Consider the following 46,881-nt stretch of genomic DNA (forward strand, 5'->3'; position numbering starts at 1 on the left):
CGTCAGGGTTTGCCGCCCGCAGTGTGTTAACCCGTTCGGCGATGGCGCGATCCTGCGCCGGATTACTGACCGCAAGGTTGCTGCCGCCGGACGCCATTGGATTATAGGGAGTGTCCGCCGTCGCCGACGGGCGACCATGAAAATAGTCTGGCCGGGTAAAATTCTGCCCGATCAGCGACGATCCGCGCAGGCCATTTTCGCTATGGATCAGCGAGCCGTTGGCGCGATCGTTAAACCACCATTGCCCGAGCGCAGTAGTCAGCAGCGGATACAGGCCGCCGGTCAGCACGCTCAGTAAAATAAGCAGAGAAAATGCAGGACGTAACAGAGACATAATCACCTCACGCCAGACCCAGCAGGGTCAGCAACAGATCGATAAGCTTAATGCCGATAAACGGCACAATCAGCCCGCCCAGGCCGTAAATCCATAAATTACGCCGTAGCATGGCAGACGCGGAAAGCGGCCTGTAGCTCACACCGCGCAGCGCCAGCGGGATCAGAAAAACAATGATTAGCGCGTTAAAAATCACCGCGCTGAGAATGGCGGAAGCAGGGGAGTGCAGATGCATAATATTCAGCGCATCAATCTGCGGCCAGGTGGCAACAAACGCTGCCGGAATAATGGCAAAATACTTCGCCACGTCGTTGGCCAGGCTGAAGGTCGTCAGCGAGCCTCGGGTCATCAACATCTGTTTCCCGATATGCACCACTTCAATCAGTTTGGTAGGGTTGGAGTCGAGATCCACCATATTTCCCGCCTCCTTCGCCGCCTGGGTGCCGGAGTTCATGGCGACGGCAACGTCGGCCTGCGCCAGCGCCGGGGCATCGTTAGTGCCGTCGCCGGTCATGGCCACCAGGCGTCCTTCTGCCTGATACTGACGGATTAGCGCCAGCTTCGCTTCCGGCGTAGCCTCAGCCAGAAAATCATCCACCCCGGCTTCAGCGGCAATGGCGGCGGCGGTCAGGCTATTATCGCCGGTGATCATTACCGTCTTAATGCCCATTTGACGCAGACGGGCGAAACGCTCTTTAATCCCGCCTTTGACGATATCTTTTAGCGCGATGACGCCCAGGACCTGTGCGCCTTCTGCAACCACCAGCGGTGTCGCTCCCTGACGAGCGATCTCTTCTACGTTATGATCGACATCGGCCGGGAAGTGGCCACCATTGCTTTCAACATGACGGCGGATGGCGTCCACAGAACCTTTGCGAATAGTCCGCTCATCAACATTTATGCCGCTCATACGTGTCTGGGCGGTAAACGGAATAAAAGTGGCATGTAAGGACTGAATATCCCGCTCGCGCAAATTGAAGCGCTGCTTTGCCAGCACCACGATGCTGCGGCCTTCCGGGGTTTCATCGGCCAGGGAGGCAAGCTGGGCCGCGTCGGCCCGCGTTTTTTCCTCCACGCCGTGCGCCGGAATAAACGCCGACGCCTGACGGTTGCCGAGAGTAATGGTGCCGGTTTTATCCAGCAGCAGAACGTCCACGTCACCCGCCGCTTCCACTGCGCGTCCGCTGGTGGCAATGACATTGGCACCCAGCATGCGGCTCATCCCGGCAATGCCGATTGCCGAAAGCAGGCCGCCGATGGTGGTCGGGATTAAACAGCCCAGCAGCGCCACCAGCGCGGTAACGCTTACCGGCTCGCCTGCCCACGCCGAGAAGGGCCATAGTGTGGCGGTTGCCAGCAGAAAGACGATGGTCAGGGCGATCAGCAAAATGGTCAGCGCAATCTCATTTGGTGTTTTACGCCGCTGCGCGTTCTCCACCATCGCGATCATCCGGTCGAGAAAGGTTTCACCCGGGTTGACGCTGCATTCGATCACCAGCCAGTCAGAAAGGATACGCGTTCCGCCGGTCACTGAGGCAAAATCACCACCCGACTCGCGGATCACTGGTGCAGATTCTCCGGTGATTGCGCTCTCATCCACCGACGCGCCGCCTTCAATGACTTCGCCATCGCAGGGGATAATGTCGCCAGCTTCCACCCGCACAATATCGCCTTTGCGCAAATCGGCAGCCAGAATACGTTCGCCTTGTGCGTCAGGTGACGGGCCGTGAAGTTTGCAGGCAAATGCCGTTTTCTGTACCCCTTTCAGACTACTGGCCTGAGCTTTACTGCGCCCCTCAGCCATCGCTTCGGCGAAATTAGCGAACAACACCGTAAACCATAGCCACAGGCTAACAGCGGCGGTAAAACGTCCGTCGCCCGCCAGCTGACCGGTAAACATGGCGATAGCCAGCCCGGCGGTCAGCACGCTACCTACCCAGACAATAAACATCACTGGGTTTCGAAGCTGGATCTGCGGGCTTAATTTTTTTAGCGACTCGACGGCCGCCTGCCGCATCAGGGCAGGTTCAAACAGCGCCTGTTTTTTGCGATTCATCATGTGTTCCACCGGCTTAACGTAGAGAAAGAAGTTCTGCTACCGGCCCTGAGACCAGCGCGGGAATAAAGGTCAGGGCACCGACCAACAGCACCGTGCCGGTTAGCAGGCCGACAAACAGCGGCCCGGTTGTCGTCAGGGTTCCCGCGCTGGCAGGCTGGATTTTTTTGGCAACCAATGAACCGGCAATGGCCATCACCGGAATAATGATCCCGAAGCGACCCACCAGCATGCAGAATGCCAGCAGACAGTTCCAGAAAGGCGTGTTGGCGCTCAAACCAGCAAAGGCGCTGCCGTTATTGTTGGCGGCTGACGAGACGGCATATAACACCTCGCTAAAGCCGTGTGCGCCCGGGTTCAACATTGCGCTACGTCCGGCGTCAGTCATCATTGCCAGCGCGGTGCCGCCCAGCACCAGCGCAGGCGTGACGAGGATCGCCAGCGCGGTCATTTTCATTTCGCGAACGTCGATCTTTTTACCCAGATACTCCGGCGTGCGCCCGGTCATCAGTCCGGCAATAAATACCGCCAGCAGTACGAACAGCAGCATGCCATAAAGCCCGGAACCGACGCCGCCAAACACCACTTCGCCAATCTGCATCAGCCACAGCGGGATCATGCCGCCGAGGGCGGTGAAGGAGTCGTGCATGGCATTGACCGCGCCGCACGAGGCCGCTGTGGTCACTGCTGCAAACAGGCTGCTGGGGAGAATACCAAAGCGGCTTTCCTTACCTTCCATATTCAGGCTGCTGTCGGCCCCCAGCGGGATCAAATGCGGATTACCCTGGGTTTCAGCCCCCATCACCACCGCCACGCTGACAATAAAAATCAGCGTCATTGCCAGGAGTAGGGTATGACCTTGTCGACAATCGCCCACCGTTTCCCCAAAGGCAAAACAGAGCGCGGCGGGAATGATAAAAATCGCCAGCATCTGCACGAAGTTGGTTAGCGCGGTCGGGTTTTCAAACGGGTGCGAAGAGTTGGCGTTAAAAAAACCGCCGCCGTTGGTACCGATCATTTTAATCGCTTCCTGCGAGGCAACCGGCCCCATCGGTAGCCACTGTTGCACGCCTTCGAGCGAGGTGAAAGGCTGATACGCCAACAGGTTCTGGATTGTGCCCTGATGAATAAAAAATAGTGCCAGCAGCAGCGACAGCGGCAGCAGTACCCACAGGGTGATACGGGTAAGATCGACCCACGCATTGCCCAGCGTATTCATACTCCGGCGGGCAAACGCGCGGGTCAGGGCAAAGATGACGGCAATGCCGCTGGCGGCAGAGAGGAAGTTTTGTACCGTCAGCCCGACCATCTGGCTGAAGTAGCTCATGGTGGTTTCGCCACTGTAAGATTGCCAGTTGGTATTGGTCACGAAACTCACCGCGGTGTTCAGCGCCAGATGCCAGGAGAGGCTGGGCTGATGCTGTGGATTCAGCGGCAGCGCATCCTGAAACAAAAGCATAAAAAACAGCGCCAGCAGACCGAGCAGGTTAAACAACAATATCGCCAGCAGGTAATGCCGCCAGTGCATCTCTCCGGCAGAAATACCCACTACTTTCCACAGCCCCTTCTCAATGCCTTCCACACCGGGAAGAGGAGTACCGACAATCATGCGCGCCAGTAAGACACCTAACGGCCGCGCCAGGATAAAAAGTACCGCCAGAAAGCTGGCGATCAGTAAAAATCCTTGGGTGACCATTAAAATGCCTCCGCATTAAGCAGGGCATATATCAGCCATACCAATAACAATATCACCAGCACTATGCCGGCTATTACGCCTGTACCCACCTTTCACCTCCACAACAATGAGTGATATGCGCTGAAGGTAGGCTTTTCGGTGCAAAGATTTTGCAAAAATCGCCATCACCGGCGTAAAAAAAGTATAAAAATGGCAATAGCCCTTATTTAACTAATGTTTAGTATTATTTTAACTTTTATGTAACTTAATTACGCCGTGAATGTAAATAAAGCTTAAATAGGCTAAAAAAAGTGGTCGGATGAGTAGTAAAATTACGCGCAAAGCGGTACTATTTTAATCAGAAAACGATTTCCGGTTAACGTTACCGGCCAACATAAGGGGGAGAACTCTATGAATATGTATAAAGATTACTCAGCGAGCACCGTGTTATTTCGTCGAATTTTCGCCCTGATGGCGGGGATCATCGCGTTACCGGTGATGCTGTTCTGGAAAGATCGTGCACGTTTTTACAGTTATCTGCATCGTATCTGGTCAAAAACCAGCGAGAAACCGGTATGGATGGATCAGGCTGAAAAAGCAGCCTGTGACTTTTACTAAGCAAGACTACACACAGCAAAAATAAAAATTTCCATCCTGTTATGGCCCGTCTTAACCAGACGGGCCATTTTTTTGCCTGATGCTGACTACACTTATTCCTGAGAGTAATCAGGAGCCGTTATGAGTGAAAAAATTCCTGTTGGCGTCAGCGCCTGCGTAGTAGGGGAACAGGTCCGTTTTGATGGCGGGCATAAACGGCTGACATTTGCCGTCGATGAACTGGCGTCATGGGTCCGTTTCGAGCCGGTTTGTCCGGAAATGGGGATTGGCCTGCCGGTGCCGCGTCCGGCGCTGCGGTTGGTTAAAAGTAGTGAAGGGGAGATTAGCCTGCGTTTTAGCGATAAACGTGAAGGTGACTTAACGGCGGATATGGAATCTTTTACCCGTCAGCGTATCCGTCACTTCGGACATTTATGCGGCTACATCGTCTGCGCGAAATCGCCCAGTTGCGGCATGGAGCGCGTGCGCGTTTATGATGCAGAGGGTAAAAATAATCGCAAAGCGGGACGCGGAATTTACACGCGCGTGTTGATGGAAACCTTTCCCTGGCTGCCGGTTGAAGAAGACGGGCGGCTGCATGACCCGCTGATCCGCGAAAACTTTGTCGAGCGAATTTACGCTTTGCATGAACTCAACTCCCTGCGTGAAGCTGGGCTAACGCGTGGTGAACTTATTGCGTATCACAGCCGCTACAAGCTTTTGCTGTTGGCCCATTCGCAGCCAAAATACCGCGAGTTGGGGCGCTTTGTTGCGGCAATCAACGAATGGGAATCACTTGAGGACTATTTTGTTGAGTATCGCCAGCGGCTGATGGATTTGATGTCACTGCCTACCTCGCGGCGCAATCATACTAATGTGCTGATGCACGTACAGGGTTATTTCCGCAAGCAGCTCAATTCTCGCCAGCGTCAGGAGCTGGCAGCGCTGATCGATCGCTATCGTCAGGGACTGCAACCGTTGCTGGCCCCGGTTACGCTTATCAAACATTACATGGCTGAATACCCAGATCCTTATCTGGCGGGACAACGCTATTTTGATCCCTGGCCCGAAGAATTACGCTTACGTTACGGACATTAATTTATGACCACCCATCTGGTCTGGTTTCGGGCCGACTTACGTCTTCATGACAATCTGGCGCTGGCGGCGGCGTGTCGGGATCGACACGCTAAGGTACTGGCGCTGTTTATTGCTACGCCTGAGCAGTGGAAAGCGCACCACATGTCGCCGCGTCAGGCGGCACTGCTGGTCTCACAACTTAATGCACTGCAACAGGCGCTGGCGCAAAAAGGTATTCCCTTCATCGTCAAAGAGGTAGCCGACTTCACCGCCAGTATTGACACCGTGAAACAGATATGCGACCAGGAACAGGTCAGCGATCTCTTTTATAACTATCAATATGAACTGAACGAACGGCAACGTGACGCCGCGCTGGAAAAAGCGCTGGATAAGGTAGTCTGCCAGGGATTTGACGATAGCGTGATCCTGGCACCGGGAAGCGTGATGACCGGCAATCATCAGATGTATAAAGTATTTACCCCCTTCAAAAATGCGTATCTGCGCCGCCTGCTGGACGGACTGCCGGACTGTGTCGCCGCGCCGTCGGTGCGGGACGGCGGCCCACTGAGCACATCGTTAAAAACCATCACCATTGATTATCCGCAGGAGCCGTTTGACGAAACGCTTTTTGCTCCGGATGAAGCGGCAGCTATTGCCCGACTGCGCGAGTTTTGTCGCAACGGGGCGGGGGAGTATGAGCAGCGGCGCGACTATCCGGCGATTGACGGTACCAGCCGCCTGTCGGCCTGCCTGACGCTTGGCGTACTTTCGCCGCGCCAGTGCCTGAATCGCCTGCTGACGGAGCAACCGGATGCGCTGTCCGGTGGGGCGGGCGCGGTCTGGCTTAATGAGTTGATCTGGCGGGAATTCTACCGCCATTTAATGACCTATAATCCGGCGTTGTGCCGCTATCAACCTTTTATTGGCTGGACGGAAAAGGTGCAGTGGCGACAGGATGATGATCAGTTTAAAGCGTGGCAGGAGGGGAAAACCGGGTATCCTATTGTTGATGCAGCGATGCGGCAAATGAACGCACTTGGCTGGATGCACAACCGGTTGCGGATGATTGCCGCCAGCTTCCTGGTCAAAGATTTGCTCATCGACTGGCGTGCTGGTGAGCGCTACTTTATGTCGCGGCTAATTGACGGCGATTTAGCCGCCAACAACGGCGGCTGGCAGTGGGCGGCGTCAACCGGCACCGATGCTGCACCCTATTTTCGTATCTTTAATCCGACCACTCAGGGTGAGAAATTCGACCGTGACGGCGAGTTTATCCGCGAATGGCTACCGGAGCTGAAAGACGTGCCGGGGAAGGCAATACATGCTCCTTGGGACTGGGCGGAGAAAAACAGCGTCACGCTCGATTATCCCCGCCCGGTAGTGGATCATAAGCAGGCGCGGAAAACGACGCTTGCCGCTTACGAGGCCGCGCGCAAGCAGGAATAACGATATTGTGCCCGGCAAAAAATTGCCGGGCACGGATCGATCAGAGTTCGGCGACCGCCATGCGATTTCTTACGCGTACCGCCTGATATAACCAGATTACCAGCACCACACCCACGCAGGCCAATGCTCCCCAGGTAATTTGACTAAACACATTGATATAGGCATCAATGGAATAGTTAATCGCCCCGGAGGCATCGAACGCGCCCTGTGACGTCTGGTCGGCGATGACGCCCGCCAGATAGTTGGCGATGGCACCGGAGAGCAGCATATAAATGCCGGTCAGCACGCCGGTGACGCCGGGGATTTCAATGCGGGTGATTTGTGACATGGCGACCGGATCAATAAACAACTCGGCGAAACCCATGACGGCCAGACCAGTGATCATTAACGGCATCGAAGAATGTCCATAAGTTGCTGACCAGCGGGCGCTGAGCGTCAAAATACAGAAACCAGCGCTCATCAGACCCAGACCCAGAGCAAATTTCCCCCAAATCCGCACCGTGCGATTACCGCCAATGCTCTCTTTTACCAGCCAGGCCAGCACCACGCCGCACAGCATAACGGCAAAAGCGTTCACCGACTGGAACATGGCGGTCGGAACGTCATAGCCCAGAATGCCGCGATCGACAAAACGGTCGATGTAAAGACTGATCGAGCTACCACCCTGTTGCGCGAAGGCCCAGAACAGCATGCTAAACAGGGTGAGGGTAACAATAAGCCCCAGTTCTTTACGCTGCTTTTGCGTTTGCGCCTGACGATAAATTTTCGTCAGCACCGCAAACCCTATCAGCGTCGCGGCAATTAACGCGTACACCGACCACTCTTTCCAGAACAGCACGGTGATCCCCAGCGGCGCGACCACCAGCAGTACCAGCAGCCAGCTCCAGTTCGGCAGAGCAAAGGTTCTGGCGCGCAGTGCCGAGTGATTCACGCCAGCGGTATGGGTGAAATGGCGATTGCCGCAGAGGAAAATGATCAGCCCGGCCAGCATGCCGATGGCCGCAAGCGCGAATCCCATCGCCCAGCTGTACTCTTCCTGCACGTAGCCACAGGCGATAGGGGCGACAATCGAACCCACATTGCCCGCCGCATAAAGCAGAGAAAAGCCGCCGTCGCGACGCGGGTCCTGCGGTTCGTACAGTTCGCCCAGCAGACAGCTGATATTCGACTTAAACAATCCGTAGCCGCAGACAATAATTGCCAGCGACAGGTACAGGAATGTCGGCGCAATTTCGCTGGCCCCGAGCACCAGATGTCCGATCGCCATTAAACACGCGCCTATCATCACCGCCATCCGGTTGCCCAGAAGTTTATCCGCCAGAAAGCCGCCGAGAATAGGCGTGACGTACACCAGAGAGCAATAAGCACTGAACAGTTCGTAAGCGTGATTGTCGTCGTACTTAAGCTGGTTGGTGAGATACAGGATCAGCAGCGCACGCATGCCATAAAAACTGAAGTATTCCCAAATTTGCAGTGCGACCACGTAGTAAATGGCACGCGGCTGTGAAGCTTTTTTATTCATGATATTCCCGGTCAAAATCTTACGCAGGACTGAAGTCGGGTGCGTAATGGCTAGCTTTGATGCAGATCTAATAATTTATGCAATATGCTGTTTGGTTGCATAAATATACATGAATTGGCCCCGGCAGTGCTAAGCAATTTGAGTCTTTATGCACGTCTGGCGGCAGATATCATCCAGAGTAATAATTGGCTGTCGACGAAGACGCGTGGGAACGCTATGTTAGTGCTGGCATCCGAATAAGAGGTAACATAAACAATGATGAAAAACACCGAACTAGAACAGTTGATCAATGAAAAACTGAACAGTATTACCTTTAGCGACTACGGTCCGAACGGCCTCCAGGTAGAAGGGAAGGCGGCGGTGCAGAAGATCGTCACCGGTGTCACTGCCAGTCAGGCGCTACTCGATGAAGCGGTGCGCCAGCAGGCTGATGCAGTGATTGTCCATCATGGTTATTTCTGGAAAAACGAAGCACCGATTATTCGTGGTATGAAACGCCAGCGCCTGAAAACTCTGCTCGAAAATGACATTAACCTTTATGGCTGGCATCTGCCGCTGGACGCACATCCGGAGCTGGGTAATAACGTACAGCTGGCGGCGCTATTGGGCATTACTGTAAAAGGTGAAATTGAACCGTTGCTGCCGTGGGGCGAACTGTCTATGCCGGTGCCCGGGCTGGAGCTGGCTTCCTGGATTGAAGCTCGTCTCGGGCGTAAACCGCTATGGTGCGGCGATACCGGGCCAGATGTGGTACAGCGCGTCGCCTGGTGTACCGGGGGCGGTCAGGGGTTTATTGATAACGCCGCGCGTTTTGGTGTCGATGCCTTTATTACAGGCGAGGTCTCTGAACAAACTATTCATTCTGCGCGTGAGCAGGGGCTGCATTTTTACGCGGCAGGGCATCACGCCACCGAACGTGGGGGCATTCGCGCTCTCAGCGAATGGTTGAGCGAGAATACCGACCTGGATGTCACCTTTGTGGACATTCCTAATCCGGCTTAATAAGAGGAAAGAAAGTGCAGCGAGCGCGTTGTTACCTGTCAGGAGAAACTGCCGTGGTACTGGAGCTGGAGCCTCCCGTCACCCTGGCCAGCCAGAAGCGGATTTGGCGTTTAACGCAGCGTGTTGCTGAAATGCCAAATGTGGTGGAAGCCATTCCGGGGATGAATAACATCACCGTCGTGCTGCGCGATCCGCAGTCGCTGGCGCTGGATGCGATTGAGCGACTCCAGCGCTGGTGGGAAGAGAGCGAGGCGCTGGAACCGGATTCCCGTGCCATTGAGATCCCGGTAATCTACGGCGGCGAACAAGGTCCGGATCTTGACGAAGTGGCCAGGCATAGTGGATTGACGCCACAGCAGGTTGTAGAGCTTCATGCTTCGGTGGATTACGTGGTCTGGTTTTTGGGTTTTCAGCCCGGTTTTCCCTACCTGGGCGGGCTGCCAGAGCCGCTGATCACACCGCGTCGCGCGGAGCCGCGCCTGCTGGTACCCGCCGGCTCCGTTGGCATTGGTGGTGCGCAAACCGGCATTTATCCGCTACCGACGCCGGGAGGCTGGCAGTTGATTGGTAAAACGTCTCTGGCGCTGTTCGATCCTGCCCGCAGTGAGCCGGTGCTCCTGCGGCCTGGTGATACTGTGCGCTTCATTCCGCAAACGGAGGGCGTATGTTAAACATTATTCGTGCTGGGATGATGACCACCGTGCAGGATGGCGGACGTATTGGCCAGCGTCAATCTGGCATCAGCCAGTGTGGCGCACTGGATTTGCCGGCATTTCGGATCGCCAATTTACTGGTTGGTAATGACATCAACGCGGCCGCGCTGGAAATTGTACTCGGGCAATTTTCCGTTGAATTTGAGCAGGATGTCTGGTTTGCCCTTACCGGGGCAGGCTGCGATGCGACACTGGATCAACGCCCGGTGTGGACTGGCTGGCGACAACAGGCAAGGGCAGGGCAGCGCCTGACGTTAAAGACCCCACGTCACGGCGTGCGTAGCTACCTCGCTGTTGCGGGTGGCATTGACGTGCCCCAGGTAATGGGGGCGTACAGCACGGATCTTAAACTGGGTATCGGCGGCCTTAACGGGCGGCTGCTGCAGGATGGTGACTGGCTTGCCACGCACCCACCGGTGCGTAATTTCAACGGGCCGCACGGTATTAAACAGCTTTTGTGGGGAAATCGTCTGCGGGCGCTACCGGGTCCTGAATATAATGAGTTCGATACTGCATCGCAGGAGGCGTTCTGGCGTTTGCCATGGCGTCTGAGCCCGCAAAGTAACCGTATGGGCTATCGGCTGCAGGGCCAGACTCTCAAACGCAACACCGATCGTGAATTGCTCTCCCATGGCCTGCTGCCGGGCGTCGTTCAGGTACCGCATAACGGGCAGCCTATCGTTTTAATGAATGACGCGCAGACCACCGGCGGCTATCCGCGCATTGCCAGCGTGATTGAAGCCGATATGTATCACCTGGCGCAAATCCCGCTCGGGCAGCCGATTCATTTTGTGCCCTGCACGCTGGAGGAGGCGCTGAAAGCACGTAGCGATCAGCATCGCTATATTGAACAACTGGCATGGCGGCTGAACGATGAGCAATAAAGTGCCTGAAACACCGACGTCTCCTAAAACGGTCGATTTGAATGCCGATGTCGGCGAAGGTTGCGCCAGTGATACCGCGCTTTTTACCCTGATCTCATCAGCAAATATCGCCTGCGGCTTTCATGCGGGTGATGCAGCAACTATGCGCTTTTGCGTGCGTGAAGCGCTGAAAAACGGCGTGGCGATTGGCGCGCATCCGGGGTTTGCCGATCGGCAATATTTCGGTCGCCGCGCGATGCAACTTCCTGCGCAAACCCTGTATGCCGAGACGCTTTATCAGATCGGCGCGCTGGCCGCTATTACGCGTGCTGAAGGCGGGGTGATGCGCCACGTTAAACCGCACGGCATGCTTTATAATCAGGCTGCACGTGACCCTCTGCTGGCAGAGGCGATTGCCCGCGCCGTCCGCGACTGCGATCCACAGTTAATTCTGCTCGGGCTGGCGGGAAGCGAGCTTATCCGCGCCGGACAGCGTTATGGGCTGACCACCCGGCAAGAAGTTTTTGCCGACCGGGGTTACCAGCGCGACGGCACGCTGGTTCCTCGTGAGCAGAAAGGCGCGCTGATTGACGATGAAGATCGGGCGCTGGCGCAGACGCTGGAGATGATCCAGCATGGTCGGGTGATGAGCGTGGACGGCGTGTGGGTGCCGGTGACGGCGCAAACGGTCTGTCTGCACGGCGACGGTGAACAGGCGCTGGCGTTTGCCCGCCGTTTGCGCACCGCGTATGCGCAACAGGGGATAAAGGTCTGCGCGGGATAAGGTTGCAGCGACACCATCGGGTTACGAACGTCAGCTCTGTGTGCAGCCTGCCGGATGGCGGCTTCGCCTTATCCGGCCTACAATCCAGGGTGTGAACTAACGTCATAACACCGCCTTCGGCCTACAATCCGGGGTGTAAACTAACGTCATAACACCGCCTTCGGCCTACAATCCGGGGTGTAAACTAACGTCACTAACACCGCCATTTGGCCTACAATCCGGGGTGTAAACTAATGTCATAACACCGCCATTCGTAGGCCCGGTAAGCGCAGCGCCACCGGGCACTTACCCCCCACTGCATGACTACACTCGCAGGAGAAACTATGCCAGAAGGACCGGAAATTCGCCGTGCCGCAGACAATCTTGAAAAGGCGATCAAAGGTAAACCCCTTACCGATGCGTGGTTTGCCTTTCCCCAACTACAGTCTTTTGCGCCTGACCTGATCGGGGAAACGGTGGATACCATCGAAACGCGGGGTAAAGCACTGCTTACCCACTTTTCTAACGGACTGACGCTTTACAGCCATAACCAACTCTACGGCATCTGGCGAGTCGTTAACGCGGCTGAAAATCCGCAGTCTACCCGTATACTCCGTGTCCGCCTGCAAACAGAAGATAAAGCCATTCTTCTTTACAGCGCGTCAGATATCGAAATGCTTACGGCAGACCAACTGGCGCAGCATCCTTTTTTATTGCGGGTTGGGCCAGACGTGCTGGACATGACGCTGACCGCAGAGGCGGTAAAAGAACGTCTGCTCTCGACACGCTTTCGTCGTCGTCAGTTTTCCGGGCTGCTGCTGGACCAGGCATTTCTGGCAGGATTGGGTAATTACCTGCGCGTGGAAATCCTCTGGCATAGCGCTCTGGCTCCGAATCATAAAGCAGCAGAACTGACGGACGAACAACTGAATACACTTGCTGGCGCATTATTGGTCATCCCCCGGCTTTCCTATACTACCCGTGGCAGGGTTAACGAAAAACGTCATCACGGCGCGTTATTCAGTTTTAAGGTCTTTCATCGGGCGGGGAAAAAGTGCGAACGCTGCGGGGGCGTTATTGAAAAAACGACGCTGTCATCGCGGCCATTTTACTGGTGTCCCGGCTGCCAGAAATAATGTGTCGGGACAAGGGGGAGGGGGAAAAAATTGCCCTCCGGAATCAGGCCAGAAGTCGATTTACACTATCCGATGTGAGCATGTCAGAGTGTTTAAGTGTCCCTCAACGGTAGTGAGGGACACTGCCTTAGTTATAGTTTATTTTGAACAACACAATGGTTTCGAATGGACCTGGTTCGACGGTGGCTCCGGCGACTTTCGATAACTCAGCCGTGTAGTTATTTTCATAGACCAGCATGTCGCTGGTAAAATCGGCATATTCAGCATATTTATTAAAGGTATATGCCTGGGCGTTAGGGTCCAGTATTCGCAACTGCAAACCATTGCCGATCAACAACGCCTTATCTTCATCAATCAGCGTTTCCTGGGTATAAAACGAGGACGTTACTTTAAAGCCATCGGTACATTCGCCATCCTGTGTTTTGGTCGTTTTTATGCCAAACTGGCGGGTCATATTGTGCCGGGAAATATCCAACACGTTGAACCTGCCAAAATCGATCACCTGATTTTCCGGAGTAATGGCGAAGTTAACGCTACAGTCCAGTACGCGAATATTTTGTAGGCCGTTAATATGATATTTCAGGTTTTTTGCCGTCGGGTCAACGTTGATCCCACCCTTACCATCAAATTGAACGATGACATAGTCGCTTAGAGGACTTTGATAATCATGAGGCGGCATTTCGCGGATTTTCACGTACAAACGCATTCGGGCAATAAACGTTCGATAAGTATGAATGTTATTAGGGTCTTTCGAACAAAGCTTATACTCCCAGCCCATTTGTGCAATTTGTTCTGGGGTGTAAATCTTTATTTTTTCGGCGTCAATACATTGTGTGGTATCAATACTGCTTTTGCCGAGGCTGGAGTCATAATCAATCCCGTTGTAGGTCACGCCAAGCTGATAATATCGATCCTGAATGCCAGGGTAGGGGTTTACCCAGGCATAAACATTTTCTGCCATAAATCCGCTATCGGTGTTGTTATCGCAATAAACCGGGATTTTGATGTCATCTGACTCCCAAATCTTATCGCCGGGTTTAGCGTTATTCGGTACCGCAAAAGGATTAACCGTTTCAAATTTTTCCGTTTCGCCACCAGCAGAGCCAAAATAGCAGTCCAGCGCCAGCGCTGATTTCAACGGTATGAAAGCGACCACTATCAACAATAAGATACGCGCCCAACACGTCATTTTGTCGCCTCCACGGGGGTAAGCGTACAATTTCCCTGGCATGAAAGAGTGGTCATTCTTAGCGCTCCGTAGTCATCCATATATCCCAGATAAAATGTGTTGCCTGAATAGCCGGAGGTATGGGTACTGGCGCGACTAAATGGCGCAATCATCGTGCTTTGAAAACCGGGTAGCACTCCTTTTTTATCTTTTCCCAGATAAGCAATTGTCAAATAATACGGCGTCGGGTTTTCGAGCAAAAGATCGCCTCCCTGCTGAGAGACCTTTAACTGTAATTCAACGCGCTCGCCGGTTTTCTTACGTAATGCTGCGGGTCGCCAGAACAGTTTAATGCGGCTTTGGACAGCAATCTGTAATATTGCGGCATCACTTTTTTTCTCGGGCGTTGGCGGAATTTCACGCAGGTTATAATAAAATAACGTTTCCCGATCGGTGGGGAGCTGAGCTACCGTATCCTGTTTAATAATCCTTACCTGCGTTGCCGCAGAAGGATTCACTCGCTGAATGGGCGGCAGGGCAGTCAGATACTCATCGGTCTTATTCCCTTTTTCATCCTCAATCCATGAATAGGCCAGATAGGGATCTTTCGGGCTTTGATTACTGATTTTAACGCTGGTCGCTTTATCTTTACTGTTGAAGATGACCCGGGTGCGATCGGGCACTAATGCTGCCTGGCTGCACAGACTAACTGCCAGTAAAAGCAGCGGAATTTTTCGATAAATTGTCATCTCTTTTCCTTAATTAATGACAGGGAAGTAACAGGCGTTGGGTCACTTTCTCCAGCGCTTCGGGAAGGGTGATCTGGCAGGTATGATCCTCCCAGCGCACGATAAATGTCTGACCGCTGTCAACACCACTAAGCCAGGCGTGACCCTCTTCACTGACCATGCCGACCTCGGTTTCACTTTCTTTATGCACGACCACTGCGCCAAGAGGCGGAACGTTACCCGCAGTATCGCGGATAAGCACATTCACATTTTTCCCTGCACGCGAGGCCAGCGCTTTATAGCCGATGGAACCTTCGATCCAGGTTTCACGGATAGTATTTTCACTTACGGTCACACCATCGGGCAGCTCGTCCATATTGACTTCGATCGTGGTGGGCTGATAACTGGAAATCATCGGCACCACGGCATACCCAAAGCGGTTGGTCAGGTCGCTGTCACCTGCGACGGGAATGTCAGCAATACCATCCGTGCTGACCATCAGGCGTGGCTCGTTGCCGGATGCCCGTCGGTGGAACGCGGCACCCTGTGGGGTTGCAGTAAATGAACCGCTCCAGCTGGTGCTCAACGAACTGTAATCATTGACGGCATAGTTGCCGGAAAGATCCCATTCACCGGCCGAAGCGATGTGGTCGTAGTTGGCACTAAACTGAGTGCCGTGGTCAGGACGACCGTTATCCATCCCGGCAGAGATACCCCAGGTATTATGTGGATCGGAAAAATCATTCCAGGAGAGACGGTGCGATGTACTACTGTTGTCCTGCATGTCGTAACCCAGGCGGTTATTATCGCCGATTGGCAGCGAGAGGGAGACATAAATCTGGTTGTCGTTATCGCTATCTTCGTAATGTGTAGTGCTGTAAGTGGTGGTAAGGGAAATGTTTTTCCATCTGCCAACGTCAAAGTTGAAACCGGCGCTGATATTTGCCGTGGTTGACGTATCTTCGTTCCACCAGCTCTGGCGTAAAATATTTACGCTCAGGTTCATATTGAGAGGGGATACCGGCTGGCTGGCTGTAAGGCTGATGGTCTGTTTTTCATCCTGAGTGTCATTATCGTTATACTGATGGTCAATGAAGTTGGCGTAACTATGAAAATGACGGTCTGAAAAGCGATAAGCCGCCAGCGATACCGTACTGTCGGTGGCATCGAAACGCTTACTGTAGTTGACGCGATAGCTAAAGCCCTTTTCCTCCTTGCCGTCATCAAACTGACTGCTGGCGCGAGTCACGTCAAACGAAATGGCACCCAGCCAGAGCATATTTTGTCCAATCCCCACCGCGCCGGAGCGGTAGTTATCGCCTGCGATTAATAACCCGCCATAAAGGGAGGTATTGGACAGCCAGCCCCAGGACACTTCATTGGTAATAAAAGTCTCATCAGCCGTATGGTGAGAGAGGGTAGGGCGAGCGCGTCCGGCGGCCGCTTTGTAACGGATTTGACCTTCACGCGTCAAAAACGGTGTCGAGGCCGCAGAAACCTGAAAGGTGTTTACCCGGCCATCTTCTTCCGTCACTTTCACATCCAGTGTCCCTTGTACTGACTGGTTTAAATCTTCAATCACAAACGGGCCGGGAGAGACTTTGGTCTGGTAAATTACGCGGCCAGAGTGGCTCACCGTCACGGTAGCATGGGTTTGTGCCACCCCGCTGATTTGCGGGGCATAACCGCGTAACTCCCAGGGCAGCATGCGATCGTCACTGGCCAGTGCAGCCCCGGTATACGAAAAGCCATCAAAAATATTCGAACTTAAATCGGTTTCGCCGAGCGTCATTCGGGCACCGATGGAGGGCAGAGGACGAAACAGATAAGTACGGGCGATCGAGCCATCACTGTCATTATGGCCATCGGTCTGCGTTTGACTATATTGATAGTCGCTGCGTAAGCGCCACGGCCCGGCATTAAGCCCTGCCGTACCGTAGGTATTTATATTCTGGCTACTGTCACCCTGGTCGGGACGATAAGTGCTGGCAAAGAGGTTATAATCGAGCAGGAAACCAGGTATGCCCTCGCTCCAGGTTGAAGGGGGTGTCCAGGTTGCCGATTGCCATGTGAGCCATGCCTGTGGCACAGAAATGGTGAGCTGTTGATTTGCCTGATCGAAGGTAAAGGTTATTTCCGGATGCAAAGAGAAGTCTACGCAGCCATCGGTTTCTTTTAGCGCCTGACGGACTTCATCTTTTAAATTAAATTTATCCACGACCTCTGTCGATATACAGGGCTGGGTGGTATCTCCCACTTTCCTCCAGCGAACTTTTTGCCCTGAACTGATCTTATTACTGTTTATCACCAGGGTAACAAAATAGTCCCCTGGAGCAACAGCAGCGGGATCTTTGAGCAGTGAAAGATCGACGCTATTACGCATGGATTTATCCAGCACGTTAAGATTAAATTCAGCGGCCATAGCGGGCGAGGCAAGAAGAATACCGATCAGGAGCGATAAACGATGAATTTTCACAGCATCCATACCTGAAATGTATTACAGGCGGCCGAACTGACCGCCTGAGTGGTTACGCCTTATTTATAATCCAGAACATAAGTCGCATTTGCGGTAACTGCACCTGGCGTGGCAGGGGTAGTACCGCTGGCATCAATCACTTGCATCCATGCAAAGAAATTCAGGGTTTGACTAGAAGATGCCTCCAGGAGATTGATATCACTGGTCGGCTGGCCTAATGTCACCGGGGTCTGATCTTTATTCAGGATCATGACGCCCACACCCGTTGCTTCGCCAGTACTGGTATTATCCAGCATGAGCGTGCCCTCGGTTGTTCTTGCATCACTATCAAAGGTGACGGCGACTTTGGAAATAGGGTCGCCTGAGCCATTATCTGAGTTAGCGAGATCGCAATTGATCAAGCGGATATTGACCGCTTTTGCGGTGGAATGCTTATCTGTATTAATGCGTTTGGTAGTAACCATACCTAAATCTATCGATTGATTGATATCATCAGGGTGGATTTCACAAGGTGCGTTGACAATTTCACCTTTAAAATGGAGTTCGCCAGAGCCTTGATCGTCTGCTGCATATGCTGAAGCAGAAAACAAAAGTGCAATGGAGATCCCTAACAAACTTTTTTGCATTGACATACCAAATTCCTTATCAGTTAAAACATACCTCGCCCTCATGATAGATTATAATGTTAATTACTGAATTTATTTATACTTAAATTAATTTTTAGCGTGAGTAATTATTAATAATTTCATTTTAATCAAGAGGTTACGATGGTGGAAAAAATTGTCATTCATATTTTAAATGATTTTAGATGAAGTATAATGACATTATACGTTCGAACACCCAATGAAGTAACATGCAAATTTAAGAATATATTTAGTAATGGAATGTGTTCACCGCGGATTTATCCGTTAATATATTTTTGGAAATTATCATTTGGATAAATAAATGTATACCTGCAATGCCAACCGGGTTATGGGCAAAAAAAAGAACCCGACAAGGGGTTCTTTTTCTGAAGAGGTGAATGAAAACGTAATTAACGTTTCTCAACCCCGGATTTGAAATCGCGCTGGTCATAGCCGGTATACAACTGGCGCGGACGGGCAATTTTAATGCCGTCGTCGTGCATCTCGTTCCAGTGGGCAATCCAGCCGACGGTACGCGCCATCGCAAAGATAACGGTAAACATCGACGACGGAATTCCCATCGCTTTAAGGATGATCCCGGAATAGAAATCCACGTTCGGATACAGTTTGCGTTCGATAAAGTACGGATCGTTAAGGGCGATATTTTCCAGCTCCATCGCCACTTCCAGTAGATCGTCTTTGGTACCCAGTTCTTTCAGCACTTCATGACAGGTTTCACGCATCACGGTGGCGCGCGGGTCGTAATTCTTATACACGCGGTGACCAAAGCCCATCAGACGGAACGAATCGTTCTTATCTTTGGCGCGACGCAGGAATTCCGGAATGTGTTTAACCGAACTGATTTCTTCCAGCATTTTCAGTGCCGCTTCGTTGGCACCGCCGTGCGCCGGTCCCCACAGCGAGGCAATACCCGCTGCGATACAGGCAAACGGATTCGCGCCGCTGGAACCTGCGGTACGGACCGTTGAGGTTGACGCGTTCTGCTCATGGTCAGCATGCAGGATCAGAATACGGTCCATTGCGCGCTCCAGCACCGGATTCACTTCATACGGCTCGCACGGCGTGGAGAACATCATATTCAGGAAGTTGCCGGCGTAGGACAGATCGTTGCGCGGATACACAAACGGCTGGCCGATAGAATATTTGTAACACATCGCGGCGACGGTCGGCATTTTGGACAGCAGACGGAACGCAGCGATTTCGCGATGGCGTGAATTGTTAACATCCAGTGAATCATGGTAGAACGCCGCCAGCGCGCCGGTCACGCCGCACAATACCGCCATGGGATGTGAATCACGACGGAAACCGTGGAACAGACGAGTGATCTGCTCGTGGATCATGGTATGGCGGGTGACGATAGTCTGGAATTCTTCATACTGTTCCTGCGTCGGTTTTTCACCGTACAGCAGGATATAGCAGACTTCCAGATAGTTAGACCCGGTGGCCAGCTGGTCGATCGGGAAACCGCGATGCAGAAGAATGCCTTCATCACCATCAATAAAGGTGATTTTAGATTCGCAGGATGCGGTGGAGGTAAAACCAGGATCGAAAGTGAATACGCCTTTTGATCCGAGACTACGGATATCGATTACATCCTGACCCAGGGTGCCTTTTAGCACGTCCAGTTCAACAGCAGCATCACCGTTTAGAGTGAGGTTTGCTTTCTTATCAGCCATTTACGGTCTCCTTAGCGCCTTATGCTTAAGACTGCCGCCAGCCGGATTTACCTTCAGCCTGAAGTTTAACGTGACCAGTTTGTTATGTGGCTTACGGCTCTGCGTATAGAGGAAAAACCAGGGTACAGAGCGATGGGCGCTGGCAGGTACGCGTTAAAACTACACTGAAACAACGGTAAATCAGGGTGTTGCAATCCGAATAATTCAAACCTGTATATCACTAATACCTGTACTGATTACTGCGGTCAATATCATCTCACTGTTACATAACTTATTCGCAGGTGAAAGAGTGACCCCATAACTTTTACGCATTATATGACTTTTCGGCTAACGTTTGTAACAATAATGTTTAATATTTGTCAAATCAGATGATTAAATTTTAAAATAATGTTGTTATCGTGACCCGGATCACTGTTCGGCATAAAACCCGACAAACTATATGTAGGTTAATTGTAATGATTTTGTGAACATCCTATACTGCCGCCAGGTCTCCGGATAATCCTGCACTCCCGAGCCACCCAGCGTAAGCCTGCGTCGTTTGAACTGGTCTCTACAGTTTTTTTCCATGACGTGAGGTTATAGAAAGGACGCTGTCTGACCCGCACGCAGACCGGAGGAAGGGAACAATAAGAACAGCATGTGGGCGTTATTCATGATAAAAAATGTCAAAAAACAAAGACCTGTCAACCTGGATCTCACCACGATCCGGTTTCCTGTAACGGCTATAGCGTCCATCCTCCACCGTGCTTCTGGCGTGATCACCTTCGTGGCGATCGGTCTGTTGCTGTGGCTGCTGGGCACCAGCCTCTCCTCGCCTGAGGGCTTTCTTACCGCATCGTCCATCATGGATAGCTTTTTTGTTAAATTCATTATGTGGGGCATTCTTACCGCGCTGGCGTACCACGCTGTCGGTGGGGTTCGTCACATGCTGATGGATGTCGGTTATCTGGAAGAAACCTTTGCCGCAGGGCAGCGTACCGCCTGGCTTTCTTTTGTTATCACTGTCGTGCTTTCAATTCTCGCAGGAGTCCTCGTATGGTAAGTAACGCCTCAGCATTAGGACGCAACGGCGTACACGACTTCATTCTGGTTCGCGCTACGGCCATTATCCTGACTTTGTATATCATTTACATGGTGGGTTTTTTTGCCATTACCAGCGACGTTACCTGGGAAGTCTGGTCTGGTTTCTTTGCTTCCGCTTTCACCAAAGTGTTCACCCTACTGGCCCTGTTTTCTGTCTTGATCCATGCCTGGATTGGCATGTGGCAGGTGTTAACCGACTACGTTAAATCACTGGCGCTGCGTCTGACGCTGCAACTGGCAATTGTGATTGCCCTGGTGGCTTACGTTATTTATGGATTCGTTGTGGTGTGGGGTGTGTAATGAAACTGCCAGTCAGAGAATTTGATGCTGTTGTAATCGGAGCCGGTGGCGCAGGTATGCGCGCGGCACTGCAAATTTCCCAGAGTGGCCAGACTTGTGCGCTGCTCTCTAAAGTATTCCCAACCCGTTCGCACACCGTATCCGCGCAGGGCGGTATTACCGTGGCGCTGGGCAACACCCATGAAGATAACTGGGAATGGCATATGTACGACACCGTTAAGGGGTCGGACTATATCGGCGATCAGGATGCTATCGAATATATGTGTAAAACCGGGCCGGAAGCGATTCTGGAGCTGGAACACATGGGGCTGCCGTTCTCGCGTCTTGACGATGGCAAAATTTATCAGCGCCCGTTTGGTGGCCAGTCGAAAAACTTCGGCGGCGAACAGGCGGCGCGTACCGCAGCGGCGGCGGACCGTACCGGACACGCCCTGCTGCACACCCTTTATCAGCAGAACCTGAAGAACAAAACCACTATTTTCTCCGAATGGTATGCGCTGGATTTAGTCAAAAATGAAGACGGTGCGGTGGTGGGTTGTACCGCGCTGTGCATTGAAACGGGTGAAGTGGTGTATTTCAAAGCCAAAGCGACGGTGCTGGCGACCGGCGGTGCCGGGCGTATTTACCAGTCCACCACCAACGCGCATATCAATACCGGCGACGGCGTGGGCATGGCCCTGCGTGCCGGTGTACCAGTGCAGGATATGGAGATGTGGCAGTTCCACCCGACCGGTATTGCCGGAGCGGGCGTACTGGTCACCGAAGGTTGCCGTGGTGAAGGTGGTTATCTACTGAATAAACACGGCGAACGCTTTATGGAGCGTTATGCGCCAAACGCAAAAGATCTCGCGGGCCGTGACGTGGTCGCGCGCTCGATTATGATCGAAATCCGTGAAGGCCGCGGCTGTGAAGGTCCGTGGGGGCCGCACGCTAAACTTAAGCTCGACCACCTGGGTAAAGAGGTGCTTGAATCCCGCCTGCCGGGCATTCTGGAACTGTCACGCACCTTTGCCCACGTTGACCCGGTCAAAGAGCCGATTCCGGTGATCCCGACCTGCCATTATATGATGGGCGGTATTCCGACTAAAGTGACTGGTCAGGCGTTAACGGTCAACGAGCAGGGTGAAGATGTGGTGATCCCGGGCTTGTTTGCGGTCGGTGAAATTGCCTGCGTATCGGTCCACGGCGCTAACCGCCTTGGCGGTAACTCGCTGCTTGACCTGGTGGTGTTTGGCCGCGCGGCGGGTCTGCATCTGCTGGAGTCCATCGCCGAACAGGGCGAACTGCGTGATGCCAGCGAAGACGACATTGAAAAATCGCTTGAGCGTCTTAACCGCTGTAACAACAACCGCGACGGTGAAGATCCGGTGGTTATCCGTAAAGCCTTGCAGGAATGTATGCAGCATAACTTCTCGGTGTTCCGCGAAGGCGATGCGATGGCGAAAGGGCTGGAGCAGCTTAAGCAGATCCGCGAGCGCCTGAAAAATGCCCGTCTGGATGACACCTCCAGCGAGTTCAATACCCAGCGTGTTGAATGTCTGGAGCTGGATAACCTGATGGAAACCGCGTATGCGACGGCCGTTTCCGCCAACTTCCGTACCGAAAGCCGTGGCGCGCATAGCCGCTTTGACTATCCGGATCGTGATGATGAAAACTGGCTGTGCCATAGCCTGTATCTGCCGCAATCGGAATCCATGACGCGTCGAAGCGTCAATATGGAGCCGAAACTGCGTCCGGCGTTCCCGCCGAAGATTCGTACTTATTAATGCGGAGACAGGAAAATGAAATTCGAATTCTCGATTTATCGCTATAACCCGGATGTTGATGACGCGCCGCGCATGCAGGATTACTCCCTCGAAGGCGAGGAAGGGCGCGACATGATGCTGCTGGATGCGCTGATGCTGCTTAAAGAGCAGGACCCCAGCCTGTCGTTTCGTCGTTCCTGCCGCGAGGGCGTTTGTGGTTCCGACGGGCTGAATATGAACGGTAAAAACGGCCTGGCCTGCATCACACCACTGTCGGCGCTGGGTAACGGTACCAGGAAAATTGTCATCCGTCCGCTGCCCGGTCTGCCGGTGATCCGCGATTTGGTAGTAGACATGGGACAATTCTATGCACAATATGAGAAGATTAAGCCTTACTTATTGAATAATGGGCAAAATCCACCCGCTCGCGAGCATTTACAGATGCCTGAGCAGCGGGAAAAACTCGATGGACTGTATGAGTGTATTCTCTGTGCATGTTGTTCAACTTCCTGCCCGTCGTTCTGGTGGAATCCTGACAAGTTTATCGGTCCGGCTGGTCTTCTGGCGGCTTATCGCTTCCTGATCGACAGTCGTGATACGGAAACGGATAACCGCCTTGAAGGATTGAGCGATGCTTTCAGCGTATTCCGCTGCCATAGCATCATGAACTGCGTCAGTGTATGTCCAAAAGGGCTGAACCCGACGCGTGCCATCGGGCATATTAAGTCGATGTTGTTACAGCGCAGCGCCTGAGCCGTTAATGCCGGATGGCGGCTTCGCCTTATCCGGCCTACAGATGGTGGAATCGTTGGAGAGCAATATAGGCCCGGTAAGCGTAGCGTCACCGGGCAGCACGTTAAACATGGCGTGACGAAGTTTGTAGAATATGTAGGCCCGGTAAGCGCAGCGCCACCGGGCAGCACGTTAAACATGGTGTGACGAAGTTTGTAAAAAATGTAGGCCCGGTAAGCGCAGCGTCACCGGGCAGGACATTAAACATGGTGTGACGAAGTTTGTAGAATATGTAGGCCCGGTAAGCGCAGCGCCACCGGGCAGCACGTTAAACATGGTGTGACGAAGTTTGTAGAATATGTAGGCCCGGTAAGCGTAGCGCCACCGGGCAGCGCGTTAAACATGGCGTGACGAAGTTTGTAAAAAATGTAGGCCCGGTAAGCGTAGCGCCACCGGGCAAAGCAGGAAAAGTGCAGGAAACCTTTAAAAACTGCCGGATGAACTTTCTCTGTTCATAAGGGGAAAAGGCAACCAGGGTGCAAACCCTCGGACAGTTTTTAAAGGTTCCTTCGCGGGCCAGTGTAGACAAGAGCTCGCAAGTGAACCCTGGGACGTGCGCGTTTCGGCGCGCGTTGTAGTTATCCACGGCGAAGTAAGCATAAAGATGCTTAAGGGATCACGATGCAGAACGGCGCAATGAAAGCCTGGCTGGACTCTTCTTTCCTCTCTGGGGCGAACCAGAGCTGGATCGAACAGCTCTATGAAGACTTCTTAACCGATCCTGACTCTGTAGACGCCAAATGGCGTACGATGTTCCAGCAGTTACCTGGCACCGGAGTTAAACCGGATCAATTCCATTCCAAAACGCGTGATTATTTCCGCCGCCTGGCGAAGGATGCCTCACGTTACACCGCTTCAGTTTCCGATCCTGACACCAATGTGAAGCAGGTTAAAGTCCTGCAGCTAATCAATGCCTATCGTTTCCGTGGCCACCAGCATGCCAATCTCGATCCGCTGGGACTGTGGAAGCAGGAGCGCGTCGCAGATCTGGACCCGTCCTTCCATGATTTAACTGAAGCTGACTTCCAGGAAACCTTCAACGTGGGGTCTTTCGCCATCGGCAAAGACACCATGAAGCTCGGCGACCTGATCGAGGCGCTGAAGCAGACTTACTGTGGCCCTATCGGCGCAGAATATATGCACATCACCTCTACCGAAGAAAAACGCTGGATTCAACAGCGTATTGAATCGGTAGCCGGTCACGCCAGCTTTAGCGTTGAAGAGAAAAAACGTTTCCTCAGCGAGCTGACTGCCGCCGAAGGGCTGGAACGTTACCTCGGTGCGAAATTCCCTGGCGCAAAACGCTTCTCGCTGGAAGGCGGCGACGCGCTAATCCCGATGCTCAAAGAGATGATCCGCCACGCCGGTAAAAGCGGCACTCGTGAAGTGGTGCTGGGCATGGCGCACCGTGGTCGTCTCAATGTGCTGATTAATGTGCTGGGCAAACAGTCGCAGGATCTGTTTGACGAGTTTGCCGGTAAACATAAAGAGCATCTGGGCACCGGCGATGTGAAATACCATCAGGGCTTCTCGTCGGATATTGAAACCGAAGGCGGCCTGGTACACCTGGCGCTGGCGTTTAACCCGTCACACCTCGAAATCGTCAGCCCGGTAGTAATGGGCTCGGTACGCGCGCGTCTGGACCGTCTTGATGAGCCGAGCAGCAACAAAGTGCTGCCTATCACCATTCACGGCGATGCGGCGGTCACCGGGCAGGGCGTGGTACAGGAAACCCTGAACATGTCGAAAGCGCGGGGCTACGAAGTGGGCGGCACCGTGCGCATCGTCATCAATAACCAGGTTGGCTTTACCACCTCAAACCCGCTGGATGCGCGTTCCACACCGTACTGTACCGACATCGGTAAAATGGTGCAGGCACCGATTTTCCACGTTAACGCTGACGACCCGGAAGCGGTGGCGTTCGTCACCCGTATCGCGCTGGAATTCCGTAACACCTTTAAACGCGATGTTTTTATCGACCTGGTGTGCTACCGCCGTCACGGCCATAACGAAGCCGATGAGCCAAGCGCGACCCAGCCGCTGATGTATCAGAAAATCAAAAAGCACCCGACGCCGCGTAAAATTTACGCCGACCGTCTGGAGCAGGATCGGGTTGCCACGCTCGAAGACGCCACCGAGCTGGTGAATCTGTACCGCGACGCGCTGGATGCTGGCGAGTGCGTGGTAAAAGAATTCCGCCCGATGAATATGCACTCCTTCACCTGGTCGCCGTATCTTAACCACGAATGGGACGAAAGCTATCCGAACAAAGTGGAGATGAAGCGCGTGCAGGAACTGGCGAAGCGCATCAGCACCGTGCCGGATGCCATCGAAATGCAGTCGCGCGTGGCGAAGATTTATGCCGACCGTCAGGCGATGGCCGCCGGTGAAAAACTGTTCGACTGGGGCGGGGCAGAAAACCTGGCCTATGCCACGCTGGTTGATGAAGGGATTGCGGTCCGTATTTCCGGTGAAGACTCCGGTCGCGGTACGTTCTTCCATCGTCATGCCGTGGTGCATAATCAGGCCAACGGCTCAAACTACACGCCGCTGCAACACATTCATAATGCCCAGGGACAGTTTAAAGTCTGGGACTCCGTGCTCTCTGAAGAAGCGGTGCTGGCCTTTGAATACGGCTATGCCACTGCGGAGCCGCGCACGCTGACTATCTGGGAAGCACAGTTTGGTGACTTCGCCAACGGCGCGCAGGTGGTGATTGACCAGTTCATCTCCTCTGGCGAGCAGAAATGGGGCCGGATGTGTGGCCTGGTGATGCTGCTGCCGCACGGCTATGAAGGGCAGGGGCCGGAGCACTCCTCCGCGCGTCTGGAGCGTTATCTGCAACTGTGCGCTGAGCAGAATATGCAGGTTTGCGTCCCGTCTACCCCGGCGCAGGTTTACCATATGTTGCGTCGTCAGGCGCTGCGCGGGATGCGTCGCCCACTGGTGGTGATGTCGCCGAAATCGCTGCTGCGTCATCCGCTGGCGGTGTCGACTCTTGACGAGCTGGCAAACGGCACCTTTATGCCCGCCATCGGCGAAGTGGATGAACTCGATCCGCAGGCCGTGAAGCGCGTGGTCATGTGTTCCGGTAAGGTGTACTACGATTTACTGGAGCAGCGCCGTAAAAACGATCAAAAAGATGTCGCCATTGTGCGCATCGAACAGCTCTACCCGTTCCCGCATCAGGCGGTGCAGGAAGCGCTGAAGCCCTATGCACATGTACATGATTTTGTCTGGTGCCAGGAAGAGCCGCTCAACCAGGGCGCATGGTACTGCAGCCAGCATCATTTCCGTGAAGTGGTTCCCTTTGGGGCAGCCCTGCGCTATGCAGGTCGCCCGGCCTCTGCCTCACCGGCGGTAGGATATATGTCCGTTCACCAGAAACAGCAGCAAGATCTGGTCAATGACGCGCTGAACGTCGATTAATTAAAGGATAAATAATGAGTAGCGTAGATATTCTTGTTCCCGACCTGCCTGAATCCGTTGCGGATGCCACCGTCGCCACATGGCATAAAAAACCCGGCGATGCGGTAAAACGTGATGAAGTTCTGGTAGAAATCGAAACTGACAAAGTGGTACTGGAAGTACCGGCGTCGGCGGACGGCATCCTGGATGCATTACTGGAAGACGAAGGGGCCACCGTCACCTCACGTCAGATCCTCGGCCGCCTGCGTGAAGGCAACAGTTCTGGTAAAGAAACCAGCGAGAAATCGGAAGCGAAAGAATCGACTCCGGCGCAGCGTCAGCAGGCGTCGCTGGAAGAACAAAACAACGATGCGCTCAGCCCGGCGATCCGTCGCCTGCTGGCTGAGCACAACCTCGACGCCAGCGCCATCAAAGGCACCGGCGTTGGCGGGCGCATCACCCGTGAAGACGTGGATAAACATCTGAGCAAAGCACCGGCGAAAGCCGAAGAGAAAGCGCCAGAAACCGCCCCGCAGGCTGCACCGCAACTGGGCAATCGCTCGGAAAAACGCGTCCCGATGACGCGCCTGCGTAAACGTGTCGCCGAGCGTCTGCTGGAAGCGAAAAACTCTACCGCCATGCTGACCACCTTCAACGAAGTCAACATGAAGCCGATTATGGATCTGCGTAAGCAGTACGGTGACGCGTTTGAAAAACGTCACGGCATCCGTCTGGGCTTTATGTCGTTCTACGTGAAAGCGGTGGTGGAAGCGCTGAAACGTTACCCGGAAGTTAACGCCTCTATTGACGGCGATGATGTGGTGTACCACAACTATTTTGACGTCAGCATGGCGGTCTCTACACCGCGCGGTCTGGTGACCCCGGTACTGCGCGACGTGGATGCGCTGGGCATGGCAGACATTGAAAAACGCATTAAAGAGCTGGCAGTGAAAGGGCGTGATGGCAAACTGACGGTGGAAGATCTGACTGGCGGTAACTTCACCATTACTAATGGCGGCGTCTTCGGTTCCCTGATGTCTACGCCAATCATCAACCCGCCGCAGAGTGCGATCCTGGGCATGCACGCCATTAAAGATCGTCCGATGGCCGTTGCCGGTAAGGTTGAGATCCTGCCGATGATGTATCTGGCACTCTCCTACGATCACCGTCTGATTGATGGGCGTGAATCGGTGGGCTTCCTGGTGGCCATTAAAGAGTTGCTGGAAGACCCGACCCGTCTGCTGCTGGACGTATAGTTATTAAGAATATCACCTGTCTGTGGCCGGATGTGCATAGCATCATCCGGCTTTCTGGCACAATGATAACGATTATCTGAAGGATGGACAGAAGACATGAACTTACATGAATACCAGGCAAAACAACTGTTTGCCCGCTATGGTTTGCCTGCGCCAGTAGGTTATGCCTGCAATACCCCGCGCGAGGCGGAAGAAGCTGCTTCCAAGATTGGCGCTGGCCCGTGGGTGGTCAAATGTCAGGTTCACGCTGGCGGCCGCGGTAAAGCGGGCGGCGTGAAAGTAGTGAAAAGCAAAGAAGAGATCCGCGCCTTTGCCGAACACTGGCTGGGCAAACGTCTGGTGACGTACCAGACAGACGCTAACGGCCAGCCGGTTAACCAGATCCTGGTGGAAGCGGCGACGGACATCGACAAAGAACTGTATCTTGGCGCGGTCGTTGACCGTAGCTCCCGTCGCGTGGTCTTTATGGCCTCCACCGAAGGCGGCGTGGAAATTGAAAAAGTGGCGGAAGAAACTCCGCACCTGATCCACAAAGTTGCCCTTGATCCGCTGGCAGGACCGATGCCGTATCAGGGCCGCGAACTGGCGTTTAAACTGGGCCTGGAAGGTAAGCAGGTTCAGCAGTTCACTAAAATCTTTATGGGGCTGGCGACCATTTTCCTGGAGCGCGATCTGGCGCTTATTGAAATCAACCCGCTGGTGATCACTAAACAGGGCGACCTGATTTGTCTTGACGGCAAACTGGGCGCGGATGGCAACGCGCTGTTCCGTCAGCCGGATCTGCGCGAAATGCGCGACCACTCGCAGGAAGATGCCCGCGAGTCTCAGGCGGCGCAGTGGGAACTGAACTACGTGGCGCTGGATGGCAACATCGGTTGTATGGTCAACGGCGCAGGTCTGGCGATGGGTACCATGGACATCGTTAAACTGCACGGCGGCGAACCGGCAAACTTCCTTGACGTCGGCGGCGGCGCGACCAAAGAGCGCGTCACCGAAGCGTTTAAAATCATCCTTTCCGATGACAATGTGAAAGCGGTACTGGTTAACATCTTCGGCGGCATCGTCCGCTGCGACCTGATTGCCGATGGCATTATCGGCGCAGTAGAAGAAGTAGGCGTTAACGTGCCGGTGGTAGTGCGTCTGGAAGGGAACAATGCTGAACTGGGTGCGAAGCGCCTGGCGGACAGCGGCCTGAATATTATTGCAGCGAAAAGTCTGACGGATGCAGCCCAGCAGGTCGTTGGCGCAGTGGAGGGGAAATAATGTCAGTTTTAATCGATAAAAACACCAAAGTGATCTGCCAGGGTTTCACCGGAAGCCAGGGGACATTCCACTCCGAACAGGCGATTGCCTACGGTACGCAGATGGTCGGCGGCGTAACGCCGGGCAAAGGCGGCACCGAACACCTCGGCCTGCCGGTCTTTAACACCGTGCGTGAAGCGGTAGAAGCCACTGGCGCAACCGCCTCGGTGATCTACGTTCCGGCACCGTTCTGCAAAGACTCTATCCTTGAAGCCATTGATGCGGGCATCAAACTGATCATTACCATCACCGAAGGCATCCCGACGCTGGATATGCTGACCGTGAAAGTGAAACTGGACGAAGCGGGCGTGCGCATGATCGGGCCGAACTGTCCGGGCGTGATCACCCCAGGCGAATGTAAAATCGGTATTATGCCGGGTCACATTCACAAGCCAGGCAAAATCGGTATTGTTTCCCGCTCTGGTACGTTGACTTATGAAGCGGTTAAGCAGACTACCGACTACGGTTTCGGCCAGTCCACCTGCGTGGGCATCGGCGGCGACCCGATCCCAGGCTCAAACTTCATCGACATCCTGAAGCTGTTCCAGGAAGATCCGCAGACCGAAGCGATTGTGATGATCGGCGAGATCGGCGGCAGCGCGGAAGAAGAAGCGGCGGCTTACATCAAGGATCACGTGACCAAGCCGGTGGTCGGCTACATCGCTGGTGTGACCGCACCGAAAGGCAAACGTATGGGCCACGCGGGGGCGATCATCGCGGGCGGCAAAGGGACGGCGGATGAAAAATTTGCTGCACTGGAAGCGGCAGGCGTCAAAACCGTGCGCAGCCTGGCGGATATCGGCGAAGCACTGAAATCCATCATTAAGTAAATCTCTGCTCCCCGCCAGAGGGAGCGTGTTTTCGACATGGTTGGCCGCTGAAAAGCGGCCTTTTTTATTTCAGCATAATGCTGACGCCAGCATAGAGCGTAAATTCGGGTTGATAGTCACCGTGATGCGCTACCGTCCACTGCGGCTCAATAAAACCGTTAATAATATGTTTGCCCACCACCATCGCCCGCCCGACCCCGAGTCCGGCCGGAATGTAGTAGTCGTCGTTTTTGACGTTATAGGTCCAGACACCGGAAGAGCGGAGAAACCAGCCGCCGGACATTTTATAGACCAGAAAAGGCTGAAACGTCGCAGTTTCAACATGGCTACGCTCTTCATCACCGGTGAAGCTTTTTTGCCACTGCACCAGGGTACCTGACAGCCAGCGCGGCGTACTATTAACGGCAACGGCCGCCAGACTGGCCTGCCATTGGCCGGTTCCCATTTCATCCTGTGCCGCGCTATCAGCGGTAAGCAACGGCCCGATACCCAGTTTGATCCCTTGCTGCTTAAGTAAAAATATATCGAATAAATTGATATCGCCGATACCGGTGTCATAGCCGCCGCTTTGCTGCGGGCGGGTGGCTACCGGTACCGTCAGGCGCATAATTTGCGGGACAGGGATCACATCGTTGCTGGCAAAAGGAACGGTGGCGCGAAAAAGTGTGTCATTGGTATGTTGATCGGTGCCGTAGATTTCTGGCGTATAGTAATTCTGCAAAGAGAGTGACGTGGCGAGATGGAGGGGATCATTCGCTTTATCAACGGCATCTTCTGTAGCGAAGGCAGCCTGGCTACCCATTAACAGTGAGCATAGTAACAATGTACGACGAATGCTGGCTGGCATGATATATCCCTGAATGTACAAATACGTATCCTTAAGCCGTCGTATTCTGCCAGCATTGGCGAAAAAAACTGTGGCATGGGCCAAGTTTGTGACGCAAGCAATTAATTGCTTGCTAATGATTTCAGGTTGTCAAATTGCCCGGCCTTTGCGTTCTTAATCGCGGCTAGCGTTTCTTCCTGCAGGCGTCCCTCGCTGTGCCACCAACGTGAACTTATAATCGTCGCTTCTAAAAACGTTGCGGCTATATTCAAATACTCTGCCGTCTTTAAGAAAACCGCGCGAAATTTTCTCCAGGATGGGTTTTTGCGCATCAATTGCCAGCGCGGCGATAGCTTCTGCCGAGGGCATGGTTGGGACCAGTTCCTGCTCACTACGATCGATAACCATTTTTTTTATTTGCTCAATATAATGGTACTTCGAATTTTCCATGACTTCCCACGTCAGATCCGCAAACATCATCAGTGGCATCCAGGTTTCTTCCAGATTTACTGGTTTCTGATTGATAAAGCGCACCCGCTTAACGTGCCAGACTTTATCGTCCGCCCCAAGCTGGAGCTTTTCTGCCAGCCATGGCTCTGCGTCAATGACTTCAAACACCTTAACATCGCTGTGCGTTGCTACGTTACGATCGGCCAGTTTTTCGTAAAAACTGGTCAGTTGATAGATGTCGTAATTGACCCGTTCTTCTTTGACATAAGAGCCACTGCCCTGAATGCTCTCAATGATTGATTCAGCGGTCAGTTGTTTAAGGGCCTGACGTACAGTCACGCGACTGACGTTAAATTCTGCCTGTAACAGGGATTCTGTCGGCAGGGCATCCCCTGGTTTTAACTCGCCGCGCGCAATCCGATCGCGCAACGCATCGGCAATTTGCCGGTACATAGGTTTACTCGACATATGACTCCCGGCTTGCGCCAGCATAATACCTTTCAGCCGATTATCCGCACTGTGACAACAATGTAAATAATACAAATTAAATACAAATTTCGCATAAAGCGAAAATGATCACATAAATGTATTATTCACTCAGGCATGCTGAAGATCATTTTTCATTACTGAGTGGGGATCATGATGAACCTGACAACATTGACGCATCCGGAAGCACTCTATCTGCAAACCACATTCGCCAGTCGGGATGACGCCATACACGCCCTGGCACGGCGGCTGGCGGAGCAGGGTAAAATTAGCGATCTCGGGCAATTTCTCGGCGACGTTTTTGCCCGTGAGGCCGGGGGACCGACCGCGCTCGGCGAAGGTCTGGCGGTGCCGCACGGCAAGAGTGAGGCGGTTAAGGAAGCTGGATTTGCCGTGGCGACGCTGCGCGAGCCGCTAAGCTGGGAAGGGGTTGACGGGCCGGAAGAGGTTAACCTTATTGTCCTGTTAGCGATCCCGCCTGGTGAATCGGGTAGCACGCATATGCAGCTTTTAACGGCGTTAACCAGCCGTCTGGCAGATGATGCCGTCCGCGATGCGGTTAACGCTGCGACTACCCCGGAACAGCTTTTGCAGGCCCTGTCCTCTTCACCGGCAAGTGACAAGAAGGCGATCGCGATGAACGCGCCGGTCATCGTTTGCGTCACCGCCTGTCCCGCCGGGATCGCCCACACGTATATGGCCGCAGAATATCTGGAAAAGGCAGGCAAGCAGCTTGGCGTACAGATATTTGTCGAAAAGCAGGGCGCTAACGGGATTGAAGATCGGCTGAGTGCTGAGCAACTTCATGCGGCGCAGGCCTGTATTTTCGCCGCTGAGGTCGCGATTAAAGACGCTGAGCGCTTCACGGGCATTCCGGCGCTGCATGTCCCCGTGGCAGAGCCGATTCGCCACGCCACGGCGCTGATTGAACAGGCGCTGGCGCTACAGCCCGCTGAGCAGCCTCGCGTCGCTCTGGCGCAGACGGAGAATAAAAAAAGCGTTAAAACCGAGCTAAAGCAGGCGCTGCTGAGCGGTATTTCTTTCGCTGTGCCGCTGATTGTCGCGGGCGGTACTGTTCTTGCCGTTTCCGTCCTGCTGGCACAAATGTTGGGCTTGCAGCATCTCTTCGATCAGGAAAACTCGTGGCTGTGGCTGTATCGCAAGCTCGGGGGCGGCATTCTCGGCACGCTGATGGTGCCAGTGCTGGCGGCCTATACCGCATACTCTCTGGCCGATAAACCCGCGCTGGCTCCCGGCTTTGCTGCTGGTCTGGCGGCCAATATGATCGGCTCAGGTTTCCTTGGCGCGGTGGTCGGCGGCCTGATTGCCGGTTATCTGATGCGTTGGGTGAAAGAACATATTCGCCTGAGCAGCAAATTTAACGGCTTTCTGACGTTTTATCTGTACCCGGTGCTGGGAACCCTGGTGGCAGGCAGCCTGATGCTGTTTGTGATCGGTGAACCGGTGGCGTGGATTAACAATGGACTTACGGCGTGGTTGAAAGGGCTTTCTGGCACTAATGCCTTGCTGCTTGGGGCGATCCTCGGGTTTATGTGCTCATTCGACCTCGGTGGCCCGGTAAATAAAGCGGCTTACGCGTTTTGTCTTGGCGCAATGGCCAACGGTGTTTTTGGCCCGTATGCCATCTTCGCGTCGGTCAAAATGGTCTCAGCATTTACCGTCACTGCCTCAACCGTGCTGGCTCCCCATCTCTTCAAAACGTTTGAAATCGAAACCGGAAAATCAACCTGGCTGCTGGGATTGGCCGGGATTACGGAAGGCGCAATCCCGATGGCAATTGAAGATCCGCTGCGCGTAATTGGTTCCTTCGTGCTCGGCTCGCTGGTCACGGGCGCGATTGTCGGCGCGATGCACATCGGCCTTTCCACGCCGGGCGCAGGGATTTTTTCACTGTTCCTGCTGCACGATGCGGGTACGGGCGGTGTCATGGCCGCAGCGGGGTGGTTAGGCGCGGCGCTAATTGGAACCGCCATTTCCACCTGCATTTTGCTGCTCTGGCGACGTCAGGCGGTGCGGGCAGGTAAGTATACGCCTGACCGCGTAATGCCATAATTTTGACTTAATCAGGAAACGAACATGAAAGCTGTATCTCGCGTTCACATTACGCCGCATATGCACTGGGACAGGGAGTGGTATTTCACCACCGAAGCGTCGCGTATTTTACTTGTTAATAATATGGAAGAAATCCTCACCCGTCTTGAACAGGATGCGGAGTATAAATATTACGTTCTGGATGGACAAACGGCGATCCTTGAAGACTACTTTGCCGTTAAGCCGGAAAATAAACCGCGCGTAAAAGCGCTGGTGCAGGCGGGCAAGTTAATTATCGGCCCCTGGTATACCCAAACTGACACGTCCATCGTTGCCGGGGAGTCTGTCCTGCGCAATCTGCTTTATGGAATGCGCGATTGCCTGGCATTTGGCGAACCCATGAAAATTGGCTATTTGCCTGATTCCTTCGGCATGTCCGGCCAGTTGCCGCATATCTATAACGGTTTTGGCATCAGGCGAGCGATGTTCTGGCGCGGCTGTTCCGAACGTCATGGCACGGATAAAACGGAGTTTCTGTGGCAAAGCGGTGAGGGGAGTGAAGTGGTGGCGCAGGTGCTGCCGCTGGGCTATGCCATTGGTAAATATTTACCGGAGGATGAAGACGGGCTACGTAAACGTCTCGACAGTTACTTTGAGGTACTGGAAAACGCATCATTAACCAAAGAAATTCTCTTACCGAACGGCCACGATCAAATGCCCCTCCAGCAAAATATTTTCGCCGTGATGGCAACGCTGCGGGAAATTTATCCCGAGCGTGAGTTTGTGATGAGTCGCTTCGAAGAGGTTTTTGCGCATATTGAACAACAGCGTAGCCAACTGGCGACGCTAAAAGGGGAGTTTATTGACGGTAAATATATGCGAGTTCATCGCACCATCGGCTCTACGCGCATGGATATCAAAATTGCCCATGCGCGTATCGAAAACAAAATCGTCAATATTCTCGAACCGCTGGCGACACTTGCCTGGACGCTGGGGTTTGAATACCAGCACGGCCTGCTGGAAAAAATGTGGAAGGAGATCCTTAAGAATCACGCCCATGACAGTATCGGTTGCTGTTGTAGTGACAACGTTCATCGTGAAATTATGTCGCGTTTCTGGCTGGCGGAAGACATGGCCGATAACCTGATAACTTTTTATATGCGCAAAATTGTCGACAACATGCCTGCGCAGGATAATGACAAACTGACGCTTTTTAACCTGATGCCCTGGCCACGTGATGAAGTCATCAATACTTCGGTTCGTCTGCGTGCCAGCCAGTTCCGTTTGCTGGATAGTGACGGCAATGAGGTCGTCTACTTTATCCGCGATCGGCGTGAACTCGATCCGGGATTGGTTGACCGGCAAATTGTGCATTATGGTAACTACGATCCTTTCATTGAATACGATATCCAGTTCAGGCAGGCCCTGCCAGCGATGGGGTTCCAGAGGCTGCATATTATTGCGGGCGAGGAGGCTACACCACTGCCGGTGATGACACACAGTGGTGCATTGCTGGAGAACGAGTACTGGCGCATTACGCTTAACGAAGACGGAACGCTCAATATGACCGATAAAGAGAGCGGCCTGGTGTACGAGCGTGTGCTGGAGTTTGAGGACGGTTCGGATGATGGCGATGAGTATGACTATTCTCCGCTGCGCGAAGAGTGGCTGCTGACCTCTGTCGGAGCAACCCATCAGGTTGAAGTAATTAACGAGGCGTGGCAGAGCAAGGCAGTGATCAAAAGCGAGCTCGCCATACCGCTTAACCTCGTGGAACGCGCGGCCCGTCAATGCTCAGGAACGCTATCGGCACAAACCACCGTTACCCTGAGTCATCAAAGCCGGCGCGTTGATTTTGATGTCCAGTTGAATAATCAGGCGGACGATCATCGGGTGCGGGTGCGCATTCCTGTGCCTTACAAAGCTGACTGCGTGCTCACTGACACCCAGTTTGGCTCTATCTCGCGTCCGGTACACGACAGTGCGATGGACAGTTGGCAACAGGACGGCTGGAAAGAGGCACCAGTGCCCGTATGGAATTTGCTTAACTACGCGGTACTTCAACAGTCGGGGCAGGGGCTCGCGCTCTTCACGGAAGGGCTGCGCGAAATAGAAGTTATCGGCGAAACGCAGAGCGCTTTTGCACTCACGCTTGTGCGCGGCGTCGGACTGCTGGGTAAAGAAAATTTACTGTTACGCCCGGGGCGGCCTTCCGGGATCAAAATGCCGGTACCGGATTCGCAATTGCGTGGTGAACTCCACTGCCGTTTCAGCCTGTGGCCTTTCTGCGGAGCACCGCTCAATGCAGGCGTTGCGCAGCAGGCCAGACGCTGGCTTACGCCGGTACAGTGCTACCATAAAATGCCGTGGGATGCGATGAAGCTGAACCGTAGTAACATTCTGACCCCGGAGCACTACTCGCTTTTCAGCATGCCCGCAACCGGATGCCAACTCAGCGTACTGAAGAAAGCAGAAGATCGTGATGAACTCATTATCCGCCTTTTTAATCCTTCAGACAGTGACAACGCGGAAACGATGTTGATGTTTAACCGGCAGACGAAATGCTGCCATGAAACAACAATGGATGAGCACTGGCTGGAGCAGGGTGAAGTCGTGACAGACACGCCCGTGATACTGAAGCCGGGGCAGTCAAGAACGTGGAGCATTGCGCTCGGCTAGCGTCGCGTGCGGACAGTGAAATCCCCCTGTGGGATTTCACTGTTCAGGGTGATAATCAACTGGTGGTGTTAATTTTTATATTCTTTGTGGTAAATAAAATGTAATGGTTGGCTTTGTCTGCTGGTGTGCAAAAAAATAATGTGATCTACCTTTCATTATTGTTCGTCGTCATCTCCTGTTAATTCCTCGCTTATTAAATTTATTTTGCCTTTTTATCCAGGTATCTAATAATTGATAACGGATGATGTCATTTAAAGATCATGCTATTAACATAAAATTTACTATGTGCTTTATTCACCTACATAGTTAACAAAAAAGACTAAAATTGATTTATATCAAAAAGTAATACTTTGATAAAAGCACAGAAAAGAGCTAAATTGTTGCAGATCAAACTAGCTGGATAACCGTAAAATGGGCAGATATTGATCGATGTCGAAAATCGTAAAATTACTCGCTAAAAACCTGTTTATTGTAAGGGTTTTACAGCGTAGTATATTTGCGGGATCAATTTGATATTTTTATTAACGTATTTGTAACTTTTCTTCCGGCCAGGCAGAACGCTTTGAAAAATCGGTCTCTTCCGGTCGAAAAACACAGATAATTTGTATTGGGGCATGCGTGTGACCCTTTCTAACGGGGTTCACTCTCGGAGTCTTCATGCGATGAGCAAGGAGTCATGATGTTAGATATAGTCGAACTGTCGCGCTTACAGTTTGCCTTGACTGCGATGTACCACTTTCTGTTTGTGCCGCTGACGCTGGGTATGGCGTTTCTGCTGGCCATCATGGAAACGGTTTACGTCCTCTCCGGCAAACAGATTTATAAAGATATGACCAAATTCTGGGGCAAGTTGTTTGGTATTAACTTTGCGCTGGGTGTGGCTACCGGTCTGACCATGGAGTTCCAGTTCGGGACAAACTGGTCTTACTATTCGCATTACGTTGGTGACATCTTTGGTGCGCCGCTGGCCATTGAAGGGCTGATGGCCTTTTTCCTTGAGTCCACCTTTGTAGGTCTGTTTTTCTTCGGCTGGGATCGCCTGAGCAAAGTGCAGCACATGGCCGTCACCTGGCTGGTGGCCCTCGGCTCTAACCTCTCTGCACTGTGGATACTTGTCGCTAACGGCTGGATGCAAAACCCAATTGCCTCGGATTTCAACTTCGAAACCATGCGCATGGAAATGGTCAGCTTCTCCGAGCTGGTGCTTAACCCGGTCGCTCAGGTGAAATTTGTCCACACCGTTGCCTCCGGCTACGTGTGCGGCGCAATGTTCATTTTGGGTATCAGCGCTTACTACATGCTGCGCGGCCGCGATTTCGCGTTCGCTAAACGTTCTTTTGCTATCGCGGCGAGCTTTGGTATGGCGGCAGTGCTTTCTGTCATCGTACTGGGTGATGAATCCGGCTACGAAATGGGCGACGTGCAGAAGACCAAGCTTGCTGCTATCGAAGCTGAATGGGAAACACAGCCAGCTCCAGCATCCTTTACGCTGTTTGGCATTCCGGATCAAGACAGCCAGGAAAACCATTTCGCTATCCAGATTCCTTACGCACTGGGCATTATTGCCACCCGCTCAGTGGACACGCCGGTCATTGGTCTCAAAGACCTGATGGTGCAGCATGAAGAGCGTATCCGTAACGGTATGCGTGCTTATCACCTGCTTGAAGAACTGCGCGCCGGTTCTACCGATCAGGGCGTGCGCGAGCAGTTTAACAGCGTGAAAAAAGACCTGGGCTATGGTCTGTTACTGAAGCGCTACACGCAAAATGTGACTGACGCCACTGAAGCGCAAATCCAGCAGGCGACGAAGGATTCTATTCCGCGCGTGGCACCGCTGTACTTCGCCTTCCGCATCATGGTCGGCTGTGGTGTGCTGATGTTGTTGATTATCGCCGCCTCCTTCTGGAGCGTGATCCGCAACCGTATCGGGCAAAAACGCTGGCTGCTGCGTACCGCATTCTATGCTATCCCGCTGCCGTGGATCGCTATCGAAGCCGGCTGGTTTGTTGCTGAATATGGTCGTCAACCGTGGGCAATCGGTGAAGTTCTGCCGACCGCTGTCGCAAACTCGTCGTTAACCCCGGGCGATCTGATTTTCTCTATGCTGTTAATTTGCGGCCTGTACACACTGTTCCTGGTGGCAGAGTTGTTCCTGATGTTCAAATTTGCACGCCTTGGGCCAAGCAGCCTGAAGACCGGTCGTTATCACTACGAACAGTCCTCCGTCGCTTCGCAGCCGGCACGCTAAGACAGGAGTCGTCAAATGATCGATTATGAAGTATTGCGTTTTATCTGGTGGCTGTTGATTGGCGTTCTGCTGATTGGTTTTGCAGTGACCGACGGCTTCGACATGGGGGTGGGCATGCTCACCCGTTTCCTCGGTCGTAACGACACCGAGCGTCGAATCATGATTAACTCTATTGCGCCGCACTGGGACGGTAACCAGGTATGGCTGATTACCGCTGGTGGTGCGCTGTTTGCGGCATGGCCAATGGTTTACGCTGCGGCATTCTCTGGCTTCTATGTCGCGATGATTCTGGTGCTGGCTTCATTGTTCTTCCGTCCGGTAGGGTTTGACTACCGTTCTAAGATCGAAGTGTCACGCTGGCGCAATATGTGGGACTGGGGCATTTTCATCGGTAGCTTTGTGCCGCCGCTGGTGATTGGCGTGGCGTTCGGTAACCTGTTGCAGGGCGTGCCGTTTAACGTCGATGAATATATGCGCCTGTACTACACCGGTAACTTCTTCCAGTTACTGAACCCGTTTGGTCTGCTGGCAGGTGTAGTCAGCGTGGCGATGATCATCACTCAGGGCGCGACGTACCTGCAAATGCGTACCGTGGGTGAACTGCATCTGCGTTCGCGCACCACCTCGCAAATTGCTGCGCTGGTGACCCTGATTGGTTTTGCCCTGGCCGGTGTTTGGGTGATGTATGGGATTGATGGCTATGTGGTGACGTCTGCCATCGATCATCATGCAGCCTCTAACCCGTTGACCAAAGAAGTCACTCGTCAGGCAGGTGCCTGGCTGGTTAACTTCAATAACATGCCAGTGCTGTGGGCTATTCCTGCGCTGGGTGTGGTGTTGCCGTTGCTGACTATCCTGCTGTCACGTCTGGAAAGAGGTGCGCTGGCGTTTGTAGTTTCCTCTTTAACTCTGGCCTGTATCATTCTGACCGCCGGTATTGCGATGTTCCCGTTCGTGATGCCGTCCAGCACGATGATGAACGCCAGTCTGACAATGTGGGATGCGACTTCCAGCCAGATGACGCTGAATCTGATGACCTTTGTGGCGCTGGTATTTGTCCCAATCATTCTTCTCTACACCGGCTGGTGCTACTGGAAGATGTTTGGACGCATTACCAAAGAACATATCGAAAGCAACACTCACTCAATGTACTAAGTAAGGAGCACATTATGTGGTATTTCGCATGGATTCTGGGAACGCTTCTTGCCTGTGCATTCGGCGTGATCACCGCCCTGGCGCTGGAGCACGTTGAAGCGTCTAAAACGGGTGAAGAAAGACACTGATGGTCAAGATTATCGCTACGCTGTACGCGGTAATGGATAAGCGCCCGTTACGGGCGCTTTCTTTAATCATGGCTTTAGTACTGGCTGGCTGTATTTTCTGGGACCCGACGCGCTTTGCGGCGAAAACCAGCGAACTGGAAATATGGCATGGCCTGGTACTGATGTGGGCGGTCTGCGCAGGCGTAATTCACGGCGTCGGCTTTCGTCCCCGCACGACCCTCTGGCAGGGCATTTTTTGCCCGCTACTTGCTGATTTGCTCCTGATTACCGGCTTGATTTTTTTCTTTAATTGAGCAAGTACACATCTTTACGTTTATGGGCTTGCAAAAGCCCATAAATTTTTACTCTACGTTTACGTCAACCCATTCCAAACCACCTTGCCCGCGCGTATAGTAGCGAAGTTTGAAAGCTCTAACCTTTTTGCGTTACTGGGATGTAAAGTGAATACAACGCTGTTTCGATGGCCGGTGCGTGTCTACTATGAAGATACCGACGCCGGTGGTGTGGTTTACCACGCCAGCTACGTGGCTTTTTATGAAAGAGCACGCACAGAGATGCTGCGCCACCATCACTTTAGTCAGCAGGTATTGCTGGCTGAGCGAGTTGCCTTTGTTGTGCGTAAAATGACGATTGAGTATTTTGCGCCGGCGCGACTCGATGACATGCTCGAGGTGCAAACAGAAATAACATCGATGCGTGGTACCTCGCTGGTGTTCACGCAGCGTATCGTCAATGCAGAGAATACGGTCCTGAACGCAGCTGAAGTTCTTATCGTCTGTGTTGATCCACTCATAATGAAGCCTCGTGCGCTTCCCAAGTCTATTGTCGCGGAGTTTAAGCAGTGACTGACATGAATATCCTTGATTTGTTCCTGAAGGCTGGCCTTCTGGTTAAACTTATCATGCTGATTTTGATTGGTTTTTCAATCGCATCCTGGGCCATCATCATTCAGCGAACTCGTATTCTTCGCGCTGCATCGCGTGAAGCAGAAGCGTTCGAAGACAAGTTCTGGTCGGGCATTGAGCTGTCTCGCCTTTACCAGGAGAGCCAGGGACGCCGTGATAGCCTTGCCGGTTCGGAGCAAATTTTTTACAGCGGTTTTAAAGAATTTGCCCGTTTGCACCGAGCCAATAACCATGCGCCGGAAGCGGTAGTGGAAGGGGCGTCGCGAGCGATGCGAATTTCTATGAATCGCGAGCTGGAAACCCTGGAAACGCATATTCCTTTCCTTGGTACTGTCGGTTCAATCAGCCCGTATATCGGCCTGTTCGGCACCGTATGGGGGATTATGCATGCCTTTATCGGTCTCGGCGCAGTGAAACAGGCAACGCTACAAATGGTTGCTCCAGGTATCGCGGAAGCGTTGATCGCGACGGCAATCGGTCTTTTTGCCGCGATTCCGGCGGTCATGGCCTATAACCGTCTTAACCAGCGGGTTAATAAGCTGGAACTTAACTACGACAACTTTATGGAAGAGTTTACCGCGATTCTGCACCGTCAGGCCTTTACCAGCAGCGAGAGCACCAAGGGGTAAATCATGGCTAAAGCACGTGGAAGAGCGCGCCGCGAACTCAAGTCCGAGATCAACATCGTTCCGTTGCTGGACGTGCTGCTGGTGCTGGTACTGATCTTCATGGCCACCGCGCCGATCATCACCCAGAGCGTGGAGGTAGATCTGCCGGAAGCGACTGAAACGCAGGCGGTCAGTTCAAATGATGAGCCGCCGGTCATTATTCAGGTCTCTGGTATTGGGCAGTACAGCATAAAAGTGGGGCAGGAAGAGCTTCCGCAATTGCCATCGGAGCAGGTTATTGCTGAAGCACAGCGTCGCCTGGCTGCGAATCCGAAAGCGGTCTTCTTAATTGGTGGCGCGAAAGACGTGCCCTATGATGAAATTATTAAAGCGCTGAACCTGCTACACAGTGCGGGTGTGAAATCGGTTGGTTTGATGACGCAACCTATTTGATCATCTGCTTGGCTCTGGCGTTTTTACGTCAGGTAGCGGGCAAACTGTTTTTGGGAACCGAGAGTGTTAAAGGCAACCGAACAAAACGACAAGCTTAAACGCGCGATCATCATTTCAGTCGTGCTGCACATCATTTTGATTGCGGTACTGATTTGGGGATCGTTCGACGAGCATATTGAAGCTTCTGCGGGTGGGGGAGGTGGCTCCTCTATCGACGCGGTCATGGTCGATTCCGGCGCGGTTGTTGAGCAATATAACCGCACCAAAGCTCAGGATGCGAGCGCTAAGCGTGCTGCGGAGCAGCGGAAAAAACAAGAGCAACAGCAGGCGGACGAGTTGCGTGAGCAGCAGGCCGCAAAACAGGAAGAGCTGAAAAAGCTGGAGCAGGAGCGTCTGGCCGCAGAAGAAAAAGCGCGCGAACAGGCAGCAGAGCAGAAACAGGCTGAAGCTAAAGCGCAGCAAGCACAAGAGCAGCAAAAACAGGCTGAGGAAGCCGCGGCGAAGGCCGAAGCTGCTGCCAAAGCGAAAGCCGATGCTCAGGCGAAAGCAGCCGCGGATGCGGCTAAAAAAGCCGCTGCTGACGCAAAGAAAAAGGCCGATGCTGAAGCGGCTGCCGAGGCGAAGAAACAGGCTGATGCTGCCAAAGCCGCGGCGGATGCCCAGAAGAAAGCCGAGGCTGATGCAGCTAAAAAAGCGGCGGCTGAGAAAGCGGCCGCTAAGAAGAAAGCGGCGGACAAGGCTGCCGCAGATAAAAAAGCGGCTGCGGATAAAGCTGCGGCGGATAAGAAAGCCGCTGACAAGGCTGCTGCGGATAAAGCTGCGGCGGATAAGAAAGCCGCTGACAAGGCTGCTGCGAATAAAGCTGCGGCCGATAAAAAAGCCGCCGCTGAAGCAGATGATCTCTTTGGCGATCTAAGTTCCGGTAAGAATGCACCGAAAGCGGGTAATCCTTCCTCGCCAGGACAGGGCAATAATAAAGCAAATGGCCCTACTCAAGGCGAGATTAATGATTACGGTTCGCAAGTTCAGGCGGCAATTAAGAATTACCTGCATGACTGGAGTAGTTATCAGGGTAAAGTTTGTACCTTGCGTATTCGGCTGGCAAGAGATGGGACGCTGCTTGATGCTAAGATAGAAGATGGAGATCCAGCATTTTGTCAGGCTATGCTTGCAGCCACCAATCGGATGTCGAAATTCCCTAAACCTCCGAGTGACGGGATTTATGAGACTTTCAAAAACGCGCCAATGGATTTTAAACCTTAAGCCATTTCTTCCTATGCAAACAGGAAAAAATAGACCAGGTTTAGTCGCAGGGTGAAAGTAGTTTTGTCCATTTTAGTTTGTTAACATTCTGCTAAATTATCGTGGGCTTTCCGCCTGGATAAGGGAGATATGATGAAGCAGGCATTACGAATAGCATTTGGTTTTCTTTTACTGTGGGCAGCAGTGCTGCATGCAGAAGTGCGTATTGAGATCACCCAAGGGGTGGACTCAGCGCGCCCGATTGGCGTTGTGCCTTTCCAGTGGGCAGGCCCTGGTGCTGCGCCTGAAGACATCGGTGGCATCGTGGCAGCAGATTTGCGTAATAGCGGTAAGTTTAATCCGTTAGATCGCACAAAATTGCCTCAGCAACCGGGTTCGGCGCAAGAAGTTCAACCGGCAGCGTGGTCTGCGCTGGGTATTGATGCCGTGGTTGTCGGTAAGGTTTCATCTAATCCTGACGGCAGCTTCAGCGTAAGCTATCAGCTCGTTGACACGGGTGCGGCAGCAGGTACCGTGCTGGCACAGAACACCTACAAAGTGAATAAACAGTGGCTGCGTTATGCCGCGCATACTGCCAGCGATGAAGTATTTGAAAAGCTGACCAGTATTAAAGGTGCTTTCCGTACCCGTATTGCCTATGTCGTGCAGACCAATGGCGGCCAGTTCCCGTATGAACTGCGCGTCTCTGACTACGATGGTTATAATCAGTTTGTGGTTCACCGTTCACCACAGCCGTTGATGTCTCCGGCATGGTCGCCTAAAGGTGACAAACTGGCGTATGTGACCTTCGAAAGCGGTCGTTCTGCGCTGGTAGTGCAGACGCTGGCGAATGGTGCGAAACGTCAGGTGGCCTCGTTCCCGCGTCACAACGGCGCACCGGCATTCTCACCGGATGGCAGCAAACTGGCGTTCGCGCTGTCGAAAACCGGTAGCCTGAACCTGTACGTAATGGATATCGGCTCAGGCCAGATCCGTCAGGTGACCGATGGTCGCAGCAACAACACCGAACCGACCTGGTTCCCGGACAGCCAGAACCTGGCATTCACTTCTGACCAGGCCGGTCGTCCGCAGGTTTATAAAGTGAACGTTAACGGTGGTGCGGCGCAGCGTATAAGCTGGCAGGGTTCACAAAACCAGGATGCTGATGTAAGCAGCGACGGTAAATTTATGGTAATGGTTAGCTCAGATGGTGGGCAGCAACACATTGCTAAACAAGATCTCGGAGCGGGTGGCGTACAGGTTCTGTCGTCAACGTTCCTGGACGAAACGCCAAGTCTGGCACCTAACGGCACGATGGTAATCTACAGCTCTTCTCAGGGGATGGGATCTGTGCTGAATCTGGTTTCTACAGATGGGCGTTTCAAAGCGCGTCTTCCGGCAACTGATGGTCAGGTTAAATTCCCTGCCTGGTCGCCGTATCTGTGATAATAATTAATTGATTACTAAAGGAATTAAAGAAATGCAACTGAACAAAGTGCTGAAAGGGCTGATGATTGCCCTGCCTGTTATGGCAATCGCAGCGTGTTCGTCTAACAAAAATGCCAGCAATGACGGTAGCGAAGGCGGCATGCTGAACGGTGCTGGCACTGGTATGGATGCTAACGGTAGCGGCAACGCGTCTTCTGAAGAACAGGCTCGCCTGCAAATGCAGCAGCTGCAACAGAACAATATCGTTTACTTCGATCTCGACAAGTACGATATCCGCTCTGACTTCGCTGCAATGCTGGATGCGCACGCTAACTTCCTGCGTAGCAACCCGTCTTACAAAGTCACCGTAGAAGGTCATGCGGACGAACGTGGTACGCCTGAGTACAACATCTCCCTGGGTGAGCGTCGTGCGAACGCCGTTAAGATGTACCTGCAGGGTAAAGGCGTTTCTGCTGATCAGATCTCCATCGTTTCTTACGGTAAAGAAAAACCTGCAGTACTGGGTCATGACGAATCGGCCTATGCCAAAAACCGTCGTGCCGTACTGGTTTACTAAGAGAATGGCATGAGCAGTAACTTCAGACATCATCTGTTGAGTCTGTCGTTACTGGTTGGAATAGCGGCCCCCTGGGCCGCTTTTGCTCAGGCACCAATCAGTAGTGTCGGCTCAGGCTCGGTCGAAGACCGTGTCACCCAACTTGAGCGTATTTCAAATGCTCACAGCCAGCTTTTAACCCAGCTCCAGCAGCAGCTTACTGATAACCAGTCCGATATCGATACGTTACGCGGTCAGATTCAGGAAAGTCAGTACCAGCTTAACCAGGTCGTTGAGCGACAAAAGCAGATCCTGTTGCAGATGGAGAGCCTTAGCAGCGGTGGCGCAGCCGCCCAGCCTGCGACGGGCGATCAAAACGGCGCTGCGACTGCTTCACCAGCCCCCAATGCTGGCGCAGCCACATCAGGCGCACCGGTACAGAGCGGTGATGCAAATACCGATTACAATGCGGCTATCGCGCTGGTACAGGATAAATCCCGCCAGGACGATGCAATCGTTGCATTCCAGAATTTCGTCAAAAAATACCCAGATTCAACTTATCTGCCAAACGCTAACTACTGGCTGGGTCAGTTGAATTACAACAAGGGTAAAAAGGATGATGCGGCATATTACTTTGCCAATGTGGTGAAAAATTATCCTAAATCTCCGAAGGCCGCCGATGCAATGTACAAGGTCGGGATCATCATGCAAGACAAAGGCGACACGGCAAAAGCCAAAGCCGTTTATCAGCAGGTGATTAACAAGTACCCGGGGACTGACGGTGCGAAACAGGCACAAAAACGTCTTTCTGGTTTACAATGAGTAGCGCATGACCAGAAAACGCTTTTTTTCTGGTCATGCCGCATGAATCGTAAGCAGTTAAGTGATCTTCCTCAAAATTTTTGTTGCGCTCAATTCTTAAATCAGTAATATATGCCGCCGTTGCCAAGGGATATTTAACAGCCCTGAAGCAACAAAAATCAGTACAGTGTGGGGGTCGTTAGCTCAGTTGGTAGAGCAGTTGACTTTTAATCAATTGGTCGCAGGTTCGAATCCTGCACGACCCACCAATC

Annotated in this window: 42 protein-coding genes and 1 tRNA gene (1 of these 43 cut by a window edge); 30 read left to right on the forward strand and 13 right to left on the reverse strand. The window is 53.0% G+C overall.

The features are described from left to right. The 4 genes in view from kdpC to kdpF are tightly spaced (at most 16 nt apart) and all read right to left on the reverse strand, a layout consistent with a single transcriptional unit that may run on beyond the window. Window positions 1-334 carry the 5' portion of a potassium-transporting ATPase subunit KdpC gene (kdpC, locus tag CHU32_RS10810; protein ID WP_103677522.1) on the reverse strand. The gene continues 245 nt to the left of window position 1, outside the view, so the window shows 334 of its 579 coding nt (coding positions 1-334); its start codon is at window positions 332-334; its stop codon lies beyond the left edge, outside the window. Window positions 335-341: 7 nt separating this feature from the next. Further along, window positions 342-2,390 (reverse strand): potassium-transporting ATPase subunit KdpB, encoded by a 2,049-nt coding sequence (gene kdpB, locus CHU32_RS10815; RefSeq protein ID WP_103750846.1) that lies wholly within the window; start codon window positions 2,388-2,390, stop codon window positions 342-344. Between the two features lie 16 nt (window positions 2,391-2,406). Next, a complete protein-coding gene (kdpA, locus tag CHU32_RS10820; RefSeq protein WP_103677479.1) occupies window positions 2,407-4,086 on the reverse strand; it encodes a potassium-transporting ATPase subunit KdpA in 1,680 nt (559 codons plus the stop codon). After that, the gene (gene kdpF / locus CHU32_RS28915; RefSeq protein WP_103677480.1) at window positions 4,086-4,175 is read right to left on the reverse strand and encodes a K(+)-transporting ATPase subunit F; all 90 of its coding nucleotides are present in this window, start codon (window positions 4,173-4,175) and stop codon (window positions 4,086-4,088) included. The genes kdpA and kdpF overlap by 1 nt, the downstream gene beginning before the upstream one ends. A 301-nt stretch (window positions 4,176-4,476) precedes the next feature. On the opposite strand from kdpF, the gene CHU32_RS10830 reads away from it, so the two are divergent. The 3 genes from CHU32_RS10830 to phrB all read left to right on the forward strand — a co-directional run bounded on the left by CHU32_RS10830 (window position 4,477) and on the right by phrB (window position 7,185). After that, window positions 4,477-4,683, forward strand: coding sequence for a YbfA family protein (locus CHU32_RS10830; RefSeq protein WP_103677481.1), 207 nt, complete (start codon window positions 4,477-4,479; stop codon window positions 4,681-4,683). Between the two features lie 120 nt (window positions 4,684-4,803). Then, complete coding sequence (locus CHU32_RS10835) at window positions 4,804-5,760, forward strand: YbgA family protein (RefSeq protein WP_103677482.1); 957 nt, start codon at window positions 4,804-4,806, stop codon at window positions 5,758-5,760. A gap of 3 nt (window positions 5,761-5,763) precedes the next feature. Then, window positions 5,764-7,185 (forward strand): deoxyribodipyrimidine photo-lyase, encoded by a 1,422-nt coding sequence (gene phrB, locus CHU32_RS10840; protein WP_103677483.1) that lies wholly within the window; start codon window positions 5,764-5,766, stop codon window positions 7,183-7,185. 40 nt (window positions 7,186-7,225) lie between these two features. Here phrB and dtpD read toward each other — a convergent pair whose 3' ends face one another. Beyond that, entirely contained in the window at window positions 7,226-8,707 is a 1,482-nt protein-coding gene (gene dtpD, locus CHU32_RS10845) for a dipeptide permease DtpD (protein ID WP_103677484.1), read from the reverse strand. A gap of 258 nt (window positions 8,708-8,965) precedes the next feature. Between dtpD and CHU32_RS10850 the strand changes: the two genes are divergently transcribed. The 5 genes from CHU32_RS10850 (at window position 8,966) to nei (ending at window position 13,184) form a co-directional block, all read left to right on the forward strand. Continuing rightward, the gene (locus tag CHU32_RS10850) at window positions 8,966-9,709 is read left to right on the forward strand and encodes a type 2 GTP cyclohydrolase I (RefSeq protein WP_103677523.1); all 744 of its coding nucleotides are present in this window, start codon (window positions 8,966-8,968) and stop codon (window positions 9,707-9,709) included. Between the two features lie 14 nt (window positions 9,710-9,723). Next, window positions 9,724-10,380 carry a 5-oxoprolinase subunit PxpB gene (gene pxpB, locus CHU32_RS10855; RefSeq protein ID WP_103677485.1) on the forward strand — a complete coding sequence of 219 codons (657 nt, stop codon included), beginning with the start codon at window positions 9,724-9,726 and terminating at the stop codon, window positions 10,378-10,380. Continuing rightward, window positions 10,374-11,306: a 5-oxoprolinase subunit PxpC gene (gene pxpC / locus CHU32_RS10860; RefSeq protein WP_103677486.1), complete on the forward strand. Its 933-nt coding sequence runs from the start codon at window positions 10,374-10,376 to the stop codon at window positions 11,304-11,306. Before pxpB ends, pxpC begins: the two co-directional genes overlap by 7 nt. Further along, window positions 11,296-12,069, forward strand: a complete 774-nt coding sequence (gene pxpA, locus CHU32_RS10865) for a 5-oxoprolinase subunit PxpA (RefSeq protein WP_103677487.1) — start codon at window positions 11,296-11,298, stop codon at window positions 12,067-12,069. The genes pxpC and pxpA overlap by 11 nt, the downstream gene beginning before the upstream one ends. Before the next feature lie 323 nt (window positions 12,070-12,392). After that, window positions 12,393-13,184 carry an endonuclease VIII gene (gene nei / locus CHU32_RS10870; protein WP_103677488.1) on the forward strand — a complete coding sequence of 264 codons (792 nt, stop codon included), beginning with the start codon at window positions 12,393-12,395 and terminating at the stop codon, window positions 13,182-13,184. 127 nt (window positions 13,185-13,311) lie between these two features. Here the strand turns inward: nei and CHU32_RS10875 are convergent, their stop codons facing one another. The 6 genes from CHU32_RS10875 to CHU32_RS28920 form a co-directional block, all read right to left on the reverse strand. Continuing rightward, window positions 13,312-14,373: a fimbrial protein gene (locus CHU32_RS10875; protein ID WP_103677489.1), complete on the reverse strand. Its 1,062-nt coding sequence runs from the start codon at window positions 14,371-14,373 to the stop codon at window positions 13,312-13,314. Beyond that, on the reverse strand, window positions 14,370-15,101 hold the full coding sequence (locus CHU32_RS10880) for a fimbrial biogenesis chaperone (RefSeq protein ID WP_103677490.1): 732 nt from the start codon (window positions 15,099-15,101) through the stop codon (window positions 14,370-14,372). The genes CHU32_RS10875 and CHU32_RS10880 overlap by 4 nt, the downstream gene beginning before the upstream one ends. A gap of 13 nt (window positions 15,102-15,114) precedes the next feature. Beyond that, window positions 15,115-17,565: a fimbria/pilus outer membrane usher protein gene (locus CHU32_RS10885; RefSeq protein WP_103750841.1), complete on the reverse strand. Its 2,451-nt coding sequence runs from the start codon at window positions 17,563-17,565 to the stop codon at window positions 15,115-15,117. Window positions 17,566-17,615: 50 nt separating this feature from the next. Then, window positions 17,616-18,188: a fimbrial protein gene (locus tag CHU32_RS10890; RefSeq protein WP_103677492.1), complete on the reverse strand. Its 573-nt coding sequence runs from the start codon at window positions 18,186-18,188 to the stop codon at window positions 17,616-17,618. A 401-nt stretch (window positions 18,189-18,589) separates the two neighbouring features. Beyond that, window positions 18,590-19,876, reverse strand: coding sequence for a citrate synthase (locus tag CHU32_RS10895; RefSeq protein ID WP_103677493.1), 1,287 nt, complete (start codon window positions 19,874-19,876; stop codon window positions 18,590-18,592). Window positions 19,877-20,080: 204 nt separating this feature from the next. Beyond that, window positions 20,081-20,188 (reverse strand): hypothetical protein, encoded by a 108-nt coding sequence (locus CHU32_RS28920; protein WP_425444887.1) that lies wholly within the window; start codon window positions 20,186-20,188, stop codon window positions 20,081-20,083. Between the two features lie 325 nt (window positions 20,189-20,513). On the opposite strand from CHU32_RS28920, the gene sdhC reads away from it, so the two are divergent. The 8 genes from sdhC to sucD all read left to right on the forward strand — a co-directional run bounded on the left by sdhC (window position 20,514) and on the right by sucD (window position 30,592). Then, on the forward strand, window positions 20,514-20,918 hold the full coding sequence (gene sdhC, locus CHU32_RS10905; protein ID WP_103677494.1) for a succinate dehydrogenase cytochrome b556 subunit: 405 nt from the start codon (window positions 20,514-20,516) through the stop codon (window positions 20,916-20,918). Continuing rightward, entirely contained in the window at window positions 20,912-21,259 is a 348-nt protein-coding gene (sdhD, locus tag CHU32_RS10910) for a succinate dehydrogenase membrane anchor subunit (RefSeq protein ID WP_103677495.1), read from the forward strand. Before sdhC ends, sdhD begins: the two co-directional genes overlap by 7 nt. Then, the gene (gene sdhA / locus CHU32_RS10915) at window positions 21,259-23,025 is read left to right on the forward strand and encodes a succinate dehydrogenase flavoprotein subunit (RefSeq protein ID WP_103750842.1); all 1,767 of its coding nucleotides are present in this window, start codon (window positions 21,259-21,261) and stop codon (window positions 23,023-23,025) included. The genes sdhD and sdhA overlap by 1 nt, the downstream gene beginning before the upstream one ends. Before the next feature lie 15 nt (window positions 23,026-23,040). Further along, window positions 23,041-23,757, forward strand: coding sequence for a succinate dehydrogenase iron-sulfur subunit (locus tag CHU32_RS10920; RefSeq protein WP_103677497.1), 717 nt, complete (start codon window positions 23,041-23,043; stop codon window positions 23,755-23,757). Window positions 23,758-24,417: 660 nt separating this feature from the next. Continuing rightward, on the forward strand, window positions 24,418-27,225 hold the full coding sequence (sucA, locus tag CHU32_RS10925; protein ID WP_103677498.1) for a 2-oxoglutarate dehydrogenase E1 component: 2,808 nt from the start codon (window positions 24,418-24,420) through the stop codon (window positions 27,223-27,225). Between the two features lie 14 nt (window positions 27,226-27,239). Continuing rightward, window positions 27,240-28,460 (forward strand): 2-oxoglutarate dehydrogenase complex dihydrolipoyllysine-residue succinyltransferase, encoded by a 1,221-nt coding sequence (gene odhB / locus CHU32_RS10930; protein ID WP_103677499.1) that lies wholly within the window; start codon window positions 27,240-27,242, stop codon window positions 28,458-28,460. A gap of 96 nt (window positions 28,461-28,556) precedes the next feature. After that, on the forward strand, window positions 28,557-29,723 hold the full coding sequence (sucC, locus tag CHU32_RS10935) for an ADP-forming succinate--CoA ligase subunit beta (protein WP_103677500.1): 1,167 nt from the start codon (window positions 28,557-28,559) through the stop codon (window positions 29,721-29,723). Next, window positions 29,723-30,592, forward strand: a complete 870-nt coding sequence (gene sucD / locus CHU32_RS10940) for a succinate--CoA ligase subunit alpha (protein WP_103677501.1) — start codon at window positions 29,723-29,725, stop codon at window positions 30,590-30,592. Before sucC ends, sucD begins: the two co-directional genes overlap by 1 nt. 64 nt (window positions 30,593-30,656) lie before the next feature. On the opposite strand, the gene CHU32_RS10945 is transcribed toward sucD, so the two are convergent. Next, a complete protein-coding gene (locus CHU32_RS10945; protein ID WP_103677502.1) occupies window positions 30,657-31,439 on the reverse strand; it encodes a hypothetical protein in 783 nt (260 codons plus the stop codon). A gap of 153 nt (window positions 31,440-31,592) precedes the next feature. After that, complete coding sequence (locus CHU32_RS10950; protein WP_103677524.1) at window positions 31,593-32,336, reverse strand: GntR family transcriptional regulator; 744 nt, start codon at window positions 32,334-32,336, stop codon at window positions 31,593-31,595. A 174-nt stretch (window positions 32,337-32,510) separates the two neighbouring features. Here CHU32_RS10950 and mngA point away from each other — a divergent pair, with 174 nt between their 5' ends. The 14 genes from mngA to CHU32_RS11020 all read left to right on the forward strand — a co-directional run bounded on the left by mngA (window position 32,511) and on the right by CHU32_RS11020 (window position 46,878). Continuing rightward, complete coding sequence (gene mngA / locus CHU32_RS10955; protein WP_103677503.1) at window positions 32,511-34,427, forward strand: PTS 2-O-a-mannosyl-D-glycerate transporter subunit IIABC; 1,917 nt, start codon at window positions 32,511-32,513, stop codon at window positions 34,425-34,427. A gap of 24 nt (window positions 34,428-34,451) precedes the next feature. After that, complete coding sequence (gene mngB / locus CHU32_RS10960) at window positions 34,452-37,085, forward strand: mannosylglycerate hydrolase (protein WP_103677504.1); 2,634 nt, start codon at window positions 34,452-34,454, stop codon at window positions 37,083-37,085. 679 nt (window positions 37,086-37,764) lie between these two features. Then, complete coding sequence (gene cydA, locus CHU32_RS10965) at window positions 37,765-39,333, forward strand: cytochrome ubiquinol oxidase subunit I (protein WP_103677505.1); 1,569 nt, start codon at window positions 37,765-37,767, stop codon at window positions 39,331-39,333. A 15-nt stretch (window positions 39,334-39,348) separates the two neighbouring features. After that, entirely contained in the window at window positions 39,349-40,488 is a 1,140-nt protein-coding gene (gene cydB / locus CHU32_RS10970; protein ID WP_103677506.1) for a cytochrome d ubiquinol oxidase subunit II, read from the forward strand. Between the two features lie 14 nt (window positions 40,489-40,502). Then, window positions 40,503-40,616, forward strand: a complete 114-nt coding sequence (cydX, locus tag CHU32_RS10975) for a cytochrome bd-I oxidase subunit CydX (protein WP_103677507.1) — start codon at window positions 40,503-40,505, stop codon at window positions 40,614-40,616. Continuing rightward, entirely contained in the window at window positions 40,616-40,909 is a 294-nt protein-coding gene (gene ybgE / locus CHU32_RS10980; protein WP_103677508.1) for a cyd operon protein YbgE, read from the forward strand. Before cydX ends, ybgE begins: the two co-directional genes overlap by 1 nt. A 147-nt stretch (window positions 40,910-41,056) precedes the next feature. Continuing rightward, window positions 41,057-41,461, forward strand: coding sequence for a tol-pal system-associated acyl-CoA thioesterase (gene ybgC / locus CHU32_RS10985; protein ID WP_103677509.1), 405 nt, complete (start codon window positions 41,057-41,059; stop codon window positions 41,459-41,461). Beyond that, window positions 41,458-42,150, forward strand: coding sequence for a Tol-Pal system protein TolQ (gene tolQ, locus CHU32_RS10990; protein ID WP_103677510.1), 693 nt, complete (start codon window positions 41,458-41,460; stop codon window positions 42,148-42,150). The genes ybgC and tolQ overlap by 4 nt, the downstream gene beginning before the upstream one ends. A 3-nt stretch (window positions 42,151-42,153) precedes the next feature. Continuing rightward, the gene (gene tolR, locus CHU32_RS10995; RefSeq protein WP_103677511.1) at window positions 42,154-42,582 is read left to right on the forward strand and encodes a colicin uptake protein TolR; all 429 of its coding nucleotides are present in this window, start codon (window positions 42,154-42,156) and stop codon (window positions 42,580-42,582) included. A gap of 63 nt (window positions 42,583-42,645) precedes the next feature. Further along, window positions 42,646-43,845 (forward strand): cell envelope integrity protein TolA, encoded by a 1,200-nt coding sequence (tolA, locus tag CHU32_RS11000; RefSeq protein WP_103677512.1) that lies wholly within the window; start codon window positions 42,646-42,648, stop codon window positions 43,843-43,845. 132 nt (window positions 43,846-43,977) lie between these two features. Then, window positions 43,978-45,270, forward strand: a complete 1,293-nt coding sequence (gene tolB, locus CHU32_RS11005; protein WP_103677513.1) for a Tol-Pal system beta propeller repeat protein TolB — start codon at window positions 43,978-43,980, stop codon at window positions 45,268-45,270. A 34-nt stretch (window positions 45,271-45,304) separates the two neighbouring features. Then, entirely contained in the window at window positions 45,305-45,829 is a 525-nt protein-coding gene (pal, locus tag CHU32_RS11010) for a peptidoglycan-associated lipoprotein Pal (RefSeq protein WP_103677514.1), read from the forward strand. A 9-nt stretch (window positions 45,830-45,838) separates the two neighbouring features. Then, window positions 45,839-46,630, forward strand: coding sequence for a cell division protein CpoB (gene cpoB / locus CHU32_RS11015; RefSeq protein WP_103677515.1), 792 nt, complete (start codon window positions 45,839-45,841; stop codon window positions 46,628-46,630). Window positions 46,631-46,802: 172 nt separating this feature from the next. Next, window positions 46,803-46,878: transfer RNA gene (locus CHU32_RS11020), tRNA-Lys, on the forward strand. Window positions 46,879-46,881: the final 3 nt, after the last annotated feature.

The sequence above is a fragment of the Superficieibacter electus genome (assembly GCF_002915575.1).
Lineage (GTDB): Bacteria > Pseudomonadota > Gammaproteobacteria > Enterobacterales > Enterobacteriaceae > Superficieibacter > Superficieibacter electus.

What these genes read in the sequence shown, in the direction of transcription:
- kdpB (WP_103750846.1), bottom strand. Translation starts at nt 2,390, where the DNA reads ATGAATCGCAAAAAACAGGCGCTGTTTGAACCTGCCCTGATGCGGCAG.
- kdpA (WP_103677479.1), bottom strand. Translation starts at nt 4,086, where the DNA reads ATGGTCACCCAAGGATTTTTACTGATCGCCAGCTTTCTGGCGGTACTT.
- CHU32_RS10830 (WP_103677481.1), top strand. Translation starts at nt 4,477, where the DNA reads ATGAATATGTATAAAGATTACTCAGCGAGCACCGTGTTATTTCGTCGA.
- CHU32_RS10835 (WP_103677482.1), top strand. Translation starts at nt 4,804, where the DNA reads ATGAGTGAAAAAATTCCTGTTGGCGTCAGCGCCTGCGTAGTAGGGGAA.
- phrB (WP_103677483.1), top strand. Translation starts at nt 5,764, where the DNA reads ATGACCACCCATCTGGTCTGGTTTCGGGCCGACTTACGTCTTCATGAC.
- dtpD (WP_103677484.1), bottom strand. Translation starts at nt 8,707, where the DNA reads ATGAATAAAAAAGCTTCACAGCCGCGTGCCATTTACTACGTGGTCGCA.
- CHU32_RS10850 (WP_103677523.1), top strand. Translation starts at nt 8,966, where the DNA reads ATGAAAAACACCGAACTAGAACAGTTGATCAATGAAAAACTGAACAGT.
- pxpC (WP_103677486.1), top strand. Translation starts at nt 10,374, where the DNA reads ATGTTAAACATTATTCGTGCTGGGATGATGACCACCGTGCAGGATGGC.
- pxpA (WP_103677487.1), top strand. Translation starts at nt 11,296, where the DNA reads ATGAGCAATAAAGTGCCTGAAACACCGACGTCTCCTAAAACGGTCGAT.
- nei (WP_103677488.1), top strand. Translation starts at nt 12,393, where the DNA reads ATGCCAGAAGGACCGGAAATTCGCCGTGCCGCAGACAATCTTGAAAAG.
- CHU32_RS10875 (WP_103677489.1), bottom strand. Translation starts at nt 14,373, where the DNA reads ATGACGTGTTGGGCGCGTATCTTATTGTTGATAGTGGTCGCTTTCATA.
- CHU32_RS10880 (WP_103677490.1), bottom strand. Translation starts at nt 15,101, where the DNA reads ATGACAATTTATCGAAAAATTCCGCTGCTTTTACTGGCAGTTAGTCTG.
- CHU32_RS10885 (WP_103750841.1), bottom strand. Translation starts at nt 17,565, where the DNA reads ATGGATGCTGTGAAAATTCATCGTTTATCGCTCCTGATCGGTATTCTT.
- CHU32_RS10890 (WP_103677492.1), bottom strand. Translation starts at nt 18,188, where the DNA reads ATGTCAATGCAAAAAAGTTTGTTAGGGATCTCCATTGCACTTTTGTTT.
- CHU32_RS10895 (WP_103677493.1), bottom strand. Translation starts at nt 19,876, where the DNA reads ATGGCTGATAAGAAAGCAAACCTCACTCTAAACGGTGATGCTGCTGTT.
- CHU32_RS28920 (WP_425444887.1), bottom strand. Translation starts at nt 20,188, where the DNA reads ATGCGTAAAAGTTATGGGGTCACTCTTTCACCTGCGAATAAGTTATGT.
- sdhC (WP_103677494.1), top strand. Translation starts at nt 20,514, where the DNA reads ATGTGGGCGTTATTCATGATAAAAAATGTCAAAAAACAAAGACCTGTC.
- sdhD (WP_103677495.1), top strand. Translation starts at nt 20,912, where the DNA reads ATGGTAAGTAACGCCTCAGCATTAGGACGCAACGGCGTACACGACTTC.
- sdhA (WP_103750842.1), top strand. Translation starts at nt 21,259, where the DNA reads ATGAAACTGCCAGTCAGAGAATTTGATGCTGTTGTAATCGGAGCCGGT.
- CHU32_RS10920 (WP_103677497.1), top strand. Translation starts at nt 23,041, where the DNA reads ATGAAATTCGAATTCTCGATTTATCGCTATAACCCGGATGTTGATGAC.
- sucA (WP_103677498.1), top strand. Translation starts at nt 24,418, where the DNA reads ATGCAGAACGGCGCAATGAAAGCCTGGCTGGACTCTTCTTTCCTCTCT.
- odhB (WP_103677499.1), top strand. Translation starts at nt 27,240, where the DNA reads ATGAGTAGCGTAGATATTCTTGTTCCCGACCTGCCTGAATCCGTTGCG.
- sucC (WP_103677500.1), top strand. Translation starts at nt 28,557, where the DNA reads ATGAACTTACATGAATACCAGGCAAAACAACTGTTTGCCCGCTATGGT.
- sucD (WP_103677501.1), top strand. Translation starts at nt 29,723, where the DNA reads ATGTCAGTTTTAATCGATAAAAACACCAAAGTGATCTGCCAGGGTTTC.
- CHU32_RS10945 (WP_103677502.1), bottom strand. Translation starts at nt 31,439, where the DNA reads ATGCCAGCCAGCATTCGTCGTACATTGTTACTATGCTCACTGTTAATG.
- CHU32_RS10950 (WP_103677524.1), bottom strand. Translation starts at nt 32,336, where the DNA reads ATGTCGAGTAAACCTATGTACCGGCAAATTGCCGATGCGTTGCGCGAT.
- mngA (WP_103677503.1), top strand. Translation starts at nt 32,511, where the DNA reads ATGAACCTGACAACATTGACGCATCCGGAAGCACTCTATCTGCAAACC.
- mngB (WP_103677504.1), top strand. Translation starts at nt 34,452, where the DNA reads ATGAAAGCTGTATCTCGCGTTCACATTACGCCGCATATGCACTGGGAC.
- cydA (WP_103677505.1), top strand. Translation starts at nt 37,765, where the DNA reads ATGTTAGATATAGTCGAACTGTCGCGCTTACAGTTTGCCTTGACTGCG.
- cydB (WP_103677506.1), top strand. Translation starts at nt 39,349, where the DNA reads ATGATCGATTATGAAGTATTGCGTTTTATCTGGTGGCTGTTGATTGGC.
- cydX (WP_103677507.1), top strand. Translation starts at nt 40,503, where the DNA reads ATGTGGTATTTCGCATGGATTCTGGGAACGCTTCTTGCCTGTGCATTC.
- ybgE (WP_103677508.1), top strand. Translation starts at nt 40,616, where the DNA reads ATGGTCAAGATTATCGCTACGCTGTACGCGGTAATGGATAAGCGCCCG.
- tolR (WP_103677511.1), top strand. Translation starts at nt 42,154, where the DNA reads ATGGCTAAAGCACGTGGAAGAGCGCGCCGCGAACTCAAGTCCGAGATC.
- tolB (WP_103677513.1), top strand. Translation starts at nt 43,978, where the DNA reads ATGAAGCAGGCATTACGAATAGCATTTGGTTTTCTTTTACTGTGGGCA.
- pal (WP_103677514.1), top strand. Translation starts at nt 45,305, where the DNA reads ATGCAACTGAACAAAGTGCTGAAAGGGCTGATGATTGCCCTGCCTGTT.
- cpoB (WP_103677515.1), top strand. Translation starts at nt 45,839, where the DNA reads ATGAGCAGTAACTTCAGACATCATCTGTTGAGTCTGTCGTTACTGGTT.